Here is a 56,015-nt window from a genome sequence, read left to right on the forward strand (position 1 = left end):
CCCTGATCGGTCCCACCCTGGTCAGTACCGCCCTGATCGGTCCCACCCTGGTCAGTACCGCCCTGATCGGTCCCACCCTGGTCAGTACCGCCCTGATCGGTCCCACCCTGGTCAGTACCGCCCTGCTCGGTCCCACCCTGATCGGTCCCGCCGTCGCCCTTCTCCGTGGTCTGGGTGCCGTCGGGGCCCTTGGCCGGGGGCTGGCCGTGCTCGGAGTTGTCCTTGCCCTTGTCGTCCGGGTGTTCCTTGTCGTGCTTGTCCACCCAGTCGGGCTTCTTCCAGCAGTCGTTGTCCCAGTGGTCCCAGTGCTTCTCGTGCTTGTTGTGCTCCCAGTAGTTGTAGTGGCCGTAGGACTCCCAGTAGTAGTACTTGTGGTGCTTCTCCACGACGTAGTAGCAGTCGTAGTGGTGGTCCCAGTAGTACTTGTGGTGGTTCTTGACCACGTAATAGCAGTCGTTGTCCCAGTCCCAGAAGTACTTGTGCGAGCCGACGAGGTAGTAATAGCAGTGGTATTCCTCGTCCCAGTAGTAATGCTTGTTGTTGGCCCAGCACGAGTACACCCGGCCCTGCGAATGGCTCGCCGGCGGCTTCTTGCCGCAGGACTTCTTGAGCGCCTTGGACAGGTGGGCGTCGGCCGCGGGCGCCGCCGGCGCCTTCGGCATCGGGGCCGCCGTTGCCACCGCGGCCGGCAGGACCACGCCACCGGCGACGGCCACCGCGGAGGCCAGCACGGCCGCCGCACCCAGACGACGCTTCGAACGGTTTCCCTCGCTGTCGGCGTTGCGCGTCTTGCGGATCATTTCCTTCTCCTTCGGAAGCGCCCTTTCCGGTGTCTCCGGTCGGGCTCGTGCTTCCAGTAGGCGCGCAGCCCGCGCAGGGGTCACGTTCCGACAGCTCGGGACTTGACAGGGGGAAATTCACCGTCTAAAAGGGGGTCGCCTGCCAGCCGGTCCAGCGCGAGACGGTCACCAGAATGACCGTGGCATTCGGGGGCCGCTCCCGGTATTGCGGGTATTTCTCGCGCAGCGGCTCGACGACCGCCTCGTCGGCGGAAAGCAGCGTCGCGTCGCCGTCCGCCCGGACCCACCAGAGGCGGTCCCAGTTCTCGTCGTCGTACACGTCCACGAGCAGCGAGACCGACGGCCGCGCGGCGATGTTGCGCAGCCGCTTGAGGCGGGTTGTGGTCTTCGGCTTGTGGTCGACGGCGGTGACGATCCCGTCGGCGCCGTACCGTGCGAAGACGACCGGCACCAGGTGGGGGCGGCCGGTCTCGTCCACGGTCGCGAGGCGGGCCACCCGGGCCGCGGTGAACCGCCGCCGCGCCTCGCCCTCGGAGAGTTCCGGCACCGCGCCCCCTCCCCCCGTCAGGCCCCGGCCCCGCGCAGCGCGTCGAGCACGTCGGCGTCGGTGAGCTGGGCGAAGTCGTCGTACCACTGCCCGACCGAGCTGAAGATCACCGGACGGTGCGGGCAGACGACGAGGTCGGCCTCCGCGGCGAGCGCGTCGAGGGAGTCGGGGGCGCCGACCGGGACGGCCAGGACGGTCCGGGCGGGGTTCCGCCGCCGCACGTGGCGCAGGGCGGCGCGGGCGGTGTTGCCGGTGGCGAGGCCGTCGTCGACGACGATCGCGGTACGGCCGCGCAGTTCGGGCGGCGGCCGGCCCTCCCGGTAGCGGCGCTCGCGGCGGCGCAGTTCCTGCCGCTCGCGCTCCACGACGGGGGCCAGGGACTCCTCGTCCATGCCGAGGCGGGTCAGGGTCGCGAGGTCGAAGAGCGGCGGGTCGTCCCCGGCGATCGCGCCGACGCCGAACTCCTCGTGGTACGGGGCGCCGATCTTGCGGACGACGAGGACGTCCAGCGGGGCCGGCAGCTCCCGCGCGATCTGTGCGGCGACCGCCACGCCACCGCGGGGCAGGGCCAGCACGATCGGGTCCGGCAGCTCCCCCTTGTCGCACGACTTCCTCAGCACCGCGGCGAGTTCGCGGCCCGCGTGGGCACGGTCCCGGTAGCGCACGGCCGGTCCTCTCCGGGTGAGGTCGGGTCCCCTTCCTCCATGCTCACACCCGAGGGCACCGGAAGCCGAGTCCGCCTCCATTAATTCGCACACGCATTCTATACACTATGTGTATAGTCCCCGCATGCCACTGTGGAGCAAGCTTCCGATCAAGAAGAGGGGAAGACGGCTGTTCGGGTTCCCGACCATCGCCGCCGTCTGTCTCGCCCTCGCCCTGTCCGGCTGCGCGAAGGTCGACACGACGTCACCCGCCGACGCCCGCGACCACGCCGCGAAGGGCGGTCAGGTCCGGTTCGGGACCGTCGACTGCCGGGAGGCGAAGTGCATCGCGCTCACCTTCGACGCGGGCCCCAGCGAGAACTCGGCCCGGCTGCTCGACATCCTCAAGGAGAAGCACGTCCCGGCGACCTTCTTCCTGCTGGGCAAGCGGCACATAGAGAAGTACCCGGAGCTGGTGAAGCGGATGGCGGCGGAGGGGCACGAGGTCGCCAGCCACACCTGGGACCACAAGATCCTCACCCGGATCCCGGACCGGCAGATACGCGAGGAACTCACCCGCCCCGACGACGCGATCGAGCGCCTCACCGGCCGCAGGCCCACCCTGATGCGCCCGCCGCAGGGCCGCACCGACGCGAACGTGCACCGGATCTGCCGTGAGCTGGGCCTCTCCGAGGTGCTGTGGAGCGTCACCGCCAAGGACTACCTGACCACCGACCCCCGGCTCATCACCCGACGGGTCCTGGACCAGGCGTCCCGGGACGGCATCATCCTGCTCCACGACATCTACCGCGGCACCGTCCCGGCCGTGCCCGGCATCATCGACGCCCTCAAGGAACGCGGCTACGTGTTCGTGACGGTCCCGCAGCTGCTGGCCCCCGGCAAGGCCGTACCGGGCAAGGTGTACCGCCCTTAGGGGCCGCCCCTAAGCCACCGGCCACGTGAGGTGCAGTTCCTCCGGTGAGCGGTGGATCATCGTCGGCCGCATGGTGACCGGGCGGCCCTCGGCGAGCCGCAGGCCGGGCAGGCGGCGGGTCAGTTCCTCGACGGTGACGCGGAGTTGCTCGCGGGCCAGCTGGGCGCCGACGCAGGCGTGGGCGCCGAAGCCGAAGGCGAGGTGGCGGGCGGGGGCGTCGCGGGTGATGTCGAACGTGTCGGGGCGGGGGTGGCGCGAGGCGTCGCGGTTGGCGGCGCCGAAGGCGACGAACAGCTCAGCCCCGGCCGGGAGTTCGGTGCCCGCCAGGGTGACCGGCCGGGTGGTGACCCGGCGGAAGCCCTGGAGCGCGCCGTCGTAGCGGGCCGCCTCCTCGACGGCCGCCGGGATCAGATCGGGCCGCTCGCCGAGCAGCTCCCACTGGTCCCGGTGGCTCAGCAGGTGCAGCACGGTGGTGCCGATCAGCGCGGTGGTGGTCAGGTGCCCGGCGATCAGCAGGTTCTGGAGATGGGCGACGGCCTCGTGCCGGCCGTCCGGCGGGAGTTCGCCCTGCCCGGGCTGGGCCACGGAGGCGACGATCTCCGTGGCCAGGTCCTCGCGGGGACGGGCGTAGCGGTCGCGGGCACAGCGGTCCAGGACGTGCTGCATGGCCACCACGTCCTCGGCGGCGGCGATCTGCTCGGCCTCCGGCAGCGGCCGGAACAGCAGCTGCTCGGCCCGGTGCCCGCCGTGCACGACGAGCGGCACGTCGGCGGGGTCGAGTCCGACGATCCGGCCGATGACGTCACCGGGCAGCCGCAGGGCGTACGCCGACATCAGCTCCACCCGGCCGTCCTCGGCGAACCCGTCGACGAGGGCGGCGGCGCGCTCCCGGGCGTACGGCACGGCCGCCGCGACCCGGGCGGGCGACAGGGCGCGCACCAGCGGGGCGCGCAGCCGCTGGTGGTGCTCCCCGTCCGAGGTGACCACGACCGGCCGACCGCCGAAGCCGCGGCCCAGCACCTCGAGCGCGGCGGGCGAGGGCAGCACGTCCGGCCGTAACGCGTTCGCCGACGAGAAGTCCAGCGGGCGGCGCAGCACCTCGCGGACGTCGGTGTCCCGGGCGACCAGCCAGGCGTCCAGCTCGGGCACGTGCAGCAGCCCCTCCGCCGCCCGGGCCCGGGTGTAGAGGGGGTACGGCTCACGCATCAACTCGTCGAGACTGCCGTGCGGTTCGTGTTCCACGAGACGCCCCCCGGGACGACGGCGGTACGGGTCGCGCTCATGGTGCCGTACCGCCGTACGCCCACGACAGGGTTCGGGCCGGAACCGGTCGGAAACCGGTCAGAAGACGACCCACCAGCCTTCGCGGGCCGCCTGCTCGGCCGTGTACGACACCCCGTGCACCTTGAGGCCCGCGGCGTCGAGGAGGGTGATCTCGCCCCCGTGGTTGCCGAGTCGGGCGCCGCCGGAGAGCGGCACGGCGAGGGTGGCGCCGGCGGCCAGGGGGCCGGCCGGGACCGGGGAGGACTGGCCGATGCGGTCGACGAGCCGCCAGCCGGTGAGGTCGGCCGGGGCGGGCGAGGCGTTGAGGAGGGTGACGGCCTCCGCCTCGGGGGCCGGGCCGGGCGGGTTGACCAGCGCGGCGACGATCCGCACCGGCTGCCCGCCGGTGGCGGGACGGGAGACGTCGACGTCGGGGAGGGTGTGGCCGGTGGCGTCGTCGGTGTGCCAGGCCTGGCTCTGGAAGGCGAGGAAGACCCCGACCCAGCGCTCCTGGCCCTGGCCGTCGCCACCGTCGATGTCGCCGCCGGGGAGCCGGACGAGCAGCCCGCCGTCCTGCCACACCCCGTCGTCGCCGGCGAAGCGGCCGCTGTTGCCCTGGTTCATATGGATGTCGTGGACACCGTTGCCGGGCAGGAAGCCGAACACCTTGTCCTTGACGCCGGTTTCGGGCCCCCAGCGCTCGCCGAAGAGGTAGAGCCGGGCGCGGGGGTCCTCGACGGCCCGCCGGACGTAGTGGTCGAGCAGGTCGGCGAGGTCGTTGTCCGGGCCGGGGCGGTCCGCGGGCAGGACGCGCATCTTCGCCGGGTCGAACAGGTTGCCGCGCACGAAGTCGAGGTTGGGGCCGCCGGGCCCGGGCGGCAGGGTGTTCCAGCCGCTCGTCAGGCCCTCCAGGCGGGCGGTGAGGGGGTGCCTGAAGTCGTCGTCGACGAGGTAGAGCAGGTCGGCGGGCTTCTGCTGGGACAGGACGTTGACGGCGGCCCGGTAGTGGGTGCCGGAGTCGTCGGCGAGGTGGATCTGGTAGTGCGGGGTCTCGGCGGCGCCTTCGCGCCGGATGTCGACCGCCCGCGTGATCAGTACGCCGTAGGTCTTCAAGGGCATGATGACCAACTCCCCGTGAAGGCGGGCGGTTTGCCCGCCATGGCGGGAATCGTACGGGGCCGGGGCCGGTTCGGGCCCGGCTTGGACGATTCTGTCGGTCCTGTGAACAGTCGGTGCGCGTCCCGTAACCGGTGGCCGGTTCCCTACGATCGTGCCGTGGTCAACTTCCTCCTCCAACGGACGGCTCCACTGCCGATCGACGAGGCGTGGCGCCGGCTCACGGAGTGGTCCCGGCACGCCGACGTGGTCCCGCTGACCCGGATCACCGTGCTCACCGATCCCCCGACCCACGAGGGCACGGTCTTCGTGGCGCGCTCCGGACTCGGACCGCTGTCCTTCGAGGATCCCATGGAGGTGACCGTCTGGCATCCCCCGCAGGACGGCGGCCCCGGCCGGTGCCGGCTGGTCAAACACGGCCGGGTGGTGCTCGGCTGGGCCGAACTGGAGGTGCGCCCCGGCCCCGGCGGCCGGACCCGGGTGCTGTGGCACGAGGAGCTGCGGATCCGGGGGCTGCCGTCGGCCTTCGACCCGCTGGTGCGCCGGACGGCCCGGGCGGTGTTCGGGCGGGCGGTCAACGCCCTGCTCCGCAGCCCCTGACCCGGCGCCCCTTGGCAGACCCCGGCCGCACGATGGACAGTGGCCCTCCGGTGCCGAACGGTCACCGTGGGTCGACGCGGCCGGGGAGGCTCGGAGGTGGCGTTCTTCTCGCCCGGGGAAGCGAAGCTGTTACGGGAGGCGGGCCACCCGCGCGGGTGGGTCCGCGGCGAGATCCTGATGCGGGAGGGCGAGGCGGCCGACTCCGTCGTGCTGCTCACCGGCGGTCTGGTGAAGGCGACGGTCGACTCGGCCAACGGCTACACCAGCCTGCTCGCCCTGCGCGGCCCCGGTGAACTCCTCGGCGAACTCTCCTGCATCGACGGCCGGCCGCGGGGCGCGACGGTCACCGCGATGCGCCGCAGCGAGGGCGTGGTGGTCGCCTCGGACGCCTTCGTACGGCTCCTGGAACACGACGCGGGCCTGTGCCTGTCGGTCCTGCGCACGGTCGTGGGCCGGTTACGGGACTCCGACGGGCTGCGCGCCGAACAGGGCGCCCGCACCACCCGCGCTCGCGTCGCCGGCCTCCTTGTGAAGCTCGCCGTCCAGTACGGCTCGGCCGCGCCGGAGACACTGCCGGGCGCGGTCGCCGTCCAGGTGAACCAGCGTGAACTGGCCGCTGCCACCGGGGCGTCCCGGGAGTCGGTGGTGCGCTGTCTGCGGGCCATGCAGCAGGAGGGCCTGGTGGCCACCAGGCGGGGGCGGACCGTCGTACTCGACCTGGCGGGGTTGCGGCGCTGGGCGGAGGAGGAGTGAACCGGCGCGCTTGCACCCCGGTCGCATGAGAACGGAACTCCCGCCGCCGAATGCGTCATTTGACGCTGTGCCACGGCCGGGAACGCGCTTCCATCGTCCCCTGGCGCCCGGACCGGTACGGCGATCGGGGGAACGGACCGGGCGCTCCGCCCGACGGGGGGGGGTGGCCGGCTCGGGGAGGCTAGGCCACCGACCCGATCCGCCGCGCCGGGGCCGGCGCCGACGTCGCGTCGTGGTGGATCGGGGTGTGGGCCCCGGTCAGGGCGACCCCGCTGCCGCCACGCCGGTTCGCGACGATCTCGGCGGCGATCGAGAGCGCGGTCTCCTCGGGCGTACGGGCCCCGAGGTCGAGACCGATCGGGGACCGCAGGCGCGCCAGCTCCAGCTCCGTGACCCCGACCTCGCGCAGCCGCTCGTTGCGGTCCAGGTGGGTGCGGCGGGAGCCCATCGCGCCGACGTACGCCACCGGGAGGCGCAGGGCGAGCCGGAGCAGGGGCACGTCGAACTTGGCGTCGTGGGTGAGGACGCACAGGACGGTCCGGCCGTCGACCGGGGTGCCCTCCAGGTATCTGTGCGGCCACTCGACGACGATCTCGTCGGCCTCCGGGAAACGGGTCCGCGTCGCGAACACGGGCCGTGCGTCGCACACGGTCACCCGGTAGCCGAGGAACTTGCCGACGCGGACCAGCGCCGACGCGAAGTCGATCGCCCCGAAGACGATCATCCGGGGCGGCGGGACGGACGACTCGACCAGCACCGTGAGCGGTGCTCCGCAGCGCGAGCCCTGCTCTCCGATCTCCAGGGTGCCGGTGCGGCCCGCGTCCAGGAAGGCCGTCGCCTCGGCGGCGACCGTGCGGTCCAGTTCGGGGTGGGCACCGAAGCCGCCCTCGTACGAGCCCGCGGCATCGACGAGCAGGGCGCGGCCCACCAGTTCCCCGGGCCCGGTGACGATCCGGGCGACCGCCGCCGCCTCCCCGCGGGCGGCGGCGGCCAGCGCGGCCACCACCACCGGCCGGACGGCATCCGCCGCCCGGACCGGCGTCACGAGGATGTCGATGACTCCACCGCAGGTCAGCCCCACGGCAAACGCGTCCTCGTCGCTGTACCCGAAGCGCTCCAGCACGGTCTCCCCGTCCTCCAGCGCCTGCCGGCACAACTCGTACACGGCCCCCTCCACACACCCACCGGACACCGACCCGACGGCCGTGCCGTCGGCATCGACCGCGAGCGCGGCACCGGGCTGCCTCGGCGCACTCCCGCCGACGGCCACCACGGTCGCCACAGCGAAGTCACGGCCCTGCTCGACCCACCGGTCCAGTTCCTCGGCGATGTCCAGCATCTCTTCGGTCTCCTTCTCGACAGGGTCAGGGTGAGGCGCCCCTTCAGGGGCGCTGGGGGTCCCCCCGGCCGAAGGCTGGGGGAGGAACTGCGCGACCAGCCACAGCGAACCGGCAGACAACCACCGGCCCTTCATTGCCGAGCGTCTAATGGACGCCCAGCCAGCTCTCAATGGGATTGAGTGCGAAATAGACCAGGAAGATCCCTGTCAGGCCCCACATAAATGCCCCGATCTCCCGAGCCCTGCCCTGAGCTGCCTTGATGGCGACGTAGGAGATGACACCGGCGGCCACACCCGTGGTGATCGTGTAGGTGAACGGCATCAGAACGACCGTCAGGAACACCGGGATGGCGGTGGCCCGGTCGGCCCAGTCCACGTGCCGTGCGTTCATCAGCATCATCGCGCCGATGACCACCAGGGCGGCGGAGGCGACCTCCTGCGGGACGATCGCGGTGAGCGGGGTGAAGAACAGGCAGGCCGCGAAGAACAGGCCGGTGACCACCGAGGCGAGCCCGGTCCGGGCGCCCTCGCCGACACCGGTCGCCGACTCGATGAACACGGTCTGCCCGGAGCCGCCGGCCACCCCGCCGATCGCGCCGCCCGCGCCGTCGATGAACAGCGCCTTGGACAGGCCCGGCATCCGCCCCTTGTCGTCGGCCAGCCCGGCCTCGGTGCCGACGCCGATGATGGTGGCCATCGCGTCGAAGAACCCGGCGAGCACGAGGGTGAAGACGATCATCCCCACCGTCATCGCGCCGACCTTGCCCCAGCCGCCGAACTCGACGTGCCCGAAGAGCGAGAAGTCCGGCATGGAGACGGCGGAGCCGTGCAGTTCGGGGGCGGCGCCGCTGGCCCACTGCTTGGGGTCGATGACCCCGGCCGCGTTCAGGACCGCGGCCACCACCGTGCCGCTGATGATGCCGATGAGGATGGCGCCCGGCATGTTGCGGGCCTGGAGCATGAAGATCAGCAGCAGGGTGCCGGCGAAGAGCAGCACCGGCCAGCCGGCGAGTTCCCCCGCCGGGCCGAGGGTGACCGGGGTGGCCTTGCCCTGGTGCACGAAGCCGGACTTGTAGAAGCCGATGAGGGCGATGAACAGCCCGATGCCCATGGTGATGCCGTGCTTGAGGGCGAGCGGGATCGCGTTCATGATCATCTCGCGCAGCCCGGTGACGACCAGGAGCATGATGACCACGCCGTACAGCACGCACATGCCCATCGCCTGCGGCCAGGTCATCTGCGGGGCGACCTGCGAGGAGAGCACGCCGGAGACGGACAGGCCGGCGGCGAGCGCGAGCGGCACCTTGCCGACGAAGCCCATCAGGAGGGTGGTGAAGGCCGCGGCGAACGCGGTCGCCGTGATGAGCGCCTTCTGGCCGAGCGTGTCGCCGGCCGCGTCCTTGCCGGACAGGATCAGGGGGTTGAGCAGGAGGATGTACGCCATCGCCATGAAGGTGGTGACGCCGCCGCGGATCTCCCGCGCGACGGAGGAGCCTCTCCCGGATATGTGAAAGTAACGGTCGAGCCAGGAGCGTCCGGCCGGGACGCGGGTGCCTTCTCCCGCGTCGTCGGCCGTGGTCCTGGACTCCACTGATTGCTGGGTCATGGTGCCGTCTCCCAAGGTTCACAGGGGCACCCGTGCGTCGCCTTCCACGACGTACGGGATTTGGGATGTGCACGGCCCGGGGGACGGCCCAGGACGGACATTGGGGGCCCGGGGGATCAAGTCCCCCGGGAAACTCGCCGGTTCGGCCCCGAGGGGTCAGGTGCCCGTGAGGTGCTCCGGGCGTACCGGCGTCCTGTTCAGCTCCAGGCCCGTCGCGTTGCGGATCGCCGCGAGGACCGCCGGAGTCGAGGACAGGGTCGGTGCCTCGCCGATGCCACGCAGCCCGTACGGGGCGTGGTCGTCGGCGAGTTCGAGGACGTCGACCGGGATGGTCGGCGTGTCGAGGATGGTCGGGATCAGGTAGTCGGTGAAGGAGGGGTTGCGGACCTTCGCCGTCTTCGGGTCGACGATGATCTCCTCCATCACCGCGACGCCCAGGCCCTGCGTCGTACCGCCCTGGATCTGGCCGACGACCGAGAGCGGGTTGAGCGCCTTGCCGACGTCCTGGGCGCAGGCCAGTTCGATCACCTTGACCAGGCCCAGCTCGGTGTCGACCTCGACGACCGCGCGGTGCGCGGCGAAGCTGTACTGGACATGGCCGTTGCCCTGCCCGGTGTGCAGGTCGAAGGGCACGGTCGGCCGGTGCCGCCACTCCGCCTCGATCTCCACGGCCTCGTCGCCGAGGACGTCCACCAGGTCGGCGAGCACCTCGCCGCCGTCGGTGACGACCTTGCCGCCCTCCAGGAGGAGTTCGGCGGTGGCCCAGGCCGGGTGGTACGTACCGAACCTGCGGCGGCCGAGGTCGAGGACCTTCTCGCGGACCAGCTCGCAGGAGTTCTTCACGGCGCCGCCGGTGACGTAGGTCTGCCGGGAGGCCGAGGTCGAACCGGCCGAGCCCACCTCGGTGTTGGCGGGGTGGATGGTCACCTGGGCGACGCCCAGCTCGGTCCGGGCGATCTGCGCGTGGACGGTGACCCCGCCCTGCCCGACCTCCGCCATCGCGGTGTGCACGGTGGCCACCGGCTCACCGCCGACCACCTCCATCCGCACCCGCGCGGTGGAGTAGTCGTCGAAGCCCTCGGAGAAGCCGACGTTCTTGATGCCGACCGCGTAGCCGATGCCGCGTACGACGCCTTCGCCGTGGGTGGTGTTGGACAGACCGCCCGGCAGCTGTCGTACGTCCGCGTCCTCGCCGGCCGAGAGCCACTGCTGCTCCGGCGGCAGGGGCATGGCGGTGACCCGGCGCAGGAGTTCGGCGACCGGGGCCGGGGAGTCGACCGGCTGGCCGGTCGGCATGAGCGTGCCCTGCTCCATGGCGTTCAGCTTCCTGAACTCCACCGGGTCCATACCCAGTTGCTTCGCGACCTTGTCCATCTGGGCCTCGTAGGCGAAGCACGCCTGGACCGCGCCGAAGCCGCGCATGGCGCCGCAGGGCGGGTTGTTGGTGTAGAGGGCGATGGCCTCGATCTCGACGTCGTCGACGACGTAGGGCCCGATGCCGAGCGAGGAGGCGTTGCCGACCACGGCCGGGGAGGCGGAGGCGTAGGCGCCGCCGTCGAGCACGATCCGGCACTTGACGTGCGTCAGCTTGCCCTCGCGGGTGGCGCCGTGCTCGTAGTAGAGGCGGGCCGGGTGGCGGTGGACGTGTCCGAAGAAGGACTCGAAGCGGTTGTAGACGATCTTCACCGGTTTGCCGGTGCGCAGGGCCAGCAGGCAGGCGTGGATCTGCATCGACAGGTCCTCGCGGCCGCCGAACGCGCCGCCGACGCCGGACAGCGTCATCCGCACCTTGTCCTCGGGCAGGCCGAGCACCGGCGCGATCTGGCGCAGGTCGGAGTGGAGCCACTGGGTGGCGATGTAGAGGTGGACGCCGCCGTCCTCCTCGGGCACCGCGAGGCCGGACTCGGGGCCGAGGAAGGCCTGGTCCTGCATGCCGAAGTAGTACTCGCCCTTGACGATGACGTCGGCCCGTTTCGCGGCCTCGTCGGCGTCGCCGCGGACGATCGGCTGGCGGTGCACGATGTTGGGGTGCGGGACGTGGCCGATGTGGTGGTCGTCGCGGTTCTCGTGGACGTGGATCGCGTCCGGGGCGGTGGCGGAGGCCTCGTCGGTGATGACGGGCAGCTCGCGGTACTCGACCTTGATCTTCGCGGCCGCGCGGCGGGCGGTCTCCGGGTGGTCGGCGGCGACGATCGCGACCGGTTCGCCGTGGTGGCGGACCTTGCCGTGCGCGAGGACCGGGGTGTCCTGGATCTCCAGGCCGTAGTTCTTCACCTCGGTGGGCAGGTCGTCGTAGGTCATGACGGCGTAGACGCCGGGCTGGGCGAGGGCCTCGCCGGTGTCGATGGACACGATCTCGGCGTGCGCGACCGTGGAGCGCAGGATCTGGCCCCAGAGCATGTCCTCGTGCCACATGTCGGACGAGTACGCGAACTCGCCGGTGACCTTGAGGATGCCGTCCGGGCGGAGGGTCGATTCGCCGATACCGCCCTTGGTCTGGGAACCCTGGGTGACCTTGGCGGGAGTGCCGAGGGGCGCGCTGTTGCTGGGCATCCGGCTCAGACCGCCTCTCCCTGCCGGGCGGCCGCGAGGCGGACCGCGTCCATGATCTTCTCGTAGCCGGTGCAACGGCACAGGTTGCCCGAGAGCGCCTCGCGGATGTCCGCGTCGCTCGGGTTGGGGTTGTGCTCCAGCATCTCGTCGGCGGCGACCAGCAGGCCGGGCGTGCAGAAGCCGCACTGGACGGCGCCGGCGTCGATGAACGCCTGCTGGACCGGGGAGAGTTCGGTCCCCTCGCCGGTCTGGGAGTCCTGGCCCTTGGCGGCCCAGCGCTGGGCCTGGTCGAGCGAGGTCCCGTGGGCGGTGCCGCGGTCACGCTGCCTGGCGTAGTCCGCGAGGCCCTCGACGGTGACGACCTCCCGGCCCTCCACCTGTCCGGCCGCGACCAGACAGGAGCACACCGGCACCCCGTCCAGGCGGACCGTGCAGGACCCGCACTCCCCCTGCTCGCAGGCGTTCTTCGACCCGGGAAGGCCGAGCCGCTCGCGCAGCACGTACAGCAGGCTCTCGCCCTCCCAGACGTCGTCGGCTTCCTGCGGACGTCCGTTGACGGTGAAGTTGACGCGCATCAGGCGACACTCCCCTTCTGAAAAGTAGTGCCGCGGTACGACTCCCAGGTCCAGGTGAGCGTGCGGCGGGCCATGACCGCGACCGCGTGGCGGCGGTAGCTCGCGGTGCCCCGGACGTCGTCGATCGGGTTGCAGGAGGCGGCGCACAGGTCCGCGAACTGCTTGGCGACCGACGGGGTGATGATCTTGCCGTTGTCCCAGAAGCCGCCCTCGTCGAGCGCCGCGTTCAGGAAGTCCTCGGCGGTCTTCGCCCGTACGGGTGTCGGGGCGGCCGAGCCGATGCCCGTCCGCACGGTCCGCGTCCCGGGGTGCAGGGCGAGCCCGAAGGCGCACACGGCGATCACCATCGCGTTGCGCGTACCGACCTTGGAGTACTGCTGGGGCCCGTCGGCCTTCTTCACGTGGACCGCGCGGATCAGCTCGTCGGGCGCGAGGGCGTTGCGCTTGACGCCGGTGTAGAACTCGTCGATCGGGATCAGCCGCGAGCCGCGCACCGACTCGGCCTCGACCTCGGCCCCCGCCGCGAGCAGCGCGGGGTGGGCGTCGCCGGCCGGGGAGGCGGTGCCGAGGTTGCCGCCGACGCCGCCGCGGTTGCGGATCTGCGGGGAGGCGACCGTGTGCGAGGCGAGGGCGAGGCCCGGCAGCTCGGTGCGGAGGTTCTCCATGATCCGGGTGTACGGCACCGAGGCGCCGAGCCGTACGCTCTCCTCGCCGGTCTCCCATTCGTAGAGATCGCCGATGCGGTTGAGGTCGAGGAGGTACTCGGGCCGGCGGTGGTCGAAGTTGATCTCGACCATCACATCGGTGCCACCCGCGATCGGCACTGCGGTGGGGTGCTCGGCCTTCGCGGCGAGCGCCTCCTCCCAGCTGGCGGGGCGAAGGAAGTCCATGACCGGCTCTCTTCTCCGTCTCGTGAGTCTCGTGAGTCGTGCGGATTGAGCCAATCCGTGTGCGGCGGGCCCGGCTCGTTCATGTCCTGTTAACGCGGAATGAGGCCAGTACACCGCCCCGTACTCCAGCGGGGTCAGTCACCGAAACCATGAAGGAGTTGGCTGGCCAGCACGGGCATCTTGTAGATTCGTATGAACGGAGGTCATCAGTAACCTCTTGGTTTTCCTGTGGAAACGCAGGAAACGCCCTGGCGACCGCGGGTTGCGGTCCCGCAGCTCTCGGTCACGGCCCGCGGAGGCGCCCGCCGGGTGCCTTCCCCGTGACCCTTCAAGATTCATCGTAGATTTCGAGACACAGAACGGCGGCGACGAGATGCGGCTGCGCGCACTGCTGGACACCGATGCGCTGGGGCTGCGGCTGCTCGGCGGCGAGGACGAGCTGGACCGCACCGTACGCGGGGTGATGACCACCGACCTGCGGGACCCCAGCCGCTACCTCTCGGGCGGCGAGCTGGTGCTGACGGGCCTGGCCTGGCGCCGGGACGCCACGGACTCCGAGCCGTTCGTACGACTGCTCGTGCAGGCCGGGGTGGTCGCGCTGGCGGCCGGCGAGGCCGAGCTGGGCGCCGTCCCGGACGACCTGGTGGCGGCCTGCGCCCGGCACCGGCTCCCGCTCTTCGCGGTCCATGAGTCGGTGGCCTTCGCGACGATCACCGAGCATGTCGTACGGCAGGTCAGCGGTGAGCGCGCCGGGGACCTCGCGGCCGTCGTGGACCGGCACCGCCGGATGATGACCTCGGGTCCGGCGGGCGGCGGCCCGGACGTGGTCCTGGACCTGCTGGGCTCGGACCTCGACCTGCGCGCCTGGGTGCTGTCCCCGACCGGCCGGCTGATCGCGGGCTCCAAGGTGGCGGGCCCCGCGCTGCCCGCCGGTACCTGCGCCGGACTGGCCGCCGAGCACCTGGCCGCCACCCGCACCGGCCGCCGCGGCCCGCACCGTGTCCTGCTCGACGGGACCACCTACTCCCTGTTCCCGATCCGCCGGGGGCACCTCCCAGCGGTAGCTGGGGCAGGCCGCTCCGGGCAGGGTGCCCGGGACGTCCGGGAGACGGTCCTGTCGGACTGGCTGCTGGCCGTCGAGGCGGACGCGGGCGACTGGCCCGAGGAACGGCTCGACCTGCTCCAGGGCGTCACCCAGCTGATCTCCGTGGAACGCGACCGGCGCGACGCGGCCCGCACGGTACGGCGCCGGCTGGCCCAGGAGGTCCTCGAACTGGTCCAGACGGGCGCGGCACCGGCCGAGATCGCCGCCCGGCTGCGGGTGGCCGCCCCCGTGCTGCTGCCGGGCCTCGGCGCGGCCCCGCACTGGCAGGTGGTCGTCGCCCGCGTGGAGTGGGACGGCGGGGAGGTCGAGGGCGGCCCGGTCGCCCAGTCCCTCCTGGAGGAGATCCTGGTCGACCCGCTGGCGACCGGCCCCGAGCCGTCCGACCGGATAGCGGTGGCCCACACCGGCGACGAGGCGATCGCCCTCGTCCCGCTGCCCGCCGTCGCCGCCGAGCACGACGGCTCCGAGTCCGGCATCCAGGCCGACGCCCTCCTGGAGGCGGTCCGGGACCCGCTGACGGCGGGCCTGAACGACGACGGCCGGGTCACCCTCGGGGTCAGCGCGGCCGTGCACTCGGCGGAGGGGCTGCGCGGCGCCCTGGAGGAGTCCCGGCACGCCCGCCGGGTGGCCGCCGCCCGCCCCGGCCGGGTCTGCGCGGCCGGCCACGAGGAACTGGCCTCGCACGTCCTGCTCCTGCCGTTCGTCCCCGACGACGTGCGCCGCGCCTTCACCGCCCGGCTCCTCGACCCCCTCCGGGACTACGACCGCCGCCACCGCGCCGAACTGATCCCCACCCTGGAGGCGTTCCTCGACTGCGACGGCTCCTGGACCCGCTGCGCCACCCGTCTCCACCTGCACGTCAACACGCTGCGCTATCGCGTGGGCAGGATCGAGCAGTTGACGGGCCGGGACCTGTCCCGGCTGGAGGACAAACTCGATTTCTTCTTGGCGTTGCGGATGAGCTGAGGTCACGCGGGCGGGCAGGCGGAGCGCGCCAAGTGCCCCCGCTGTCCCACGACTTTGTGAAATTATTCACCCACCCTCTTGGCCCCGCGCGGCGATCAATGCTGGAATGCGGCCACCACTTCACTGCTCGACGGCGCGCTAGGGGAGGGCAACGTGGCGTATTCCGCCATGTCTGGGAACGGAACGAACGCCGGTGACGATCCGCTCCAGACCGCGGTATGGCGGCTGCGCTCGCGGGCCTGCTGGGTCGACGCGGCGGCACTGCTGCCGTCGGACACGCCGACCTACTCGCTGCAGCGGGCGGGGCTGATGGTCGAGCGGTGCCTGTACACCGAGGGGGGCTGGGAGGACGCCGAGGACGCGCTGCGGACGGCGGAGGCGGTGGCCCGGACCGACGAGGAACGGGGCGCGGCGGCCTGCGAACGCGGCCAACTCGCCTACGCGGCCACCCTGCACGGCGTCCGCGACCGGGCCGACGAGGCGCGGGCCGCGCTCGGCAGGGCGGCGGCGCTGATCCCTCCGGGGGCGCACGGCCGGGCGCTGCTCGACTTCCGCCGCGGCCTGCTGGCGGAGAACCTGACCCGCTCCCCCCAGGCGGCCCGCGCCGCCTACCGCCGGGCCCACGCGGCGGCCACGGCCCACGCCGACCCGCTGCTGCTCTCCTTCACCTGGCGCCACCTGGCCGGACTGGCCCTGCGCGACGGCGAGTTGAGCGAGGCCCGGCACGGCTTCGCCGAGTCCCTGCGGATCAGGGAGGAACTGGGCTACCTGGTGGGCACGGCCCCGGCCCTCGCCTCCCTCGCCGACGCGGAGTCGGAACCGGAGGCGTCCCGGCTGCGCGAGGAGGCCGGCCGCCTGTTCCGGCTCCTGGGCGGCGTCCCGACCTGGCTGGCGCGGCAGCTGACGCCGCCCACCCCGGGAGCGGCGACCGCCTGAGACCCGCCTCAGAGGAAACTGAGAGTCTGCTGTGCCAGGCTGACGCGCCCCCTCCGATCCCCTCAGGAGCGCTTCGCCATGAGCACCGTCAACGGCCTGCCCGCCCATGTCCTGCTGGTCCACATCGTCGTCGTCCTGGTCCCGCTGACCGCCCTCGCCCTGATCGCCGCCGCGCTGTGGCCGCGGGCCGCCCGGCGACTGGGCGTCCTCCTGCCCGTGCTCGCCTTCGTCGCCCTGCTCAGCGTGCCCCTGACGACCCAGGCGGGCGAGTGGCTGGAGCGGCACGTCAGCGACGACGCCCTGGTCCGCCGGCACACCGAACTGGGCGACGGACTGCTCCCGTGGGCTCTGGGCCTGTTCCTGCTCGCCACGCTCGTCTGGTGGGCGACCCGCCGGCCCGACGGCGGACGCCTCTCCGCCCTCCCCGTGCGGATCGCCGTCGGCGCGCTCTCGGTCGCCGTCGCCGCCGGCGCGGTCGTCGACGTCTACCGCATAGGCGACTCCGGCGCGAAGGCCGCCTGGCACGACGCGTACGACAAGACGGCACAGGGCAACTGAGTCCGACCGGGGGGTGGGACGCTTACCGGCGCTTGCAGGGTGCCTCCCCTAGCCTTCGGCCGGGGGACCCCCAGCGCCCACCCGTGCCGCCCCATGGGGGCACCTCCCAGGCCCTTAAGGCACTGGGGGAGGCACGCATGCCCGCAGCTACGACGTGCCCCGTCAGGGGCGCGGGGAACTGCGCGACCAGCCACGAACCACCCGCACCCGGCACACCGCCCGCAGCCCCTACGGCGCGACCCCGCCGCTCATCTCATCCCGCGTCGGCGAAATGCCCCGACACCAGCGTCCGCACGACATCCAGCTCCCCCGCGATCAACGCCTCCAGCAGCGCCGCGTGCTCGGCCGCGTCCGACATCAGCTCGGCCCGCGCCCCGCGCAACGGCAGAGCCCGCCGGTGCAGGTCCTCCGCGATCTGCACCAGCTGCTCGTTGCCCGCGAGACCCAGCACCGCCCGGTGGAACGCCCGGTCGGCCTCCGCGTACGTCGCCCGGCACCCCGTCGCCGCCACCCGGACCGACTCCTCGGCCAGCGGCCGCAACGCGGCCCACCGCTCGGCCGGCACACTGCGCGCGAGCCGCATCATCACCGGCACCTCGATCAGCGCCCGCACCTCGGCGAGTTCGGCGAGCTCCCGCGCCCCCCGCCGCACGACCCGGAAGCCGCGGTTGGGCACGACCTCGACCGCGCCCTCCAGGGCCAGCTGCTGCATCGCCTCGCGCACGGGCGTCGCGGAGACCCCGAACCGCTCCCCCAGCGCGGGGCCCGAGTACACCTCGCCGGGCGCCAGCTCGCCGCTCGCCAGCGCGGTACGCAGCGCGTCCAGGATCTGACCGCGCACGGACGCCCGCTGCACGGCGGGGCGCGGCTGCGGGATCGGCCGCTCACTGTGCGTGTGCTCGCCCCGCGCGGCCGGCGCGTCGGCGGTGTACCCGGCGGACTCCCGGGCCGTCTCCCCGGAGCGGGTCTGCGCCGGCACCCGGGCCGTCCCGGCGGGAGCCGCGTGCGCGTCCTGCTTCACGGGTCCTCCTCCGGGTCGTCGGCACTTGGGTCATTAACGGCGGGTTGTTACTTGTCCGTCAAGCACCTTAGGCGCACAAGGCGCTGGTTCAAACTTCCGAACGACTGGGTAAGGTAAGGCTTACTTATCTGGCAGTCGGTCCGCACCCGATCGGTGGTAGCCCATGACCTCCCCCGTCTCCGTCGCCTACGCGCGCCTCACCGAGGCCTGCCCGGACCTGGTGATCACGGAGCTGGGGCCCGGCGAGGCGGCACCGCGGGGCGGCGGCTGGATCGGCGCCGCCGAGCTCGCCGCGGGCGGCCCCGGACTGGACGCCTTTCTCGCCTGGGACGAGGACCAGATCCGGCAGGACCACGGCCGGCCCGCCCGCCCCGACGTGGTCGCCAGCTTCGGGCTGCACCGCTACAGCTGGGCCGCCTGCCTGCTGATCACCCTCCCGTGGTTCCTGGACCGCCGGGTCCCCCGCCTCCCCGCGACCGGGGTGTCGTACGACCGCACGGCGGGCCTGATGGCCGTACGCGTCGCCTCCTTCGCCTGCCTCCCGGGCGACCCGGCCGCGGCGCTGCCCGGCGCGGTGGTCGTGGCCGGCGAGGAGGCGCTGCGGGCGGAGGTGCGGGCGGCCGTCGCCGAGCACCTGGAACCGGTCCTCGGGGGCTTCGGGCCGCGGATGCGGCGGCGGGGGCGCGCACTGTGGGGCATGGCGACCGACGAGATCGTCGAGGGGCTCTGGTACGTCGCCGGACTGCTCGGGGACGAGGCACGGGCCGTACGCGAACTCGAACAGCTGCTCCCGGGCGCCACCAAGCCGTACGTCGGCTCGGCCGCCTTCCGGGTGCTGACCGGGCCGGCCGGCGAGCCGCTGCCGACCCGGGACCGGGCGAGCTGCTGCATGTACTACACGCTGCGCCCCGAGGACACCTGCGTCACCTGCCCCCGCACCTGCGACGACGACCGGATCGCCAAACTGGCGGCGGCCACTGCGGCCTGAGGTTCTCTCAGGCCGTCGTACGGACCCACCCCCGGGTCGGAGCACCGCCCGGCATCCACTAGGATCGCCGATGACAAGATCGCTCCTGCGTCGACAGTGAATTCACAACTTCCTCACTTGTCGCAGGAACTTTCCGAGGAACCACCCGTATGGGTAGTCTTACTCGAACTCAACTCCCGCCCCTCAAGCGGCAGTTCGAGCAGAATGCCGCCCTGGGGCATCCCCTTGCACTTCCTTGGCGGCCTCTTGCCCCGAAACCCCCTGAGGGCCAGTGGGATTGGGCCACTATGGCGGGCGATACGCCCTATCCCAATGCAAGGGACCCCAGATGAGACTGACCGACATATCGCTGAACTGGCTGCTACCCGGCGCCGTACTGCTCCTGGGCATGCTGGTCGCGGTGGCGGTGCTGGCGCGCTCCAAGCGGTCCGGCGGGGAGCACGCGAAGGACGACTCGTGGGAGCGTAGCGAGGAGCGGCGTCGGCGCAAGGAGGCCATATACGGCACCGTCTCCTACGCGCTCCTGTTCGCCTCCGCGTCGGTCGCGGCGGCCCTCTCGTTCCGCGGACTGGTCGGCTTCGGCCAGCAGAACCTCGGCCTCTCCGACGGCTGGGAGTACCTCGTCCCGTTCGGTCTGGACGGCGCGGCGATGTTCTCCTCCGTCCTCGCGGTGCGCGAGGCGAGCCACGGTGACGCGGCCCTCGGCTCCCGCATACTCGTGTGGACGTTCGCCGGCGCCGCGGCCTGGTTCAACTGGGTGCACGCGCCCAGGGGCGTCGACCACGCGGGCGCTCCGCAGTTCTTCGCCGGCATGTCGCTGTCCGCGGCCGTCCTCTTCGACCGCGCGCTGAAGCAGACCCGCAAGGCCGCCCTGCGTGAGCAGGGCCTGGTGCCGCGTCCGCTGCCGCAGATCCGTATCGTCCGCTGGCTGCGCGCCCCCCGCGAGACCTACAAGGCCTGGTCGCTGATGCTCCTCGAAGGCGTGCGCAGCCTGGACGAGGCGGTCGACGAGGTGCGCGAGGACAAGCGGCAGAAGGAGACGAACCGGCTGCGCCGCCGCGAGCAGGACCGCCTGGAGCGGGCCCAGCTCAAGGCGATAAGCCGGGGCCACCGCGGCTTCGTCGGACGCGGCCGGCAGGACGAGGTGCACCAGGTGGAGCGCGCCTCCCAGCCCACTGCGGAGCCTGCCATAGCAGCGCCGGAGCAGCTGCCCGTACGCCAGCGGCCCTCCCTTCAGCCCGTCCGCAAAGGGTCTGACCCGATCACGGTCGACCTGACCGCGGAGGACGACACAATGGCCCTCCCGCGGCTCGACTCGCTGGAGCGCAAGCTCAAGGACCTTGAGCAGCAGTTCGGCTGATCACCGGCTGCCGTACGACACCTCGGGACGGGGGCGTGACCTTCAGGGTCACGCCCCCGTCCCGTCGTGTACGAGGCGGCGGCTAGGCCGCTTCCGCGTCCAGTTCGAACCACACCGACTTGCCGACCTCGTGCGCCTGCACCCCCCACGCGTCCGCGAGGGAGTTGACCAGGACCAGGCCCCGGCCGTGGGTGCCGTCACCGGTGTCCGGGGCGCACACACGCGGCCTGCGAGCGGTGAAGTCCCGCACCTCCACGCGTAGTTGGCTCGGCTCCACGACGGCCGTCAGGACGGCCTCGCGGTCGGTGTGGACGAGTGCGTTGGTGACGAGTTCGCTGGTGAGCAGTTCCGCTATCTCGGAGCGGCCCGGGTTCCCCCAGTGCCGCAGCAGTTCCCGCAGTTCCCTGCGCGCCTCGGGCACCGCCCGTAGGTCCGACCGTCCCAGCCGGCGCCTGAGCTGCGATGGGTGTTCCCGTTCCGTCGTGTCGGCTTCTTCCCCCGCTGTCTTCGCCGAGGAGGCCCCGATGGCCACGGGACCGCCCCCTCGTGCCTGACTGTTCATGACCCCCGCCTGCACGCTGTTGCCGGTTCCCCTCCTGATCGAACACGTTCACGGGGATCCATGCCCGCTCGGGCACGGGCCAGTCATGTCACGTCGATGACGCCGGGGTGTTCGGCCATGTCCCGGAACGGCCCCTGCCGGTACGCCGCCGCCCGGACCGTCCCGTACGCGCCAACGGTGCCACGGACCAGGCGTGAATCAGCCCCTCGCACAACCCCCCGAGCTGATTCACGCGGTCCATGACACCGGCGAAGCTGGCCGAAAGCCGACCTTCCGGCTACTGGCCCCGGTGGCCCGTGGTGCCGATGTGAGTGATCTTGTGGGTACGGCGGTTCACGTCGACGACCAGCTTCGTGGTGGTGTTGCGGCTCCAGGTGAGGGTGATGACGGCCTCGGTGTGGTTCGCCGTGCCGTTGTCGGTCACCTTCCACTTGAGCGGGGTGTTCTGGGCCCGCAGCACCCCGTCGGCGTGCTCACGGTCCTCCCAGGCCGCCAGCTTCTTCAGGTAGGTCGGGTCGATGTAGTAGGCGCGCAGCGCGGTGGGCAGGTCACCGCTGCCGTCCGGGTCGGTCTCCGCGTCGATGTAGGCGCCGTAGAAGTCCGCGATGCGGGTGATGTTGTCGGCCGGGCTCCCGCTCACGCTGCGCGAGGCGCCGGCCGAGGCCTGGGCGGTGGCGCCGAGCCCGAGGGCCACGGCGAGGACGCCGGCGGTGAGGACGGCGCGGGTCTTGCTGCTCATGTCTGTTCCCCGTTTTCCATGTCTTGGTGTCTTGGTGTCTTGGTGTCTTGGTGTCTTGGTGTCCTGCGTCTGGGGCCGCCCTCCCCTCCCCCGAGGGAGAGGGCGGCCCCGGTCCCGATGACCGTGCGTCAGTGGAGCTTGTTCACGGCCGTGGTGGTGGTCTTCTTGAAGGCCTTCACGGGCGCGTCCACGAAGCCGCCGAGCTGCCCCCAGTCCACGACGGTGACGGTGCGTCCCTCCCGGCCGATGGAGATCAGCCGGATGTCACTGGCTCCCCAGGCGGTCACGGTGCGCAGGGCGTAGACATGGGCGCCGTCCCCGACCGGGAGGGTGCCGTGGTCCTGGAACGTGGCCCGGATCTGCGGGTCCGCCATCTCGATCCGGTCCGCGCAGGACACGATGTCCTCGTCGAGCTTCGCGAACCGGCCCTTCGCCAGGCGGACGCTGGGCAGCTCGGCGCTGACCTGACGGGCACTCGTGTCGAGGTCGGTCCGGAACTTCCGGTACCAGGAGTCCTGGCCGCCGCCGAGCCCGACGCCGATGCAGATGTCCTGCCTGACCTCCTCCGGAATGCCGGCGGTGACCTTGCCGGCCGTCCAGGACGTGCCGGGGCGGGGCGGAAGGTCGGCCGCGGCGAGGAAGCCGGGCGCCTTCGGGGCGGCGGCCGCCGGTGCGGCGAGCGCGGTGCCGACGGCCAGTGCGGCGCCGGCGAGTGCGGTGAGCGCGCCTGCTCGGGTGCGCTTGGGCATGAGTGATCCCCCGTGAATCGGTGCATGGGTGTGGGATGCCGCCGACGGCTCCGGCTGGTCGGTCCGGGCCTGGTCGGTGCGACACCAGAAGCATCGGCGGTCACCCGCGGCCACCGCAACGGCCACCGCCCGTTCCGCCGCCCTGGAACCATCCCAGCCCCGTTGACGTGCAGGTATATGAGTGCCTGGGATACGGACGACCGGGGGAGGGTGCCCGTGCGCGACGACGTCGAGGAGTTCGCGGCGCTGCTGCGGCAGTTGAAGGACCGTACGGACCGGAGCTACGGCTCCCTGGCCCGCCGCCTGAACATGAACACCTCCACCCTGCACCGCTACTGCGCGGGCGAGGCGGTGCCGCAGGACTTCGCTCCGGTGGAGCGCCTGGCGGCGTTCTGCGGGGCGACGCCGCAGGAGCGGCTCGAACTCCACGAGCGCTGGCTGCGGGCGGTGGCGGCCCGGCAGCGACCGCGTACGCCCTTACCGGTTCCGGAACCGGATCCGGAGAGCCCCGAACCGGCGGCGGACGCCGAAGAACAGCCGCTGCCGATGCCGCCCGCCGCCCCGCGCCCCTGGTACCGCCGTCGCCGCACGGTCGCCGCCTCGGCCGTGGCCACCGTCCTGCTGGTGACGCTCGGCAGCCTGTCCGCCCTCTCGGACGACCGGCGCCCCGACGACACCGCGGCCCGGCGCTCCGGCACCTCCCCCACGACCGCCGTCGGCGACGCCCGGCGCCACGACCCCTCGCCCACCGGCCCGACGCCGAGCCCGACCTCGTCCACCTCTTCGCCCGTGCCTTCCCCGGACGGCACCAAGACCTCCTCCCCCTCCGGCCGGAGTACGACCACCGCCCCGGCCCCGACCGGCGTCCCCCTCACCTGGACGGCCGACTCCCAGATCTGGGAAGGAGGCTGCGGCCACGACTACGTCATCGACAAGCAGCCGGCCCAGGTACCGCCCCCGCCCGTCCCGCAGGACGCCGGCACCTGGGCGGCCACCCAGAACGCGGTGCACGGCGGCAACACGATCGTGGAGATCTCCGTGCAGGGCCGTTCGACCACCGCCGTCGTCCTGGAGGACCTGCGGGTGCGGGTCGTCGGCCGTAGCGCGCCCGCGCCCGGGATCGCCTACTCCACGACCGACGGCTGCGGCGGCGGGCTCACCCCGCGCTACTTCGACGTGAACCTGGACAAGGACCGTCCGATCGCCCGCCCGGTGGCCGGCGAGGGCCCGGACGGCAACACCGTCTCGACCATGCACCTGCCCTACCGGGTCTCGTCCACGGACCCGGAGGTACTGCGCGTCAAGGCGAACACCGTCGGCTGCGACTGCCGCTGGTACCTCGAACTCGACTGGTCGTCCCAGGGCCGCTCGGGCACGGTCCGCGTCGACGACCACGGGCAGCCCTTCCGCACCAGCTCCATCAAGGGCCTCCCCCACTACTGGTACGGCTTCGTCGACGGCGCCCGCCAGTGGGTTCCGCTCACCGACTGAGCTACGGGCGGGGCACGTTGCGCAGGTTGGAGCGGGCCATCTGGAGCATGCGGCCGACGCCTCCGTCGAGGACCATCTTGGAGGCGGAGAGGGCGAAGCCGGTGACCATCTCGGCCTTGATCTTCGGGGGGATGGAGAGCGCGTTGGGGTCGGTGACCACGTCGACCAGGGCCGGTCCGTTGTGCTGGAAGGCGTCCTTGAGCGCGCCGGCGAGCTGCTTCGGTTTCTCGACCCGCACCCCGTAGGCGCCGCAGGCCCGGGCGACGGCGGCGAAGTCGGGGTTGGTGTTGGCGGTGCCGTACGCGGGCAGTCCCGCGACCAGCATCTCCAGCTCGACCATGCTGAGCGCCGAGTTGTTGAACAGGACCACCTTCACCGGCAGGTCGTACTGGACCAGCGTCAGGAAGTCGCCCATCAGCATGGCGAAGCCGCCGTCGCCGGACATCGACACGACCTGCCGCCGCCGGTCGGTGAACTGGGCGCCGATCGCCATCGGCAGCGCGTTGGCCATCGAGCCGTGCGAGAAGGAACCGATCACCCGGCGGCGGCCGTTGGGCGAGAGGTAGCGGGCCGCCCAGACGTTGCACATCCCGGTGTCGACGGTGAACACCGCGTCGTCGGCGGCGAGTTCGTCGAGGACGGAGGCCACGTACTCGGGGTGGATCGGGACGTGCTTCTCCACCTTGCGGGTGTACGCCCTCACCACCCCCTCCAGCGCGTCCGCGTGCTTCTTGAGCATCCGGTCGAGGAACCGCCGGTTCTCCTTGGCCCGCACGCGCGGCACCAGACAGCGCAGCGTCTCGCGCACGTCGCCCCACACCGCCAGGTCGAGCCGGGAGCGGCGGCCCAGCACCTCGGGGCGGACGTCGACCTGGACGATCTGCACGTCGTCGGGGAGGAAGGCGTTGTACGGGAAGTCGGTGCCGAGCAGGATCAGCAGGTCGCACTCGTGGGTGGCCTCGTAGGCGGCGCCGTAGCCGAGCAGTCCGCTCATGCCGACGTCGTACGGGTTGTCGTACTGGATCCACTCCTTGCCGCGCAGCGCGTGGCCCACCGGCGACTTGATCCGCTCCGCCAGCTCCATGACCTCCGCGTGCGCGCCCGCCGTGCCGCTGCCGCAGAACAGGGTCACCTTGTCCGCCTCGTCGATCATCGCGACCAGCCTGTCCAGCTCCTCGTCGCCGGGGCGGACGGTGGGCCGGGAGGTGACGACGGCGGCCGAGGCGGTCTGCTCCGGGGCGGGCTGGTCGGCGATGTCACCGGGCAGGGAGACGACACTCACCCCGCTGCGGCCGACCGCGTGCTGGATGGCGGTCTGCAGGAGCCGGGGCATCTGCTGCGGGTTGGAGATCAGCTCGCTGTAGTGGCTGCACTCCTGGAAGAGCCGGTCGGGGTGGGTCTCCTGGAAGTAGCCCAGGCCGATCTCGCTGGAGGGGATGTGGGAGGCGAGGGCGAGCACCGGGGCCATGGAGCGGTGGGCGTCGTACAGGCCGTTGATGAGGTGCAGGTTGCCCGGGCCGCAGGAGCCGGCGCAGGCCGCCAGTCTGCCGGTGATCTGCGCCTCGGCGCCGGCCGCGAAGGCGGCGGTCTCCTCGTGGCGGACGTGGATCCAGTCGATGGCGGAGTTGCGGCGGACGGCGTCGACGACCGGGTTGAGGCTGTCGCCGACGACCCCGTAGAGGCGGCGCACGCCGGCGCGGACGAGGATGTCGACGAACTGCTCGGCGACGTTCTGCTTGGCCATGGCGGACGGGTGCCCCTTCCCTGTGCGCGGATACCTCCCATCCACGCACAGGGACCGCCGTCACGCCTCCCAGACGACCGCCGCCGTACGGTCGTCCGCGTAGCCCTTGACCCGCACCTGGGCGTCCGCGAGGAACGCGGCGAGGCCGGGCGGAGTACGGCCGGACCAGCGCCGGGACAGATAGGCGCAGAGGGCGGGCTCGCCGCGCAGCGGGTCGGCGAGGCCGCCGGTGCACATCACCAGGGCGTCACCCGGGCGGGCTACCGAGGCCCGGAAGAGGAAGGGGTCGCGGGGCGGTTGGGGGGCCGGTTCGTACGGGCTCGGCGGGGTGGGGATGCCGAGGTCCATGGTGAGCCGGTCACCCTCGGGGGTCTCGGCGGGCAGCGAGCCGAAGCCGACCACGGCCTCCCCGGCGGAGTCGCTGTCGACGCGCGGTTCGATGTCCTGCCACTGGCCGTCCCGGAGCCGGAACAGCCCGCCCGCGCCGGTGCCGAAGAAGACGCGGGTACGGCACTGGGGGTGGGCGGGGAGGAGGAGGCAGCGCAGGCTGGCCGCGTACTCGTCGGAGGCGACGCCCTGTTCGGCGGCGCTGGCGCGGAGCCTGCCGAGACTGCGGTCGGTGAGCCGGTGCAGCCCGGACTTGAGGTCGCCGCGCCGGGCGGCCTGGATGTCCTCGGTGAGCCGCTGGTGGCTGCGGCCCACGGCCCGGGCGATCCAGGCGCAGACCTCGGCGGCGGCCCGGTGCGCGCCCGGGGTGGCCCGGGCGCCGGTGGCCATCGCGACCAGGACCAGCGCCTGGTCACCGGTGCCGAACCGGGCCGTGAGCAGCGCGTCCCGGCGCGGCTCGCCCCGGTAGCGGGCGGAGTCCCCGCGCTGGGAGACCGCCCGCAGGGTGCAGGAGCCGTACCGGGCACCGTCCAGCACGGTGTCGGCGACCAGGTCGTCGAGCCCGTCGGGGTCGGCGGCGGGCAGGGCCGTGGGCTCGGCGTCGTAGGTGGGCGGACCGGAGCCGACGTACTCGACGGAGGAGGCGGCCGGCGCGGGGAGCAGGGCGGCCGACGGGGAGTAGGGCGAGTCCGGGGCCGGGGCGGTCTGCGTGGGGTACGGCGGGGGCGAGTCCGGGCCCGGCGGGGTGGTCGGGGCGGAGTACGCGGCCGGGGCGGAGTACGCGGCCGGGACAGCCGGGGAGGAGTACGGCGGGGGCGAGTCCGGAGCGGGAGCGGTCGGCGCGGAGTGCGGTGGGAGGGTGGTCAGGTCGAGCCGGGTCGCGGGGTGGGCGTCCGCCGGGACGTCGTCGTCCGTCTCCAGCGGTTCCTGGTCCTCCTCGTCCCAGGGCCAGGACTTGGGGTCGGCCCTGGCGTCCTCGACCTCGACGGGCGCCCCGGTGGGCGCGCGCTGGGCCGGCACCGTCGGCGACGGCGGTGGCGGTTCGTCCTCGGGCTCCACGACGACGCCCCGTCGTCCCCCCACCGTGTTCTTCGCCGAGACGAAGCGGTCGTCCACGGAATCGGGTGCGGTCGTGGGGCCGGTGTCCTCGGTGGAGTCGTCGTACAACTGCCCCCACCAGTCGTCCTCGTGACGGGCGGGCCTACCCCCTGGCTGACTCATGCCCCTAATTGTCCACCGCACGGGCCGGATGAAAACGGGGCATCCGGAAAATCCCGCACCCGGCCCGGTCTCGAACGGCGTGTCGAGGGACATCTTGAACACCCGTACGAGGAAAGGGAGTCGAGGACACGCGGGGGGCTCGGGAGGCACGGGGGACGCACGGCACGGATGACACGTGTGAGTCGCCGGGTGGTCCCACCCCCCACGGGAGAACCACCCGGCGACGCCCGGAGTGACCCGGCCCCAGATCCCCTACGCGTGCGCGCGTCATGGGCCCGGGTCACCGTTCGGACGGCCGGACGCGACGGCGTCGGCCGGAAGGCCAGATTGTGACGGGCGTTCCTTGCGGCCAGCTGTGAATCACGGGTCCGGACCCCGTGCATCACGGATCCCGATCCCCTGCATCACCCCCGCGGATCCGAGGCGGCACAGGCCCGCGGTCCGGATCCGCCGCGGGGCTGCCGCGGTGACGCGATCTTGGCAGAGTGACCGGCGGTACGGGGATGATGTGCCCCGGCGGGTTTGCGCCGTGGCCGGTTCCCGCCAGGGCGCCGCGCCCGGCTTCGAGGGAGGGAAGCGGGTCGATGCTGACAGCGCTCGGTCTGGACGAGTGGGACGAGTCGGCGTACCGCGCGCTGGTGTCCGTGGGCGCCGCCGACGTACCCGGTCTGGCCCAGCGGCTGACGCTGGCCGAGCCGGACGCCGAGCGGGCGCTGCGCCGGCTGGAGCGGCACGGGCTGGCGGCCCAGTCGTCGGGCCGGCCGGGCCGCTGGGTGGCGGCACCGCCCGGGGTCGCGCTGGGCGCGCTCCTCACCCAGCAGCGGCACCAGCTGGAGCAGGCCGAGCTGGCGGCGGCGCTGCTGGCCGAGGAGTACCGGGCGACCGCCGCCGAGCCGGCGGTGCACGACCTGGTGGAGGTGGTGACCGGCGCCCCGGCCGTCGCCCAGCGGTTCCTGCAGCTCCAGCTGGGCGCCTCGGACGAGGTGCGCGCGCTGGTCACCGGCAATCCGGTGGTGGTCTCCGGGACGGAGAACGACGCGGAGGAACAGGCCGCCGGCCGGGGGGTGCGGTACCGGGTGGTGGTGGAGCGGTCGGTGCTCGATCTGCCGCACGGGATCACGGAGTTGACAGCCGCGCTGGGCCGGGACGAGCAGGTGCGGGTGGTGGATCGGGTCCCGACCAGGCTGGTGGTGGCCGACCGCGCCCTGGCCCTGGTCCCGCTCACCTCGCACAGCTCCGAGCCCGCCGCGCTGGTGGTGCACGCCGACGGCCTGCTGGAGCTCCTCTCCGAACTGTTCGAGTCGGTGTGGCGTACGGCGCTGCCGCTGCGCCTCGGCGCGTCCGGGGTGGCCGAGGAGCCGGCCGACGGCCCCGACGCCACCGATCTGGAGGTGCTGTCGCTCCTGCTGGCCGGGATGACCGACGCGAGCGTCGCCAAACAGCTCGATCTGGGCCTGCGGACCGTGCAGCGCCGGGTGAAGCGGCTGATGGGACTGGCGGGGGTGACGACCCGGCTGCAGCTGGGCTGGCACGCGTACGAGCGGGGCTGGGTGGCCCGGGACTGACGTACACGGCACTCTGGGCAGATGGGAGCAGGGGAACTCCTGCTGGTCGGCCTGGTGCTGGTGCTCGGCCTGTGCGGAGTGCTGGTGCCCGGGGCGCCGGGTTCGTGGCTGGTGTGGGCCGCCGTGCTGTGGTGGGCGCTGTACGACCCGCGCCCGGTGGCCTGGGCGGTCCTGGTCGGGGCGACCGGGGTGCTGCTGGCCTCGCTCGTGGTGCGCTGGGCGCTGCCCCCGCGCCGGCTGCGGGCGAGCGGTGCCACGCCCCGGATGGCCGTGTACGCCGGGACCGGTGCCGTCCTCGGCTTCGTGCTGCTCCCCGTGCTGGGCGCGATCCCCGGTTTCATGGCCGGGATCTACCTGCACGAACGGCTCCGCCTGGGCCGCCGTACCGAGGCGCTGGCCGCGCTGCGCGCCACCATGGCCGCGGGCGGCTCCAGCGTGCTGGCCGAACTGTCCGCCTGCCTGCTGATCGCGGCGGGCTGGCTGGCGGCGGTGATCTGGGGCGGCTGACCCGCCCCTTCGCCCGTTCTCTCAGAGCAGGTCGTCGAGCGGGACGGCGGCGGCCAGGGCGCGCATGCCGGCGTCGTTGAAGTGCAGGTGGTCGCCGGGGTCGTAGGCGGGCCGGATGCGTCCCGGCTGCTCCGGGTCGCGGACCACGGCGTCGAAGTCGACGACCGCGTCGAAGACGTGCCCGGTGCGGATCAGCGCGTTCACCTGCCGCCGTACGGCCTCCCGGGCCTCGGTGTAGCCGCTGTACCCGGCGTACGGCGTGAGCGTCCCGCCGACGACCCGGATCCCCCGCGCGTGGGCGCGGGCCACGACGGTCCGGTAGGCCCGGACGAAGTCCCAGGGGTCGGTGGCCTCGGGGGTGCCCTTGATGTCGTTGATGCCTTCGAGGAGGACCAGTGTCCGGACGCCCGCCCGGCCGAGACCGTCCGCGTCCAGCCGGTGCAGCGCGCTCGGCCCCCCGGTGCTGTCGCTCAGCAGCCGGTTGCCGGAGATCCCGGCGTTGAGGACGCCCATCCGCAGGGGGCGCAGCCGGTCGGCGAGCCGGTCGGGCCAGCGGTGGTTGGTGCCGATGCTGGAGCCGTTGCCGTCGGTGAGGGAGTCGCCGAAGGCGACCACGCTGCCGAGGGGCACGTGGTCCACGTCGACGCCGGAGACGTAGTACCAGTTGCCGGTGGTCCGGGTGAAGGCGTCCCCGCTCTCGTCGGCGGCCCGCCCGGCGCCCGCCTCGGCGAGGTAGCTCGTCTGCAGCGCGACGCGGTGGTAGGTGGCCGGTCCGGAGTCGCCCGGGGTCTCGACGGTGACGAGCAGGTCGGCGGCGGCCGGGACGGCGAGCGGCACGGGGTCGCTGACCAGGTCCTTTCCGACGGGGACGACGGCCGTGCCGGCGCCGTCGAAGGCGGCGGGGCGCATCGACCCGGGTACCGCGTCCGCGCCGGTGCCCTGACGGAGGGCGACGGTGACCGCGCCGAGCCGGAGCGGTGCGCTGCCGAGCCGGTTGCTGATCCGGACCCGTACGGCGCTTCCCTCGACGCTCAGATGCACGACGTTGCGGAACGCGGCGCCGGGAACCTGGCGGACGGTACCGGAGGGCGCGGCCTCCCAGCTCCCGGCCCACGGCGAGGGGGCGGGGTCGGCACCGGCCCGCCCCGTCGTCCCCATCACCAGCAGCAACGCCGCGCCGACGACCCGCCCGACCTTGACCATCCGCACGCCCGTCCTTCCGAAGGCCCACTGGAGGGGAAGGTGACATACGGAGGGTGGGAGGGGCGGCAACCTGACCGGGGGGACACTCGGGTGGCGCAGCGCCGTGGGGGGCGGCCGGAGGGGGTGGTGGCGGGTAGTGGTGCGGCTGCGGGTGGGTGGGGGCTGGTCGCGCAGTTCCCCGCGCCCCTGACGGGGCGCTGCCCAGCCGCTTCTCTCAAGCCGCGGGCAGTCGTGCCGCTGGGGCGGCACGGGTGGGCGCGGGCAGCACCCGGCAAGCGCCGGTAAGCGACACCCCCGGCCCCAGCCCGCGCCTACGCCACCGCTCCCTCCAACGTCAACAGCCACACCTTCCGTTCAAGGCCCCCCGCGTACCCGGTCATCGAACCGTCCGCGCCGATGACCCGATGGCAGGGCCGCACGATCAGCAGCGGGTTGGCGCCGATCGCCCCGCCCACCGCACGGACGGCCGTCCTGGACGCCCCGATCTCCGCGGCGATCTCCCCGTACGTGGTCGTCGCCCCGTAGGGGACGCCGTCGAGCGCACCCCATACCCGCTCCCGGAACTCGGTGCCGTGCGCGCTCAACTCCACCTCGAAGTCATTCAGTTCACCGGCGAAGTAGGCGGCGAGCTGTTCCTCGGCGGCCCGGAAGGGGCCGGTGTCGGCGAGCCAGCCGGGCGCCACGGTGCGGCCGCCCTTCTGCCCGGGGACGGAGAGGGAGGTCAGCGCCCCGTCGGCGTCGGCGGTGAGCAGCAACTCGCCGACGGGGGAGGCGATCCGCGTCCAGTAGGTGACAGTGACGTCCATCAGTTCCTCGACTCTTCCGCTTCCTCTTCCGCTTCCTCTTCCGCGAGCAGGTGCCGGACGGCGTACGACCGCCAAGGCCGCCACTCGTCCGGTACGTCCAGGCCCGGCGGGGCGACGTCGGGGTCGCCGAGCGCGCGGACGCGGACGGCGGCGACGGTCTCGGGGTCCAGCCCCGGCAGGGCCCGCAGGGCGGCCTCCGCGTCGTCCCGGTCGGCGCCCGGGTCCAGCCGTAGGGTGCCGTCCGCGAGCGCGGCGGTGAGCGCCCCGAGCGCGCCCCCGGGCTCCGCCTCGGCGAGCACGGCGGGCTCGGGGAAGAGGTGGGTGAGGCTCCCGCAGGGCGCGTCCGGCGTCTTGCCGTAGCGCAGGACCAGCCGCTCGGCGGTGGCGGTGCCGACGAGGGCCCGTACGGCCGCCTCCGCCGGATCCGCGGCACCGGGCGACCGCAGTCCCGGCCGGGCGGCGACCAGCGGGGCGAGCCGGGGGTCGTCGGCGAGGCGTTCGTCGATGGCGTACGGGTCGGAGTCGAGGTCGAAGAGCCGGCGCAGCCGCTGGACGGCGGTGGTCAGATCGCGTGGGTCGGTGAGCCGGAGCCTGGCGTCGAGCCAGCCGCCGGGATGCGCGCCGCCGCCCGTGCCGGTCGTACCGGGTTCCTCGACGGCGACGACGGCGTGGCCGTACGGCAGGCGCAGGGTACGGCGGTAGGTGCGTGCGCCGGGGGCGCCGGTGACCTCCTCCACGCCGGGCACGGCCTCGCGTTCCAGCAGGTCGAAGACGGGGCCCGCCTGGTACGGGCCGCGGTGGGCGAGCCGCAGCGGGATGCCGGCGGCCGGCGAGCCGCGGCGGGCGCCCCGGCCGCCGGGTGCCGCCTCGCGCAGTGCGCTCGGGGTCGTGGCGTAGACGGCGCGGATCGTGTCGTTGAACTGGCGGACGCTGGCGAATCCGCTCGCGAAGGCGATCTCCGTGATCGGCAGTCCGGTGGTCTGCAGCAGCACGCGTGCGGTGTGGGCGCGCTGGGCCCGGGCGAGGGCGACGGGTCCCGCGCCGAGTTCGGCGGTGAGCTGGCGCTGCACCTGGCGGGCGCTGTAGCCGAGCCGGTCGGCGAGGCCGCCGACGCCCTCCCGGTCCACGACACCGTCGCCGATCAGCCGCACGGCCCGGCCGACGACATCGGCGCGGACGTTCCACTCGGCGGAGCCGGGCACCGCGTCGGGACGGCACCGCCGGCAGGCCCGGAACCCGGAGCCCTGCGCGGCGGCGGCCGTCGGGAAGAAGCGGACGTTGCGCCGCTTCGGCGTGACCGCCGGGCAACTCGGACGGCAGTAGATCCCGGTCGTCTCGACAGCGAAGAAGAACGCGCCGTCGAAACGACCGTCCCGGCTGCGGACCGCCTCGTACCTGGTGTCTTCGTCCATCACGTGTTCCAGTGTGGGCGACGGCGGCGGACCGGGCTGGCGGAAATCGGACGGGGCGCTGAGCGCCCCGCCACACTCACCCGGCTACCGCCACCGCCCCCGCTTCGCCTCCATCGCCGCCTTCCCCTCGGCGCCCCGCTTCTTCCAGTCCTTCTTGATCTCGGCGCGGAGCCGGGCATCGGTCTTCGCGACGATCCACTGGTTCTCCCGCATGAGCTTGCGGTAGCTCTCCAGTCGGCGCACGGGCAGTTCGCCGGCCTCCACCGCGCGGCGGACCGCGCAGCCCGGCTCGGACTCGTGTCCGCAGTCGGAGAACCGGCAGCCCTCGGCCAGTTCCTCGATCTCGGTGAAGACCTGGCCGACCCCGCTCTCGGCGTCGAACAGGCCCACGCCGCGCAGGCCCGGCGTGTCGATCAGCACGCCTCCGCCGGGCAGGGCGAGGAGGTTGCGGGTGGTCGTGGTGTGCCGGCCCTTGCCGTCCACGTCCCGGGCCGCCTGCACCTCCATCACGTCCTCGCCGAGGAGTGCGTTGGCGAGGGTGGACTTGCCGGCGCCGGACTGGCCCAGCAGCACCGAGGTACCGGAGCCGACCAGCGAGACGAGGACGTCGAGTCCCTCGCCCGCCTGTGCGCTGACGGTCAGGACCGGCACGCCCGGGGCGGTCGTCTCGACGTCCTCGACGAGGTGCGCGAGCGTCACCGGGTCCGGGACCAGGTCGGCCTTGGTGAGGACCACGACCGGCTGTGCCCCGGACTCCCAGGCCAGCGCCAGGAACCGTTCGACACGGCCGAGGTCGAGTTCGAGGGCGAGGGACACCGCGACGATCGCGTGGTCGACGTTGGCCGCGAGGATCTGCCCCTCGGACCGCTTGGAGGAGGTGGAGCGCACGAAGGCGGTACGGCGCGGCAGATACGCCCGCACGTAGCGCGGGTTGCCGCCGGGTTCGACGGCGACCCAGTCGCCGGTGCACACGACCCGCATCGGATCGTGCGGGGTGACGAACGCGGTGTCGGCGCGCAGCGTCCCACCGGCGGTGACGACATCGCACTGCCCGCGGTCGACACGCAGGACACGCCCGGCCAGCAGGCCTTCGGTGTCGTAGGGGGCGAACTCCTTCGCCCATGCCTCGTCCCAGCCGTAGGGAGCGAGAGCGGAGAAAACAGCGGAGCTGGAAGTCAAGGGTGACCCTTCGAAGGGCGGCCCCGGGAAAGTGAATCGGTCAGCCGGTGGCCGCGGAGGTGGAGTGGATGAACTTCCGGATGCGGGCAGCGCCCATCACAGAGACAGCCATCGGTCACACCTCCCGTACTTCTCTCGGCTCTTCTACGCGGCTGACGACGACCGCCAACGGCCGCCGTTCGAAGCGATCCTCACCCTAGGGCAGCGCCCACCCGGGTGCCACCGGTTTTTGTCTCGGCGGGGGGTGTCGTACCGGGCACGGAATGGTTGCGGCATGGGTGACCGGGCACACCGGTGCCGGGGCTGCGGCAGCATGACGGGCCATGAGCAGAGACCGCTGTGTCGACTTCCTGCGCGCGTGGGCGATCGTGCTGGTGGTCCTCGGCCACTGGCTGATCACGGCCCTGGTCCGGGAGCCCGACGGCCGGATCACCGCCCCGGAGCTGCTGGCGACCGTGCCCTGGACGCAGTGGCTGACCCTCGCGTTCCAGATCATGCCGCTGTTCTTCCTGGCCGGGGGCCATGCCGCCAGCGGTTCCTGGGCGCGGGCCCGGGCGGCCGGGGACACGGCCGCCGGGTGGCTGGGGCGGCGGGCGCTGCGGCTGCTGCTCCCGACCGGCGTCTACAGCGCTCTGGTGCTGCTCGCCGTCGGGATCTGTTCGGCGGTCGGCGTGGACCCGGACACGCTCGCGCTGGTGGGCTGGGCGATGGCCATGCAGTTCTGGTTCCTTCCGGTGTACCTGCTGCTCAGCGCGCTGACGCCACCGCTGTACGCGGCGCACCGGCGGTGGGGGCTCCTGGTCCCGCCGGTGATGGGGGCGGTGGCCCTGGTGGCCGACGTGCTCGTGCTGACGGTGCACGCGCCGTACATCGGGCTGCTCGACTACGTGCTGGTGTGGGGTGTCGCCTATCAGCTGGGCTTCTGCTGGCGGGACGGGCTGCTGACGAGGAGTCGGCTCCTGCCGCCGGCGATGGCCTCGGGTGGCGCCGTGGCCTTCGCCGCGCTCGTGTCCCTCGGGCCGTTCCCGGTCAGTCTGATCCTGGTGACCGGGCAGACCCCCAGCAACACCGATCCGCCGTCGGCCGCGATGCTGGCGTGGGCGGTGGCCCAGGTCGGGCTCTGCCTCCTGGTCGCGCCGGCGGTGCGGCGGCTGCTGGAGCGCGAGCGGGTGTGGCGCCTGGTCGGCCCGGTGGGCGCGGTCAGCATGACGCTGTATCTGTGGCACATGCTGCCGGTGCTGGCCGTCGCCGCCGCGTTCTACCTGACCGGCCTCGCGCCCGAGCCGGTCCTCGGGTCCGCCGCGTGGTGGGGGCTGCGCCTGCCGTGGCTGCTGCTGCTCGGGGCCGTCCTGACCGGCGTCGTCGCCGCCCTCCGCCCCTTGGACCGCGGGCTGGCCGCGCTGTACGCGCGGACCGGTCCGGACGCCGGTCCGGACGCCGGTCCGCGTCGTGCCTGGCCGCTGTGGCTCGGCCTGGCCCTCGCCGTCACCGCCCTGGGCCGGCTGGCCGAGCGGGGCTTCGCACCCGACGGCCGGTTCCCCGTGCTCCCGGCCCTGGGCCTGGCGCTGGGCACGGCCCTGGTAACCCTCAACCGGTGGACGGCGAGCCGCCGGTCCGAGCGGCCGGAGGCGGCGCGCGTCGCGGACCGGGTGTGACAGCGATCCGCCGCGGTCCGCCGCCCCGGGCACGCGCTCGCGGCCCCGCCCTTCTCCCTCAGGCGCCGAACGGCCCCGGTATCTCTCCCGACCCCCGGCGGATCAGGCGGGTCGGCATGACCACGGTGCGGGGTGGTGAGACGTCGCCGTGGATGCGGGCGAAGAGCAGGTGGGCCGCGCTGGTGGCGAGGGCCACCGGGTCCTGGGCGATGACGGTGACGGGTGGGGTGAGGCGGGCGGCCAGGTCGAAGTCGTCGAAGGCGACGAAGGCCAGGTCGGTGGGGAGGACGGTGAGGGCGCTGAAGGCGAGGGGTTCGTTGCCGGCCAGCAGGGCCGTCGGGGGGTCGGGCAGGGCCAGCATCGCGGTGACGGCCCGGGCCGCCTCGGCGCCGGGCCGCAGGCCGTCGCCGACCAGTGCCGGGTCGGCGGCGATCCCGGCCTCCTCCAGTGCGGCGAGGTAGCCCCGGCGGCGTTCGCCGAACGTCCAGATCCTCGGTGAGTCGCCGAGGTACCCGATCCTGCGGTGGCCGTGGGCGACCAGGGACGCCACCGCCTCCCGCACCGCGGCGAAGTTGTCGACCACCACGGCGTCCACGTCCAGGCCGGGTGCCGCCCGGTCCACACAGACGATCTTCGTGCCCTGCGCCTGGGCCGGGCGCAGGAAGCGGTGGCTGCCGGCGGCCGGGGTGAGGATCAGGCCGTCGACCCGGCGGGCGGTGAACGCGGCGATCACCTCGCGCTCCCGGCGCAGGTCGGCGCGGCTGGAGCCGATGAGCATGATGCTGCCGCGCTGCCGGGCGACGTCCTCGGCGGCGGAGGCGACGGCGGCCATGAAGGGGTCGGTCACATCGTCCACCAACAGCCCTATGGTCTGGCTCAGTTCGTGGGTGCGGCGCAACTGGCGTGCCACGTCGTCGCGTTGGTAGCCGAGTTTGCGGACCGCGGCCTCCACCCGCGCGGCGGTGCGCGGGGCGACCGCCGCATCGCCGTTGACGACCCGGGACACCGTCATCGCGCTGACGCCCGCTTCCGCGGCAACGTCCTTCATGGTCGGCCGGGTGGCTGCCACGCCACGTCCTCCACCTGCGTCACGTTTGAGCGTCGACTCGTTAACGTTACCAACTCGACGCCATATCAACGGCCGTGCGGACAAGGGGAGTTGAGGAGGCAGATCGGCGCGGCCGGAGACCGGCTGCACCACCCTTGACACCCCGCTGCGAGCGCCCCAAGAATCAGCCAAGCTGTTAACGATACCAACCAGAAGGCACAACATGGCCTCTGCAAGGGAACCACTGCTCACAGCACATGGGGTGGTCAAGCGTTTCGGCCACGTCCAGGCGCTCTCGGGCGCCGATTTCACGGCGTACCCCGGCGAGGTCGTCGCCCTGATCGGCGACAACGGTGCCGGCAAGTCCACTCTGGTGAACGTCCTTTCGGGCGTCCTGTCCCCCGACGCCGGCGAAGTCCGCCTGGACGGCGCTCCGGTGCGGTTCTCCGGGCCGATGGACGCCCAGCGGCAGGGGGTGGAGACGGTCTACCAGGATCTGTCGCTCGCACCCGATCTCGACGCGGCGGCCAATCTCTACCTCGGCCGGGAGATGGTGCGCGGGGGGCTGCTCGGGCGCCTCGGCGTCCTCGACCGGCCCGCGATGCGCCGGGAGGCGGTCCGCGCCTTCGCCGAACTCGGCGTCGAGCTGAAGGATGTGACGGCTCCTGTGACAACGTTGTCCGGCGGCCAGCGGCAGTCCGTCGCGGTGGCCCGTGCGGTCGCCTTCGCCCACAAGGTCATCTTCATGGACGAGCCGACCGCCGCGCTGGGCGTCGTCCAGCGCGCCCGGGTCCTGGAGACCGTGCGCCGGGTCGCCGACCGGGGCATCTGTGTCGTGCTGATCAGTCACAACATGCCCGAGGTGCTGTCGGTGGCGGACCGGGTGGAGGTGCTGCGGCTGGGCCGGCGCGTGGCGTCGTACACCGCGGCCGGGACGACCATCGAGGAGCTGGTCGGGGCGATGACCGGGTCGCTGGACGGGCCGAACGGCGGCGACGGGAAAGCGGAGGGCGGACGATGACCGCGGAGAGCAAGGCGGCGGCCGTCGAGGGCCGGGCCGGGGTGCCGGACTGGCTGCGGCGGGCCGCGACCCTCAACGAACTCTGGACCTTCGTGATCCTCGTGGCCCTGGTCGCGTTCTTCACGATCGCGGCGCCGGGCAAGTTCTTCACCACGTACGACATCACCCAGATCGCCGTGAACGCGGCCATCTATCTGGTGCTAGGCGTCGGCATGACCTTCGTGATCATCACGGCCGGGATCGATCTGTCGATCGGCTCGGTGCTGGTGCTGGCCGCGGTGGCGGCGGGCGAGTACAACCTCCATCACGGCGGCCCGAACTCGGGCTGGGGCACGGTCGCGTTCTGTGTGGTGATCGCGCTGGCCGTGGGCACGGCGTGGGGCGCGCTGCAGGGCGCGGTGGTGGCGACCGGCAAGGTGCCGCCGCTGATCGTGACGCTGGGCGGGCTCGGCGCGGCGCTGGGGATCGCCGAACTCGCCACCGGCGGCCAGGACCCGGCCGGCGCGGCCTCCACCCATCTGCAGAACAGCCTCGGCTTCGGCAAGGTGCTCGGCATCCCCTGGATGGTGATCCTGGCGGCCGTGGTCACGGCGGCCTTCGGCTGGGTGCTGGGCAGTACCCGGTTCGGGGAGCACACGCTCGCCATCGGGTCGAACCCGACGGCCGTACGGCGGGCGGGCATTCCGGTGGGCCGGCATCTGGTGAAGGTGTACGGGCTGATGGGGCTGCTGGCCGGGCTCGGCGCGGTGATGTGGCTGGCCTCGTACGGCACGACGTCGATCGCCGGGCACTCCACCGACAACCTCAAGGTGATCACCGCGGTGGTGCTGGGCGGTACCAGCCTGTTCGGCGGGCGGGGTTCGGTGCTGGGCACGGTGATCGGCGTGTTCATCCCGGCGGTGCTGACCACCGGGCTGATCGTGATCGGCGTCCAGCAGTACTGGCAGGACGTGGCGGTGGGCGTGGTGCTGGTCGTGGCGGTCTACGTCGACCAGCTGCGCAGGAAGACCCGGGAACGCGCATGACCGCAGCACCGGTGGCCACCGCATCGCTCGTGACCACCGCATCGCTCGTGACTACTGAATCGCTCGTGACTACTGAATCGCTCGTGACTACTGAATCGCTCGTGAAATCGCACGTGACTAAGGAGGACTCTGTGATGAGGAGCATTCGCAGCAGGCGCCGCATGCTGGTCGCGGTGGGCACGGTTCTGGCTCTCGGCGCGGGGGCCTCGGCGTGCGGCTCGTCGAACGACAGTGGCGGCTCGGGGAGTTCGGGCGGCGCGAAGGGCAAGAAGGTCCGGCTCATCACGGGCGTGAAGAGCGACCCGTTCTACATCACCATGACCTGTGCCGCGCAGGAGGAGGCCAAGGCCAAGGGGATGGACTTCACGGCCGACGGTTCCGCGCAGTGGGACGTGTCGGTGCAGCGCCCGCTGCTGGACTCGGTGGCGGCGGCCCGGCCCGACGGGCTGCTGATCTCGCCGGTCGACACCAGCGCGCTGACGCCGTCGCTCAAGCAGATCCAGTCGGCCGGCACCAAGGTGGCGCTGGTGGACACGACCGTGAGCGACGACTCCGTCGGCATCACCCGGATCTCGTCGGACAACGAGAAGGGCGGCCGGGTCGCCGCCGACGCGCTCGCCAAGCTGATGAACGAGAAGGGCTCGGTCATCGTCATCAGCGTCAAGCCCGGTGTGTCGACGACCGACGCGCGGATCAAGGGCTTCACCGAGGAGATGGGCAAGTACCCGAACATCAAGGTGCTGCCCACGCTCTACGACAACGACCTGCCGGCCACCGCGGCCTCCCAGATCCAGTCGACGCTGGCCGCCCACCCGGACCTGGGCGGGGCGTTCGCGGGCAACACCAACACCGGTACCGGTATCGCCACCGGGCTGAAGCAGGCCGGCAAGCAGGGCAAGGTCAAGGTGGCCGCGTTCGACGCCGAGCCCGACGAGGTCGCCGCGCTGAAGGCGGGCACCCTCCAGGTGCTGGTCGCCCAGGACCCGGCGGCGATCGGCCGGCAGGCGGTGGACCAGCTCGCCAACTCCTTCGAGGGCAAGTCGGTCAGCAAGTCGATCGGCACCAACATGGTGGCGATCACCAAGGACAACATGAACGACGCGTCGGTCAGCAAGTACTTCTACAAGTCGCAGTGCTGACGGCGGGCCCGCACAGAGGTATATGACGAACAGTCAGCGGCCGGGCGGTCCCACCCTCTTGGGTCCGCCCGGCCGCCGGTCGTACGGACGGCTCAGCTCACCGAGCAGTCCGCGCCGTTCAGCGTGAAGCCGTCCGGCGCCGAGTTGCCGCCGCTCCAGGTGCCGAGGAAGCCGAAGGACAGGGTGCCGTTCGCGGCGACCGACTGGTTGTAGTCGGCGGCGTCGGCGGTGACCTGCTCGCCGCTCTGGCTGACGCTCGCGTCCCACATCTGGGTGACCCGCTGGCCGTCGTGGAAGAGCCACTGGACCCGCCAGCCGGCCAGGGCCCGGGAGCTGGTGACGGTGATGGTGGCCTGGAAGCCGTCGTTCCACTGGTTGACCAGGTCGTAGGCGACCTGGCAGGTGGCCGTCGGGGCGGCGCTCGGGCTCGCGGAGGAGGTGGCGCCGCCCTTGTGCCCGGAGCCCGCCGTCGACGAGGAGGTGCCCTGGGGCTCCGGGTCGGGGTTCTTGTGGGTCGGTGTGCCGGTGGTGGCCGAGGAGGACGGAGCAGCGGAGGCCGACGTGTGCGTGGGGGTCGGGTCGCCGCTCGGCAGGACCGCGGTGGGGTCGGCGACCGGCTGACGGTCGTCGTGGGAGGCGGCGGCCGTGTCGTCGCCGGAGCCGCTGCCCATCGGCATCATCGACACGCCGAGGGCCGCCAGCGAGATCAGCACCGCCGCGCCGAGCAGGCCGTGCCGCAGCACCTTGCCCCGGCCGCTGCCCTCCTTGGGGTCGGCGCCATCGTTGTCGACGGCACCGGGCCGGCCCGCGCCGAGCCGTACCTCGGCCGCGCGGCGGCGGCGCTCCAGGTAGGCGAGGCCGCCCCAGCCGATGACCCCGCCGGCCAGCGCCGCGGGCAGTCCGCCGCCGTGCAGCCGGAGACAGGCGGCGGCCTCGGCGCACTGCACACAGGTCGCGAGGTGCCGGGAGAGGTCGTCGGGCGTGTCGGCCCCGGCGGACCGGGTGACCGCGTCGAGCAGCCGGGCGTAGCTGCGGCACTCGGCGTCCATCGGCGTGTCGAGGTGGGCGCGGTGGCAGCGGTCCCGGAAGAGAGCGCGGACCTGCTCCAGTTCCTGGGCGGCGACGGCCGGGTCGAGACCGAGCCGGCGGGCCACGGAGGACAGCGGCAGCGCCTCGACCTCGGCCAGCCAGAGCAGCGAGGCGTCCGCCTCCTGCATGTCCCGCAGACCGCGCAGTGCGACGGGCCGCTGCAACGGCAGGCCCGTGTAGCGCGTGGCCTTCTCGGAGTTGAGCCAGAGCCGGAGGTCCGGATCGAGCTTGTGCCCGAGCCCTTCGGCCTCCCAGCTCGCGGCCGTGTTGCGGACGGCGGTGAGCAGCAGCGGGATCATGGGCAGCCGGGCGGCGCGCCGGCCGGAGCTGCGGCCCGGCGTGAAGTCCGTTTCGCGGGCCTCGCGCATACCGAGCGTGAAGGCCTCGGTGGCCAGTTGATTGGCCGTCAGAGAGCCGGACGTGCACAGGTCGGCATAGGAGAGCACCGCGTCCCAGCATTCGGAGAACAGCGCTGCCTCGGTGGCGTCCTGAGGGGTCGGCAGGTCTGGCATGGGTCTCCTGCATCCAAAGCGAGGTCAACTCACCATATTGGCAATGGAGTTGGGGGGAACCTCGCGGCAGGGCCCGAGCTTTTCACGTCTCCTGCACAACTGACAAGCGGCATATGCAAAACCGGTTACCGGTGGTCGTGCCACGGATTCTCCCCGTCACCCATACCACCGGTCCCCGGAGTCACGTCAACCACTCTGCTCAGCTGTCCGGCCGGAGAACGCTTTCATGCCCGCCGTGGCCCACAACTCCGGCCTCTTATACGGACCGCAACCGCCTTCCGACTCACCGTCCCCCTCGGTCTCTTCGGCATCGATGACACGGAGGTGGGCATGCGCCCCGTGAGCAGCGGTTTCGCGCGGTCGATGTCGGGCGGCCGGACGGGGGTCACACCTTCGTCGGCTCCTGCGCGGGGAGGCTGTCCATGAAGGAGCTCACGGAGAAGACGGCGCGGCCGGGTCCGGGCGGGCCGTAGCCGGGCGGGGAGGAGAGCCCGAAGTCCTCCATGGTCTGGCGGTAGGCCTGGAGCAGCCGGATGTGGTACTCCAGCGGGGCGCCCTGCGGGTTGGCCTTGCCGAGCGGGGTGGTGGGCTCCGGGCACCAGGTGGTGAAGCGGGGCGTGATGCCCTGGGACATGAAGAAGCGCAGGCCCTCGGTGGTGGAGGCGATCGCCTCGTCGACGGTCTTGAACCCGAAGGGCTCGGCCATCTCCACGCCGGCCACGAAGTTGGGGATCACGTTGCGGGCGCCGAAGATCTCGGCGGAGTCCAGGATCCGCTTGTGCCACTCGTCCCGGCCGACGTACCGCTCCTTGCCCGGGCAGTACATCTTGAACAGGTACTCGTCCCACACCTCGTAGTTGGGGTGGTAGATCTGCACGCCGTAGTCCTTGAACCGCTGCACGTCGTCGCGCGGCAGCGCCTGGGCGACGACCTTGCCGATCCAGCGGCCCGGGAAGCGCTCCTCGATGGCCTTGGCGTAGTGGCCGTAGAAGTCGGCCTCGTCGCGCCCGGAGACCGTCTTGGTGATGGCGCCGCCGGTGAGCGTGTAGGCGGTGGACGTCTTCGCGGTGTCGTACCGGTCGATGATCTCCAGGGCTTCGAGGACCTCCTCGACGTCCTTCACGCCCGTGTACGGCCGCCCGGCCGCCTTGTGCTGGCGCCAGTTGTGGTTGATGTCGCAGTACTGGCACTCCTCCTTGGCGCCGAAGTACTGGCAGACCCGGAAGACGGTGAGGTAGATGAGGTAACCCCACTGGATGGTGGGGGCGACCTCCATCACGGACTTCCCGTTGGAGAGCTTGTGCCGGTAGTACTCCGGCATCGGCGGCACCCCGACGTCGGCGATCCGCTTCCCGTCGAGGTAGAGCCCGAGCACGCCCTCGTCGTCGGCGGCGACGCGGTACGGCGAGGTGGGGTTCACCCGCACCGACACCACGGTACGGCGCAGGTCGTACGGCCCGCCGGTGAGGATGATCTCCTCGGGCGGCCGGCGCAGCGCGGCCTCGCCCAGCTCGGGCAGGGTGCCGTGGTCGAAGGAGAAGATGAAGTACGACTTCGGCTTCACCTCGCCGCTCTCGTTGTCGCTCAGCGCGGACGGGTCGAAGGCGACACCGCCCCGGAGCAGGTCCTCCTTGAAGACGGCTTCCCTCGGTACATGCGGGAACCTCTCCATCAGATCCTCGACCAGCGCGGTACGGCTGCCCATCCCGTGTCTCCTCCCGGCTCAGGCGTTCGACTCCTCACGGTATGCCCCCACCCGGCCGTCAGCCGTGCCGGGTCCCCTCACGGCGAGCGATGTGTCCCGGTACGGGGGTGTTCGGGGGCAGTGCGGGATCCGTCACGGGGGCACCCCAGGCCGAGGTCAGCGGCAGCACGCCGGCCCAGAGCCCCAGTTCCGCGTCCGGTCCGTCGCCGTCCTCCGGCGCACCGGTACGAATCTTGACGGAGGCCTCGTCCAGGGGGAGGGCGAGCAGGGTGGTGGCCGCCAGCTCCCTGCGGTTCGGGCGGCGGGCGTACGACCACTGCCCCGGCGCCGAGTGCTCGGTGAGCAGGCGCAGGCCCGTCAGCTTCTCCTCGGGGTCGGTCACCTTGCGGGCGGTGCCGTGGATCATCGCGCTGCGGTAGTTGACGCCGTGCTCGAAGACGGACCGCGCCAGCACCAGGCCGTCGACCCGCGTGACGGTGACGCACACCGGGGTCCCGCCCGCCAGGCTGCGGCTGGCCACCGAGCCGTGCAGGTACAGCTGCCGCTCGTCCCGCCCGTACACCGTCGGCACGACCAGCGGCCGCCCCTCGACCACCACGCCGAGATGGCAGACGAACCCGGCGTCCAGGATCGCCTCCAGATCGGCCCGGTCCAGGCTGCCCTGCTCGCGAAGGCGGCGGTGCCGGGTGAGGTCGGTGACGGGAAGCCGGTCTGCACTCATGGCCCGCAATCTACCGATATCGCAGCAGCATGACCACACTCTCGCCGATCGCGCACATCAAGAGCGACAATTCAACGAAATCCGCAGATCACCGGGGACCCCGCCCGGCTCAGCCCCCGCCGGCCCGCCGCGTCGACTCCCGCAGCACCACATGCGTCCCCAGCACCAGATGCTGGCCGTCCGGCAGCTCGTCGCGGTGCAGGGCGAGGCGGACGGCGGCGCGGCCCAGTTCCTCCTGGGGCACGTGGACGGTGGTGAGGGTCGGGTGGACGTCCCGGGCGACCGGGATGTCGTCGTACCCGGCCACCGCGAGGTCGTCGGGGATACGGCGGCCGGACTCCCGTACGGCCTGGATCACGCCCGTGGCGATCATGTCGGTGGCGGCGAAGATCGCCGTGAACTCCCGTCCGGAAGCGAGGAGTTCGCGGGTGGCCTGGTAGCCGTAGGAGCGGGAGAAGACGCCGTCGAGGATCAGGTCCGGGGCCGGCGCGAGGCCGAGGAGTTCATGGGCTCGGGTGAAGCCGGCGATGCGCTGGGCGCTGGTGGAGAGGCCGGGCACGCGGCCGAGGTAGGCGATGCGCCGGTGACCGCCGGAGAGCAGATGGCCGGTGAGGGCGAAGGCGCCGCCCTCGTTGTCGTAGTCGACGACCGTGGCGGGGACACCCGGGCCGAGCGGCGGCCGGCCCACGAGCACCAGCCGGGAGCCGGACCGGTCCAGGGCGTGCGCGAAGTGGGTCATGCGGTCGTGGTAGGCCTTGTCCTCCAGGGCGCCGCCCACCACGATCACCGCGTCGGCCCGCTGCTCCCGCATGGTCTCGACGACGGCGAGGATGCGCTTCGGGTCGCCATGGGTGGTGCAGAGCATGCAGAGCCGGCCCTCCGCCGAGGCCTGCTCCTCGACCCCGCGGGCGATGTGCGCGTAGAAGGGGCCGGTGACGTCGTCGACGACGAAGGCGACCGTCTTGTTGGTGGCGCCGCCGAGCGCGCGGGCGTGCGCGTTGACCACGTAGTCCAGCTCGCGCATCGCCTTCATGACCTTGGCACGGGTCGCGGTGGCCACTGGATAGGTGCCGCCCAGGACCCGGGAGACGGTCGACGCCGAGACCCCGGCCCGCGCGGCCACGTCCCGTACCGTCGAGGCGTCCCCGTTCGGCGCCGGCTGCGTTCTCTTCACCACCGCTCGGCTCCCCTTCCTCGCGTGTTCAGGTCACCCTACGAGACGGCCGTCACGCGGCCCGCTCCAGGACCGACTGGTCGATGAGATGGACCAGGCCGTCGCCGCTCAGGAGGCGCTCGGCCTCCTCCACGACGGTGAGGCCGAGCCGCGCCACCTCGTTGCCCTGGGAGCCCGCGAGGTGCGGGGTGAGGAAGGCGTTGGGGAAGTCGAAGAGGGGGGAGTCGGCCGGGAGCGGTTCGGGGTCGGTCACGTCGAGGATCGCGGTCAGCCGGCCGGTGCGCAGCTCCCCGATCAGGGCGTCGTGGTCGACGAGGGAACCGCGCGCGGTGTTGACGAGGACCGATCCGTCCGGCATCAGGGCGAGTTCGCGGGCGCCGAGCAGATGCCGGGTCTCGGGGGTCTGCGGGGCGTGCACGGTGACGATGTCCGAGGTGCGCAGCAGGTCGTCCAGGGGCAGCAGGGGGACGCCGAGCCGGGCGGCCTCCGCCTGGTCCACGTACGGGTCGGCGAGGCTCACCACCAGGTCGTGGGGGCGCAGGAGTTCGATCAGCCGGCGGCCGATGCGGGAGGCGCCGACAATGCCGACCCGGCGGTGGAAGTTGCCGATGCCGGGGACGATGTCGCCGTAGGGGAAGGCGGCGCGGCGGGTGCGGAGCAGGTCGCGGAAGGCGAAGACGTCCTTCCCGGCGAGCAGGATCATCGCGAGCGTGTACTCGGCGACGGGCAGCGCGTTGGCGGCGGCCGCCGAGGAGACCACGATGCCGCGCCGCCACACCTCGGGCGTGGTGAAGCCCTTGACCGAGCCGGCCGCGTGCAGGACGGCGCGCAGCCTGGGTGCCGCGTCCAGGGCCGCCGGGTCCAGGACCGGGCAGCCCCAGCCGGTGACGAGGACCTCGGTACGGGCGAGCGTCTCCCGTACCCGGGGGTCGGTGAAGTCGTGCGCCACCAGAGTGGGATCGATTTCTACACACTCGCGCAGTCGCGCGAGCACCTCCGGCGGGAAGATGTGCGGCACGTTCTGGGCTGTCATGGCGAACAGTGCCTGGGGACGCTCGGGCAAGGAAGTGACCTTCCGGCTCGGTGACGCGCGGATAGCAACCGGTCTCTACCGTAGGTCTCGGCGAATGAGAGGGTCAATGGACACGCACTCCCCGGAGTTCGACGGCGGACGACGGAGGACGACCGGGATGGCACGACTGGAACGGCACGACAGGGATGGGACGGCACAGATGACGGATCCGGCGCAGAAGGTCACCAACTGGGCGCGCAACATCGACTACACGGCCAGGGAGTTCCACCGTCCGCACACGCCCGACGCGCTCCGCGCCCTGGTGGCGGGCAGTGCGCGGGTGCGGGTGCTGGGCAGTGGGCACTCCTTCAACCGCATCGCCGACCCGGGCCCGGAGGGCGTGCTGCTCTCGATCGCGGACCTGCCGCCGGCCGTCGAGGTGGACACCGCGGCCCGCACGGTCCGGGTCGCGGGCGGGGTGCGGTACGCCGAACTGGCCAGCGCGGTGGACGCGCACGGGCTGGCGCTGCCCAACATGGCCTCGCTGCCGCACATCTCGGTGGCCGGCTCGGTGGCCACCGGCACCCACGGTTCGGGCGTGACCAACGGGCCGCTCGCGGCGCCCGTCCGGGAGGTGGAGCTGGTCCTCGCCGACGGCTCGACGGAGACGATCGCCCGCGGGGACTCCCGTTTCGAGGGCGCGGTCACCTCGCTGGGCGCGCTCGGGGTCGTCACCGCGCTCACCCTCGACCTGGAGCCGGCCTACCGGGTCGAGCAGACCGTGTACGTCGAACTGCCCCTGGAGGGGCTGGACTTCGCGGCCGTGTCGGGGGCCGCGTACAGCGTGAGCCTGTTCACCGACTGGCGGGAGCCGGGCTTCCGGCAGGTGTGGGTGAAGCGGCGCACCGACCGGCCCGCCGTGGACTTCGGGTGGGCGGCGCCCGCGACGGAGGCGATGCACCCGGTGCCGGGCATGCCGGGCACCAACTGCACCCAGCAGTTCGGGGTGCCGGGACCGTGGCACGAGCGGCTGCCGCACTTCCGGGCGGAGTTCACGCCGAGCAGCGGGGACGAGCTCCAGTCGGAGTACCTGCTGCCGAGGGCGGCGGCGCTGGACGCGCTGCACGCGGTCGACGGCGTCCGGGACACCGTCTCCCCCGTCCTGCAGACCTGCGAGGTGCGGACCGTCGCCGCCGATCCGCAGTGGCTCAGCCCCGCCCACGGCCGGGACTCGGTCGCCCTGCACTTCACCTGGGTGGACGACCTGGCGGCCGTACTGCCGGTGCTGCGGCGGCTGGAGGCGGCGCTGGAGCCGTTCGACCCGCGGCCGCACTGGGGCAAGGTGTACGCCGCGCCCGGCGAGGTGCTGCGCGGCCGCTACCCGCGGCTCGACGACTTCCGCGCCCTGGCCCGGGACCTGGACCCCGCCGGGAAGTTCACGAACCCGTTCGTGGCAGAGGTCCTGCGGGACTGACCCACACTTAATCCAACCCTTAAGGTAATGGCTTGTCGAAAGCGCTTCCCAGGCCATAGCGTTGCGCCGTGTGAAGCACACATCACGGGACATCCGCACCGCGAACCGCTACGAGGTACTGCGGCACATCATCGCCGAGTCTCCCACCTCCCGGCAGGAGCTGGCGGCCGTCACCGGGCTGAGCCTGGCCACGGTCGCCACGCTCGTCGGCGAGCTGCTGGAACTGCGGATGATCACGGAGGTCGGGTTCGAGGACTCGGCGGGCGGCCGTCCCCGGGGCCTGGTCGCGGTCAACGCGTCCGGGGGCGCGCTGATCGGCGTCGACATCGCCGAGACGTACGTCCATGTCGAGCTGTTCGACCTCGGGCTGAACGTGCTGGCCCGTGCCGAGGAGGACATGCGCCCCGGCGAGCACCGGCCCCAGCAGGTGGTGGGGCATGTGGCCGCCGCGGTCGGCTCGGTGGTGGCCCAGGCGGGCGTGGAGGGCGCGCGGGTGCTCGGCGTCGGGGTGAGCGTCCCGGGGCAGGTGGACCGGGACACGGGCATCGCCGAGTACGCGCCCAACTGGGACTGGCACGACGTGCCCCTGCTCGACCTGCTCTCCGACCACATCGCCTACCCCCTCCACCTGGACAATCCGCTGCGCGCCTGCGCGGTGGCCGAGCAGTGGTTCGGGGCGGCGCGCGGGCGCGGGGACACCGTCGTGGTGAACCTGGGCACCGGGGTCGGCGCCGGGCTGGCGCTCGGCGGCGGGCTGCACCGGGGGGTCAGCAACAGCGCGGGCGAGTGGGGTCATACGACGCTGGTGCTGGACGGCCGGCTGTGCCACTGCGGCAACCACGGCTGTGTGGAGACGTACGTCGGCGCGCCCGGCATCATGCTCAACCTGCGGGAGCTGAGCCCGCAGAGCCCGCTGCTGCACCCCGAGGACCAGACGGCCACCGTCGACGCGCTGGCCCGGGGCGTGGCGGACGGCGACCCCGTCGCGGTCCAGGTCGTACGGGACACCGCCCGCTACATCGGCGCCGGGGTCGCCAACCTGGTCAACCTGCTCAACCCCGAACTGGTCGTGCTCAGCAGCTGGGTGGCCCGCAGGCTCGGCGAACCGCTCCTCGACGAGGTGCGCGAGGCCGTCCGCCGGCACGCGCTCGGCCGGCCCTTCGCCGCCACCGAGATCGTCCTCTCCCCCATCCCCACCGACCCGGTCTGCCTGGGCGCGGCCACCTTCGCGCTGGAGGGCGCGCTGCGCTCCGTGGGGCTGCGGAACACGGGACGGACGGCCCGTACCACACCGTCCGTGCGCTGACCCGGCCGTCCTCCCGGTGATCGAATAGTCCAAATCGCTCGTCGATAAATCCATTGCCGGGCTATTCGGCGCTCTGCGACCGTCGTGACGTATCCGCGGCCGGTCGGCCTCAAAAGCCGACCGGCCGTATGTCGTGCACGGAATAAGGGAGTCACCCAGCGTGGCCGCAAGCATCGAGGTCCGCGGTCTGTCCCGCACCTTCCACACCACCGTCCGGCGCCCGGGCTTCGCGGGCGCCCTGCGATCCCTGGTCAATCCCGAGCGCGTGGAGAAACACGCGGTCTCCGACATCACCTTCGACGTCGCCCCCGGCGAACTCCTCGCCCTGCTGGGCCCGAACGGCGCGGGCAAGTCCACCACCATCAAGATGCTCACCGGCATCCTCACCCCGACCTCCGGCGAGGCCCGGGTCGCGGGCGTGGTGCCGTACCGGGAACGGGAGCGCAACGCGCGGAACATCGGCGCCGTGTTCGGGCAGCGGACCCAGCTGTGGTGGGACCTGCCGGTGCGCGAGTCGTTCGCGATCCTGCGGGACATCTACGAGGTGCCGAAGGACGAACACGCGGCCCGCCTGCGGGAGTTCGACGACCTGCTGGAACTCTCCGCGTTCTGGGACACCCGGGTCCGCCACCTCTCGCTCGGCCAGCGCGTCCGCTGCGACCTGGCCGCCGCCCTGCTGCACGATCCGCCGGTCGTCTTCCTGGACGAGCCCACCATCGGCATGGACGTGGTGGTGAAGGAGCAGGTCCGCGAGTTCCTGCGGTACCAGGTCGCCGAGCGCGGCCGCACCGTGCTGCTGACCACCCACGACATGACCGAGGTGGAACGGCTCGCCGAACGGGTGGTGCTGGTCAACCACGGCCGGCTGGTGCTGGACGGCTCACTGGACGAGATGCGCCGCCGGTTCGGCTCGACGTGGCAGGTGCGGGCCACACTCGCCGACCCGCACACGCCGGTCGTCCCGCTGCCCGGCATCACCCTGGTCCGCCGGGAGGGCCCGCAGGTGGTGTTCGGCCCGGACGGCGCCGCCGCGCCCACGGTCCACGAGGCGCTGAAGCTGGTCATCGAGCGGTACGAGGTGACCGGTGTGGCGGTGGACGAGGCGGACCTGGAGGACGTGATGCGGGCGGCGTACGCGCAGGCGAAGGCCGAGGCGGTCTGAGATGGCCCTCCTGTACGCCTGGCGCGCCGCCCGGGTCACCCCGCTCGGCGAGCTCTACACCCCGCCCCGGATGACCGGGGTCCTGCTGCGGCTGACCGTGCAGGTGGTGCTGGTCGCCTCGCTGTGGCGCGGCCTGTACGCCCAGTCGGGTACGACCGCGGGCCTGGACCGCGGGCAGGCGGTCACCTACGCGGTGCTGGCCGTGCTCGCCTCCCGGCTGCGGGAACTGGACCAGTACGCGGGTCGCGACTCGGTCATGCAGCACATGCACTTCGGCACGATCGTCTACTGGTACCTGCGCCCGCTGTCGCCCCGGCGCTATCACGCGCTGCGCGCGGTCGGCGAGCAACTGTACGGGCTGACCTGGGCGCTCGCCGGGTACGCGGTCTGTCTGGCGGCCGGGGTGGTGGATCCTCCGGGGTCGGCGGCGGTGGCGGCGGTGTTCGCGCTCAGTCTCCTGCTCGGCCAGCTGGTCCTGTACTACGTCATGCTCCTCATCGACCAGTTCTGCTTCTGGACGCTGCGCAACAGCGCCGCGATGCTGATCCTGGTCTTCGCGCAGAACCTGCTGTCCGGGGTGTACGCGCCGCTGTGGTTCTTCCCGCACTGGTTCATCACGCTCAGCTCCTTCCTGCCCTTCCAGGCGACGCTGAGTGTGCCGCTGTCGCTGTACGTGGGCCGGATCCCGTTGTCGGACGCCGGTCTCCAGCTGGGCATCCAGGCCGGCTGGGTCGTGGCGCTGCACCTCTTCACCCGTTTCGTGTGGCGGCGAGCCGCCCGCCGTGTCATCTCCCAGGGAGGCTGAGGCCGTTGAACGCCGTCCGGATCGCCTGGCGCATCACGCGCCTCAACTTCCGCGCACAGCTGGAGTACCGCACCGAGTTCCTGATGATGATCGCGATCGGCGCGGTCTGGCAGGTGTCGGTCATCGTCTTCGCCACGGTGCTGCTCACCCGGTTCACCGGGATGGGCGGCTGGGACAGCTCGGACGTCCTGCTCATCCCGGCGACGCGGATGCTGGCGCACGGTCTGTTCGTGCTGCTCCTCGGCCGGGTCCACGGGGTGGGCCGGTTCATCCAGGAGGGCAGGATCGACGCCTACCTGCTGCGTCCGCTGCCCGTGTACCGGCAGGTGCAGCTGGAGTACTTCCCCACCAACGCGATCGGCGACCTGACGGTGGCCGCCGGCCTGATGGCGGGCGCGCTCGGCCGCAGTCATCTCGACTGGACGGCGGGCCGCGTCTCGTACCTGATCGCGGCGGTGCTGGGCGGGATGCTGCTGGAGGCGGCCCTGTTCACGGTGGTGGCCTGCGCGTCGCTGCGCTACCCGGCCGCCGACTACTGGAGCCGCTGGCTGGAGGAGCTCCTCGGCACCTTCGGCAGCTACCCCCTCAACGTCCTGCCCCGGGCGGTCGGCGGCTTCCTCACCTTCGGCCTCCCGCTCGCCTTCGTCGCCTACTTCCCGGCGGCGGTCCTCACCGGCCACGGCCACTCGACCGGCGCCCCCTACTGGCTGGCGGCGAGCTCCCCCCTGGTCGGCCTGCTCGCCTATCTGGCCACGAGGTGGCTGTGGCGGTGGGCGCTGGGCCACTACACGGGGGTGAACGGCTGAGACCCGCCAGAGAGTTGAGGGTCCGTCAGCCCAGGAGCGTCCGCCGGACCCGGTCCGCGAAGGCGGCCGGATGCTCCACCGTGCCGAGATGCCCGCCGGGGAACTCGGCGAAGGTGCCGCCGGTGTACTTGGCCGTGAACTCCGCTGTTTCGTAGAGGAGTTGGCCTCGGGAGTCGGTGCCGGCGGCCACGGTGAGGCGGGGCAGGCCGGTGGCCGGCCGGTAGGCCGTGAACGGACACAGGACATGGTCGAGGAAGACCGAGAAAGGCGTCGGTCCGTCGCCGGTGGCCGGGCGGCCGCTCTCCAGCTGCCCGATCAGCTCGGCGCGCAGCCGCTCCCCGTCGGGCAGCAGGGTGACGCAGGGCGGTTCGTGGGCGACGACGCCCCGGAGCCGGGCGGGGTGGCGGGCCGCCAGGTCGAGGGCGGCGATCCCGCCCGCGCTGGTGCCGAGGACGTACGCCTCCTCGCCCTCGCCCAGCACCTCCGCCAGCACCCGGAAGGCCCCGTCGCTCCAGTCCTCGACCCGCTGGTCGGCGACGGGTTCGCCGAGGCGGCCGTGGGCGAGGCCGAGCGGGTCGTAGGTGACCACGGTGAAGTGCGGTGCCAGACGGCCGATCAGCGGGTCCAGGCCCATGGGGTGGCCCGCGCCGCCGGGGAGGAGCAGCAGGACGGGTCCGGTGCCGGCGGTGTCGTAGTGGAGTTCAGGCATGGCGGTCGGTCTCCTCGCGGGGCCAGTGGTCGAGGGCGATGTGCAGGGCGTCGACCGCCCGGTCCCAGGAGGCGCGGACATCGCGTGGGGCGTTGAAGCCGCCGCCCGCCTCCAGGGCGCAGTAGCCGTGGAAGGTCGCGCGCAACAGCCGTACGGCGTCGGTGAGATCGGGCTCGTGGAGGCCGTAGCCGCGCAGCATGCCGTAGGTGATCTCGACGGTTCGGCGCATGGCCGGGTTGCCGGGGTCGACGAGGGCGGGGTCGACGCGGATCTGGGTGGCCGCGTACCGGCCGGGGTGGGCGAGGGCGTAGGCGCGGTAGGCGTCGGCGTAGGCGGCGAGGGCGTCCTTGCCGGACCGGCCGGCCACCGCGGTGGCGATGCGGTCGATCATCTCGCCGCCGGCGAGCAGCGCGAGCCGGTGCCGCAGCTCGTCGAGGTTTCTGACGTGCGAGTAGAGACTCGCGTCCTTCACGCCGAACCGGCGGGCCAGCGCGGAGAGCGTGACCTGCTCGAAGCCCGCCTCGTCCGCGAGTTCGGCCGCCGCCTCCACCAGCCGGTCGACGGTGATCCCGGCCCGGGCCATACGCCCACCTCCCTAGTCTCTCTAGTTCTCATCCTAGGACCCCTAGGTTTTGCAGGTCCAGCGATTATCGCGGGGCGTGGTCGGCGTAGGGTTGCCGGGTGCGGAAGGGGGAGCCGTGACGAACGAGGCGCGGCGGGCCGAGCGGGCGGCACGCTCGGGGATCACGGCGGGGCGACCGCTGTGGCGGCAGCGGGACTTCGGCTTCTTCTGGCTCGCCCAGACCCTGTCCGTCCTCGGTGACTCCTTCAGCCTGATCGCGCTGCCCCTGCTGGTCCTGAAGGCGACCGGCTCGGTGGCCCGGATGGGGCTGCTCACGGCCGTCGGCGGGGTCGCGATGGTGCTGGCCGCGGTCTTCGCCGGGGTGGTGGTGGACCGGGTCGACCGCCGCCGGCTGCTCATCGGCTGCGACCTGGTCCGCATGCTCCTCTACGGCCTGGTCCCGCTCGTCTGGCTCGCCGGACCGCACCTCTGGCTCCTGTACGTGGTCCTGCCCCTGTGCGAGGCCGTCGGCATGCTCTTCGCCGTCGGATACGTCACCGTCGTCCGCGGACTCGTCGACGTCACCCGGCTCACCGAGGCCAACGGGCGGGTCAACGCCACCGCGGCGGCGGCCGGGGTGCTCGGACCGCTGGGCGCTGGCCTGGTGGCCGCCTGGGCCGGACCCGCCGACGCGGTGGCCGTGGACGCGGCCAGCTACGCCGTCTCGGCGGCCCTCCTCCTCTTCGTACGGGTCCGGGAGCGCACCGGGGACGACCGCCCGGCCGAGCGCAAGGGCGTGTGGCGCGACCTGCGCACCGGGGTCGGCTACCTCGTCCGGCACCCGGTGCTGCGGTCGGTCACCGGCCTGCTCGCCGTCTTCAGCTTCCTCAGCCTCGGCATCAACGACCTGCTGATCTACCACCTCAAGCACGACCTCGGCCGGGACGACGGCACGGTCGGCACGGTCATGGCGATCGGCGCCGTCGGCACCATCGCCGGGGCGCTGCTGGTCGCCCGGCTGCGACGGAGGCTGGGCTTCGGGCCGACCTGGATCGGCGCGACCGCCCTGTGCGGTCTGGCCTTCGCCGGGCTCGGCTGGGTGCGCACGGTACCGGCCGTGGCCCTGCTGAGCGCGGTCTACCTGGCCTGTGTGGGCATGGCGGGCACCTGCTCCATGTCCCTGCGCCAGGAGATCACCCCCGAACCCCTCCTCGGCCGGGTCACCGCCGCCCACTGGACCCTGCAGTACTCACTGGCCCCGGCCGGCGCGGCGGTCCTCACCTGGGCGGCCGAGCGGTACGGCACCGCGCCCGTGGCCGCCGTCGCCGGAGCCTGCTGCACCCTGATCGCCGTCGCCGGCCTGGGCACTCCGATCCGGCATGCGGCTCCCCGAAAACAACTGTCCTAGAGGGACGGGCAACCTTCCGCGGACCGGCGGCGACCACAGGGCATGACAACCGCACCACGCACCACAAGACACCGCCGGGTCCACGCCTTCCGCAAGCCCGCGATCGGTGCCCTCGCCGCGGCGGGCCTGCTGGCCGGCGCCTGGTACGCCACCGCCGGCGCCGCGACGACCCCGGACCTCAAGGTCACCTCCACGGCGGTCGCCCTCAGCGCCAAGTACCCCTATCTCTCGGCGGGTTACAACAACACCCGGGAGTGGAACCGCACCGCCACCGCGGTCGCCCCCGACGGCACGATCCGGGTCGCCTGGCCCGCCGCCGACGGCGTCCATGTCACCCCGCTCACGGCGGCCGGCAAGCGGTCCGGCGCCGACACCGTCGTCAAGGGCGCCAAGGAGGTCGGCGGCCTGGTCGCCCACACCAACGGGTTCGCCCTGCTCACCCGGGTCGCCGACACCAACAAGTGGAAGGACACGGCGGCCGCGATCATCCGCTACACCGGCAACAGGCAGACCTGGTCCGTCAAGCTCACCGGCACCGCCTCGCACGACACCTCCCCCACCCTCGACGGCCAACTCACCTGGAACGGCTCCAAGTACGGCGCCTACTTCGTGGTGCACGGCGCGGGCGGCTTCGCCGACGGGCACTACGGCGACAAGCTGTCCTACGTCAGCGCCAAGGGCAAGAAGCTGAGCGGCGGCTGGAGTTGGGGCTGCAGCCACAACGAGGGCATAGCACTGCACGCCGAGACCTCCGGCGCCTTCACCTCCCTCTGCTTCGACGACTGGCGCTCGGGCCTGTTCGTCTCCACCGGCATCGGCGCCCCGGACGTGGCCCCGGTGGTCCAGCGGGAGCAGTGCTGGGCGGGGTACTGCGGTGGTACCTTCCCCAGCCGCACCGGCGACCTCGTCAAGTCGTCCACCGGCCGGTACGCGACCGCGTTCGCCTCCCGGGGCGCGGCCTCCGCGAAGAAGAACCCGGACGACAGCAGCGGGCGGGGCTGGACGGTCACCCCGAAGACCGCCACCCACCAGGTCGCCGTCGCCTTCCTGAAGAACCGCAACTCCGGCCCCGGCAAGGCGATCTACCTCACCGGCGCCAAGACCGTGGAGAACGTCGACGTCCACCTCGCCCCCTACGGCAAGGACAAGCTCCTGCTCTCCTGGGAGTCCCTGAAGAACGCCAAGTGCTCGGCCGGCACCTGCACCGGCACCTTCACGGGCACGCATCTGCGGCTGATCAACTGGAGCGGCACGTTCGTCAGCGCGGACAAGGTGGTGAGCGCCCGGATCACCGGTGACATCGCGGTCCTCAAGGACGGCTCCCTCACCTGGGCCTACGCGCCGGTCACGCCGAGCTACGGCACCCCGCTCACGGGGGCGTCCCCGACCACGAAGACCCTCCGGATCGCCCGCCTCACGCCGTGACGCGTGCCGCCGTGGCCAGTGCCTCCGCGATCCGGCGCACGACCCGTTCGGGCAGCGCCGGATCGCGGGCGGCGTCCTCGGCGGTGCCGGGCCTCCGCGACAGCCGCGTCAGCGGCCGTACCGGCGGCCACGGGCGGA

50 protein-coding genes and 1 pseudogene (1 of these 51 running past the window's edge) are annotated in these 56,015 nt (G+C 72.6%); 22 read left to right on the forward strand and 29 right to left on the reverse strand.

Features of this window, described 5'->3' with window-relative positions:
• From ACIPSJ_RS34090 to ACIPSJ_RS34100, 3 genes and pseudogenes are all read right to left on the reverse strand, one after another.
• Positions 1 to 800: pseudogene (locus tag ACIPSJ_RS34090) on the reverse strand (hypothetical protein); the annotation flags it as partial.
• A 124-nt stretch (positions 801 to 924) separates the two neighbouring features.
• Entirely contained in the window at positions 925 to 1,347 is a 423-nt protein-coding gene (locus ACIPSJ_RS34095) for a TIGR03668 family PPOX class F420-dependent oxidoreductase (RefSeq protein ID WP_401351578.1), read from the reverse strand.
• A gap of 17 nt (positions 1,348 to 1,364) precedes the next feature.
• Positions 1,365 to 2,012 (reverse strand): phosphoribosyltransferase family protein, encoded by a 648-nt coding sequence (locus ACIPSJ_RS34100; protein WP_359219217.1) that lies wholly within the window; start codon positions 2,010 to 2,012, stop codon positions 1,365 to 1,367.
• 124 nt (positions 2,013 to 2,136) lie between these two features.
• On the opposite strand from ACIPSJ_RS34100, the gene ACIPSJ_RS34105 reads away from it, so the two are divergent.
• Positions 2,137 to 2,925 carry a polysaccharide deacetylase family protein gene (locus ACIPSJ_RS34105; RefSeq protein ID WP_401351579.1) on the forward strand — a complete coding sequence of 263 codons (789 nt, stop codon included), beginning with the start codon at positions 2,137 to 2,139 and terminating at the stop codon, positions 2,923 to 2,925.
• Positions 2,926 to 2,934: 9 nt separating this feature from the next.
• Here ACIPSJ_RS34105 and ACIPSJ_RS34110 read toward each other — a convergent pair whose 3' ends face one another.
• Positions 2,935 to 4,167 carry a cytochrome P450 gene (locus ACIPSJ_RS34110; RefSeq protein ID WP_359219213.1) on the reverse strand — a complete coding sequence of 411 codons (1,233 nt, stop codon included), beginning with the start codon at positions 4,165 to 4,167 and terminating at the stop codon, positions 2,935 to 2,937.
• Between the two features lie 99 nt (positions 4,168 to 4,266).
• Positions 4,267 to 5,307, reverse strand: a complete 1,041-nt coding sequence (locus ACIPSJ_RS34115; RefSeq protein WP_401351580.1) for a DUF2278 family protein — start codon at positions 5,305 to 5,307, stop codon at positions 4,267 to 4,269.
• Positions 5,308 to 5,463: 156 nt separating this feature from the next.
• On the opposite strand from ACIPSJ_RS34115, the gene ACIPSJ_RS34120 reads away from it, so the two are divergent.
• Entirely contained in the window at positions 5,464 to 5,904 is a 441-nt protein-coding gene (locus ACIPSJ_RS34120) for an SRPBCC family protein (protein ID WP_359219209.1), read from the forward strand.
• Between the two features lie 96 nt (positions 5,905 to 6,000).
• Positions 6,001 to 6,657 (forward strand): Crp/Fnr family transcriptional regulator, encoded by a 657-nt coding sequence (locus ACIPSJ_RS34125; protein ID WP_359219207.1) that lies wholly within the window; start codon positions 6,001 to 6,003, stop codon positions 6,655 to 6,657.
• 181 nt (positions 6,658 to 6,838) lie between these two features.
• Here the strand turns inward: ACIPSJ_RS34125 and ACIPSJ_RS34130 are convergent, their stop codons facing one another.
• The 5 genes from ACIPSJ_RS34130 to ACIPSJ_RS34150 form a co-directional block, all read right to left on the reverse strand.
• The gene (locus tag ACIPSJ_RS34130; RefSeq protein ID WP_401351582.1) at positions 6,839 to 7,996 is read right to left on the reverse strand and encodes an XdhC family protein; all 1,158 of its coding nucleotides are present in this window, start codon (positions 7,994 to 7,996) and stop codon (positions 6,839 to 6,841) included.
• Positions 7,997 to 8,141: 145 nt separating this feature from the next.
• Complete coding sequence (locus ACIPSJ_RS34135; protein ID WP_401351583.1) at positions 8,142 to 9,602, reverse strand: NCS2 family permease; 1,461 nt, start codon at positions 9,600 to 9,602, stop codon at positions 8,142 to 8,144.
• A gap of 156 nt (positions 9,603 to 9,758) precedes the next feature.
• Positions 9,759 to 12,155, reverse strand: coding sequence for a xanthine dehydrogenase family protein molybdopterin-binding subunit (locus ACIPSJ_RS34140; RefSeq protein WP_401351585.1), 2,397 nt, complete (start codon positions 12,153 to 12,155; stop codon positions 9,759 to 9,761).
• Positions 12,156 to 12,160: 5 nt separating this feature from the next.
• Positions 12,161 to 12,730, reverse strand: coding sequence for a (2Fe-2S)-binding protein (locus tag ACIPSJ_RS34145; RefSeq protein WP_401351587.1), 570 nt, complete (start codon positions 12,728 to 12,730; stop codon positions 12,161 to 12,163).
• Complete coding sequence (locus tag ACIPSJ_RS34150) at positions 12,730 to 13,620, reverse strand: FAD binding domain-containing protein (protein ID WP_390976962.1); 891 nt, start codon at positions 13,618 to 13,620, stop codon at positions 12,730 to 12,732. Before ACIPSJ_RS34150 ends, ACIPSJ_RS34145 begins: the two co-directional genes overlap by 1 nt.
• Positions 13,621 to 13,993: 373 nt before the next feature.
• On the opposite strand from ACIPSJ_RS34150, the gene ACIPSJ_RS34155 reads away from it, so the two are divergent.
• The 3 genes from ACIPSJ_RS34155 (at position 13,994) to ACIPSJ_RS34165 (ending at position 17,185) form a co-directional block, all read left to right on the forward strand.
• Complete coding sequence (locus tag ACIPSJ_RS34155) at positions 13,994 to 15,691, forward strand: PucR family transcriptional regulator (protein WP_401351588.1); 1,698 nt, start codon at positions 13,994 to 13,996, stop codon at positions 15,689 to 15,691.
• A gap of 168 nt (positions 15,692 to 15,859) precedes the next feature.
• Positions 15,860 to 16,627 carry a hypothetical protein gene (locus tag ACIPSJ_RS34160; RefSeq protein WP_355707530.1) on the forward strand — a complete coding sequence of 256 codons (768 nt, stop codon included), beginning with the start codon at positions 15,860 to 15,862 and terminating at the stop codon, positions 16,625 to 16,627.
• Between the two features lie 78 nt (positions 16,628 to 16,705).
• Complete coding sequence (locus tag ACIPSJ_RS34165) at positions 16,706 to 17,185, forward strand: DUF2231 domain-containing protein (RefSeq protein WP_355707532.1); 480 nt, start codon at positions 16,706 to 16,708, stop codon at positions 17,183 to 17,185.
• A 253-nt stretch (positions 17,186 to 17,438) separates the two neighbouring features.
• On the opposite strand, the gene ACIPSJ_RS34170 is transcribed toward ACIPSJ_RS34165, so the two are convergent.
• On the reverse strand, positions 17,439 to 18,206 hold the full coding sequence (locus ACIPSJ_RS34170; protein ID WP_401351591.1) for a GntR family transcriptional regulator: 768 nt from the start codon (positions 18,204 to 18,206) through the stop codon (positions 17,439 to 17,441).
• 163 nt (positions 18,207 to 18,369) lie between these two features.
• On the opposite strand from ACIPSJ_RS34170, the gene ACIPSJ_RS34175 reads away from it, so the two are divergent.
• Positions 18,370 to 19,194: a (2Fe-2S)-binding protein gene (locus tag ACIPSJ_RS34175; RefSeq protein ID WP_401351592.1), complete on the forward strand. Its 825-nt coding sequence runs from the start codon at positions 18,370 to 18,372 to the stop codon at positions 19,192 to 19,194.
• A 328-nt stretch (positions 19,195 to 19,522) separates the two neighbouring features.
• A complete protein-coding gene (locus ACIPSJ_RS34180) occupies positions 19,523 to 20,554 on the forward strand; it encodes a DUF2637 domain-containing protein (RefSeq protein WP_355707536.1) in 1,032 nt (343 codons plus the stop codon).
• An 82-nt stretch (positions 20,555 to 20,636) separates the two neighbouring features.
• On the opposite strand, the gene ACIPSJ_RS34185 is transcribed toward ACIPSJ_RS34180, so the two are convergent.
• The 3 genes from ACIPSJ_RS34185 to ACIPSJ_RS34195 form a co-directional block, all read right to left on the reverse strand.
• Positions 20,637 to 21,086, reverse strand: coding sequence for an ATP-binding protein (locus ACIPSJ_RS34185; protein ID WP_359219191.1), 450 nt, complete (start codon positions 21,084 to 21,086; stop codon positions 20,637 to 20,639).
• Positions 21,087 to 21,393: 307 nt separating this feature from the next.
• A complete protein-coding gene (locus tag ACIPSJ_RS34190) occupies positions 21,394 to 21,855 on the reverse strand; it encodes a hypothetical protein (protein WP_401351595.1) in 462 nt (153 codons plus the stop codon).
• Positions 21,856 to 21,983: 128 nt separating this feature from the next.
• Entirely contained in the window at positions 21,984 to 22,604 is a 621-nt protein-coding gene (locus ACIPSJ_RS34195; RefSeq protein WP_359219187.1) for a hypothetical protein, read from the reverse strand.
• A 177-nt stretch (positions 22,605 to 22,781) separates the two neighbouring features.
• Between ACIPSJ_RS34195 and ACIPSJ_RS34200 the strand changes: the two genes are divergently transcribed.
• Positions 22,782 to 24,095, forward strand: a complete 1,314-nt coding sequence (locus tag ACIPSJ_RS34200) for a helix-turn-helix domain-containing protein (RefSeq protein ID WP_401351596.1) — start codon at positions 22,782 to 22,784, stop codon at positions 24,093 to 24,095.
• A gap of 1 nt (position 24,096) precedes the next feature.
• Here the strand turns inward: ACIPSJ_RS34200 and ACIPSJ_RS34205 are convergent, their stop codons facing one another.
• Both ACIPSJ_RS34205 and ACIPSJ_RS34210 read right to left on the reverse strand, forming a co-directional pair.
• A complete protein-coding gene (locus ACIPSJ_RS34205; protein WP_401351598.1) occupies positions 24,097 to 25,839 on the reverse strand; it encodes a pyruvate dehydrogenase in 1,743 nt (580 codons plus the stop codon).
• Positions 25,840 to 25,899: 60 nt separating this feature from the next.
• The gene (locus ACIPSJ_RS34210; protein ID WP_401351599.1) at positions 25,900 to 27,447 is read right to left on the reverse strand and encodes a protein phosphatase 2C domain-containing protein; all 1,548 of its coding nucleotides are present in this window, start codon (positions 27,445 to 27,447) and stop codon (positions 25,900 to 25,902) included.
• 584 nt (positions 27,448 to 28,031) lie between these two features.
• Here ACIPSJ_RS34210 and ACIPSJ_RS34215 point away from each other — a divergent pair.
• Together ACIPSJ_RS34215 and ACIPSJ_RS34220 are read left to right on the forward strand one after the other, a co-directional pair.
• A complete protein-coding gene (locus ACIPSJ_RS34215; protein WP_401351601.1) occupies positions 28,032 to 29,012 on the forward strand; it encodes a helix-turn-helix domain-containing protein in 981 nt (326 codons plus the stop codon).
• Positions 29,013 to 29,033: 21 nt separating this feature from the next.
• Entirely contained in the window at positions 29,034 to 29,519 is a 486-nt protein-coding gene (locus tag ACIPSJ_RS34220; RefSeq protein ID WP_359219177.1) for a DUF456 domain-containing protein, read from the forward strand.
• Positions 29,520 to 29,540: 21 nt separating this feature from the next.
• On the opposite strand, the gene ACIPSJ_RS34225 is transcribed toward ACIPSJ_RS34220, so the two are convergent.
• The 4 genes from ACIPSJ_RS34225 to rsgA all read right to left on the reverse strand — a co-directional run bounded on the left by ACIPSJ_RS34225 (position 29,541) and on the right by rsgA (position 34,119).
• On the reverse strand, positions 29,541 to 30,722 hold the full coding sequence (locus tag ACIPSJ_RS34225) for an SGNH/GDSL hydrolase family protein (protein ID WP_401352496.1): 1,182 nt from the start codon (positions 30,720 to 30,722) through the stop codon (positions 29,541 to 29,543).
• Between the two features lie 311 nt (positions 30,723 to 31,033).
• Positions 31,034 to 31,528 carry a methylated-DNA--[protein]-cysteine S-methyltransferase gene (locus ACIPSJ_RS34230; protein WP_401351603.1) on the reverse strand — a complete coding sequence of 165 codons (495 nt, stop codon included), beginning with the start codon at positions 31,526 to 31,528 and terminating at the stop codon, positions 31,034 to 31,036.
• On the reverse strand, positions 31,528 to 32,940 hold the full coding sequence (locus ACIPSJ_RS34235; protein ID WP_401352498.1) for a bifunctional transcriptional activator/DNA repair enzyme AdaA: 1,413 nt from the start codon (positions 32,938 to 32,940) through the stop codon (positions 31,528 to 31,530). Before ACIPSJ_RS34235 ends, ACIPSJ_RS34230 begins: the two co-directional genes overlap by 1 nt.
• Before the next feature lie 84 nt (positions 32,941 to 33,024).
• On the reverse strand, positions 33,025 to 34,119 hold the full coding sequence (rsgA, locus tag ACIPSJ_RS34240; RefSeq protein ID WP_401351604.1) for a ribosome small subunit-dependent GTPase A: 1,095 nt from the start codon (positions 34,117 to 34,119) through the stop codon (positions 33,025 to 33,027).
• Positions 34,120 to 34,442: 323 nt separating this feature from the next.
• Here rsgA and ACIPSJ_RS34245 point away from each other — a divergent pair, with 323 nt between their 5' ends.
• The gene (locus ACIPSJ_RS34245) at positions 34,443 to 35,774 is read left to right on the forward strand and encodes an acyltransferase (RefSeq protein WP_401351606.1); all 1,332 of its coding nucleotides are present in this window, start codon (positions 34,443 to 34,445) and stop codon (positions 35,772 to 35,774) included.
• Positions 35,775 to 35,832: 58 nt separating this feature from the next.
• Here ACIPSJ_RS34245 and ACIPSJ_RS34250 read toward each other — a convergent pair whose 3' ends face one another.
• Positions 35,833 to 36,843 (reverse strand): LacI family DNA-binding transcriptional regulator, encoded by a 1,011-nt coding sequence (locus tag ACIPSJ_RS34250; RefSeq protein WP_359219169.1) that lies wholly within the window; start codon positions 36,841 to 36,843, stop codon positions 35,833 to 35,835.
• 202 nt (positions 36,844 to 37,045) lie between these two features.
• On the opposite strand from ACIPSJ_RS34250, the gene ACIPSJ_RS34255 reads away from it, so the two are divergent.
• The 3 genes from ACIPSJ_RS34255 (at position 37,046) to ACIPSJ_RS34265 (ending at position 40,007) form a co-directional block, all read left to right on the forward strand.
• Positions 37,046 to 37,843 (forward strand): ATP-binding cassette domain-containing protein, encoded by a 798-nt coding sequence (locus ACIPSJ_RS34255; protein WP_359219167.1) that lies wholly within the window; start codon positions 37,046 to 37,048, stop codon positions 37,841 to 37,843.
• A complete protein-coding gene (locus tag ACIPSJ_RS34260; protein WP_390979912.1) occupies positions 37,840 to 38,868 on the forward strand; it encodes an ABC transporter permease in 1,029 nt (342 codons plus the stop codon). Before ACIPSJ_RS34255 ends, ACIPSJ_RS34260 begins: the two co-directional genes overlap by 4 nt.
• A 134-nt stretch (positions 38,869 to 39,002) precedes the next feature.
• Complete coding sequence (locus tag ACIPSJ_RS34265) at positions 39,003 to 40,007, forward strand: ABC transporter substrate-binding protein (protein WP_359219163.1); 1,005 nt, start codon at positions 39,003 to 39,005, stop codon at positions 40,005 to 40,007.
• Between the two features lie 92 nt (positions 40,008 to 40,099).
• On the opposite strand, the gene ACIPSJ_RS34270 is transcribed toward ACIPSJ_RS34265, so the two are convergent.
• From ACIPSJ_RS34270 to ACIPSJ_RS34290, 5 genes are all read right to left on the reverse strand, one after another.
• A complete protein-coding gene (locus ACIPSJ_RS34270) occupies positions 40,100 to 41,608 on the reverse strand; it encodes a cellulose binding domain-containing protein (RefSeq protein WP_401351607.1) in 1,509 nt (502 codons plus the stop codon).
• A gap of 385 nt (positions 41,609 to 41,993) precedes the next feature.
• Complete coding sequence (locus tag ACIPSJ_RS34275; protein ID WP_359219159.1) at positions 41,994 to 43,313, reverse strand: radical SAM protein; 1,320 nt, start codon at positions 43,311 to 43,313, stop codon at positions 41,994 to 41,996.
• A 58-nt stretch (positions 43,314 to 43,371) separates the two neighbouring features.
• A complete protein-coding gene (locus ACIPSJ_RS34280; RefSeq protein WP_401351609.1) occupies positions 43,372 to 44,034 on the reverse strand; it encodes a pyridoxamine 5'-phosphate oxidase family protein in 663 nt (220 codons plus the stop codon).
• 109 nt (positions 44,035 to 44,143) lie between these two features.
• Complete coding sequence (locus tag ACIPSJ_RS34285) at positions 44,144 to 45,208, reverse strand: LacI family DNA-binding transcriptional regulator (protein ID WP_401352501.1); 1,065 nt, start codon at positions 45,206 to 45,208, stop codon at positions 44,144 to 44,146.
• Between the two features lie 52 nt (positions 45,209 to 45,260).
• Positions 45,261 to 46,271 carry a hydroxyacid dehydrogenase gene (locus ACIPSJ_RS34290; protein ID WP_359219153.1) on the reverse strand — a complete coding sequence of 337 codons (1,011 nt, stop codon included), beginning with the start codon at positions 46,269 to 46,271 and terminating at the stop codon, positions 45,261 to 45,263.
• Positions 46,272 to 46,440: 169 nt separating this feature from the next.
• Here ACIPSJ_RS34290 and ACIPSJ_RS34295 point away from each other — a divergent pair, with 169 nt between their 5' ends.
• The 5 genes from ACIPSJ_RS34295 to ACIPSJ_RS34315 all read left to right on the forward strand — a co-directional run bounded on the left by ACIPSJ_RS34295 (position 46,441) and on the right by ACIPSJ_RS34315 (position 51,773).
• Positions 46,441 to 47,694 carry an FAD-binding protein gene (locus ACIPSJ_RS34295; RefSeq protein WP_401352504.1) on the forward strand — a complete coding sequence of 418 codons (1,254 nt, stop codon included), beginning with the start codon at positions 46,441 to 46,443 and terminating at the stop codon, positions 47,692 to 47,694.
• A gap of 70 nt (positions 47,695 to 47,764) precedes the next feature.
• Complete coding sequence (locus ACIPSJ_RS34300) at positions 47,765 to 49,000, forward strand: ROK family transcriptional regulator (RefSeq protein WP_401351611.1); 1,236 nt, start codon at positions 47,765 to 47,767, stop codon at positions 48,998 to 49,000.
• A 160-nt stretch (positions 49,001 to 49,160) separates the two neighbouring features.
• A complete protein-coding gene (locus ACIPSJ_RS34305; RefSeq protein WP_355707581.1) occupies positions 49,161 to 50,162 on the forward strand; it encodes an ATP-binding cassette domain-containing protein in 1,002 nt (333 codons plus the stop codon).
• Between the two features lies 1 nt (position 50,163).
• Positions 50,164 to 50,967: an ABC transporter permease gene (locus ACIPSJ_RS34310; protein ID WP_401351613.1), complete on the forward strand. Its 804-nt coding sequence runs from the start codon at positions 50,164 to 50,166 to the stop codon at positions 50,965 to 50,967.
• Between the two features lie 5 nt (positions 50,968 to 50,972).
• The gene (locus tag ACIPSJ_RS34315; protein ID WP_365684348.1) at positions 50,973 to 51,773 is read left to right on the forward strand and encodes an ABC-2 family transporter protein; all 801 of its coding nucleotides are present in this window, start codon (positions 50,973 to 50,975) and stop codon (positions 51,771 to 51,773) included.
• 25 nt (positions 51,774 to 51,798) lie between these two features.
• Here ACIPSJ_RS34315 and ACIPSJ_RS34320 read toward each other — a convergent pair whose 3' ends face one another.
• Complete coding sequence (locus ACIPSJ_RS34320; RefSeq protein WP_401351615.1) at positions 51,799 to 52,482, reverse strand: alpha/beta fold hydrolase; 684 nt, start codon at positions 52,480 to 52,482, stop codon at positions 51,799 to 51,801.
• Positions 52,475 to 53,065, reverse strand: coding sequence for a TetR-like C-terminal domain-containing protein (locus ACIPSJ_RS34325; protein ID WP_359219140.1), 591 nt, complete (start codon positions 53,063 to 53,065; stop codon positions 52,475 to 52,477). The genes ACIPSJ_RS34320 and ACIPSJ_RS34325 overlap by 8 nt, the downstream gene beginning before the upstream one ends.
• Positions 53,066 to 53,180: 115 nt before the next feature.
• On the opposite strand from ACIPSJ_RS34325, the gene ACIPSJ_RS34330 reads away from it, so the two are divergent.
• Both ACIPSJ_RS34330 and ACIPSJ_RS34335 read left to right on the forward strand, forming a co-directional pair.
• Positions 53,181 to 54,452 carry an MFS transporter gene (locus ACIPSJ_RS34330; protein ID WP_401351616.1) on the forward strand — a complete coding sequence of 424 codons (1,272 nt, stop codon included), beginning with the start codon at positions 53,181 to 53,183 and terminating at the stop codon, positions 54,450 to 54,452.
• Between the two features lie 42 nt (positions 54,453 to 54,494).
• The gene (locus ACIPSJ_RS34335; protein WP_401351617.1) at positions 54,495 to 55,877 is read left to right on the forward strand and encodes a hypothetical protein; all 1,383 of its coding nucleotides are present in this window, start codon (positions 54,495 to 54,497) and stop codon (positions 55,875 to 55,877) included.
• Here ACIPSJ_RS34335 and ACIPSJ_RS34340 read toward each other — a convergent pair.
• Positions 55,867 to 56,015: the 3' portion of a hypothetical protein gene (locus ACIPSJ_RS34340; RefSeq protein ID WP_401351618.1), read on the reverse strand. Its footprint extends 19 nt past the window's final position; only the last 149 of its 168 coding nucleotides appear in the window; its start codon lies off the right edge, out of view; the stop codon is at positions 55,867 to 55,869. The genes ACIPSJ_RS34335 and ACIPSJ_RS34340 overlap by 11 nt on opposite strands.

The organism is Streptomyces sp. NPDC090088 (assembly GCF_044747345.1).
In the GTDB taxonomy this organism is placed as follows: domain Bacteria; phylum Actinomycetota; class Actinomycetes; order Streptomycetales; family Streptomycetaceae; genus Streptomyces.

Coding starts and splice junctions, on each gene's coding strand:
- ACIPSJ_RS34175 (WP_401351592.1), top strand. CDS start 18,370: ATGACCTCCCCCGTCTCCGTCGCCTACGCGCGCCTCACCGAGGCCTGC.
- ACIPSJ_RS34225 (WP_401352496.1), bottom strand. CDS start 30,722: ATGGTCAAGGTCGGGCGGGTCGTCGGCGCGGCGTTGCTGCTGGTGATG.
- ACIPSJ_RS34105 (WP_401351579.1), top strand. CDS start 2,137: ATGCCACTGTGGAGCAAGCTTCCGATCAAGAAGAGGGGAAGACGGCTG.
- ACIPSJ_RS34165 (WP_355707532.1), top strand. CDS start 16,706: ATGAGCACCGTCAACGGCCTGCCCGCCCATGTCCTGCTGGTCCACATC.
- ACIPSJ_RS34200 (WP_401351596.1), top strand. CDS start 22,782: ATGAGTGCCTGGGATACGGACGACCGGGGGAGGGTGCCCGTGCGCGAC.
- ACIPSJ_RS34320 (WP_401351615.1), bottom strand. CDS start 52,482: ATGCCTGAACTCCACTACGACACCGCCGGCACCGGACCCGTCCTGCTG.
- ACIPSJ_RS34255 (WP_359219167.1), top strand. CDS start 37,046: ATGGCCTCTGCAAGGGAACCACTGCTCACAGCACATGGGGTGGTCAAG.
- ACIPSJ_RS34280 (WP_401351609.1), bottom strand. CDS start 44,034: ATGAGTGCAGACCGGCTTCCCGTCACCGACCTCACCCGGCACCGCCGC.
- ACIPSJ_RS34245 (WP_401351606.1), top strand. CDS start 34,443: ATGAGCAGAGACCGCTGTGTCGACTTCCTGCGCGCGTGGGCGATCGTG.
- ACIPSJ_RS34205 (WP_401351598.1), bottom strand. CDS start 25,839: ATGGCCAAGCAGAACGTCGCCGAGCAGTTCGTCGACATCCTCGTCCGC.
- ACIPSJ_RS34275 (WP_359219159.1), bottom strand. CDS start 43,313: ATGGGCAGCCGTACCGCGCTGGTCGAGGATCTGATGGAGAGGTTCCCG.
- ACIPSJ_RS34150 (WP_390976962.1), bottom strand. CDS start 13,620: ATGGACTTCCTTCGCCCCGCCAGCTGGGAGGAGGCGCTCGCCGCGAAG.
- ACIPSJ_RS34160 (WP_355707530.1), top strand. CDS start 15,860: ATGTCTGGGAACGGAACGAACGCCGGTGACGATCCGCTCCAGACCGCG.
- ACIPSJ_RS34335 (WP_401351617.1), top strand. CDS start 54,495: ATGACAACCGCACCACGCACCACAAGACACCGCCGGGTCCACGCCTTC.
- ACIPSJ_RS34145 (WP_401351587.1), bottom strand. CDS start 12,730: ATGCGCGTCAACTTCACCGTCAACGGACGTCCGCAGGAAGCCGACGAC.
- ACIPSJ_RS34260 (WP_390979912.1), top strand. CDS start 37,840: ATGACCGCGGAGAGCAAGGCGGCGGCCGTCGAGGGCCGGGCCGGGGTG.
- ACIPSJ_RS34270 (WP_401351607.1), bottom strand. CDS start 41,608: ATGCCAGACCTGCCGACCCCTCAGGACGCCACCGAGGCAGCGCTGTTC.
- ACIPSJ_RS34115 (WP_401351580.1), bottom strand. CDS start 5,307: ATGCCCTTGAAGACCTACGGCGTACTGATCACGCGGGCGGTCGACATC.
- ACIPSJ_RS34180 (WP_355707536.1), top strand. CDS start 19,523: ATGAGACTGACCGACATATCGCTGAACTGGCTGCTACCCGGCGCCGTA.
- ACIPSJ_RS34265 (WP_359219163.1), top strand. CDS start 39,003: ATGAGGAGCATTCGCAGCAGGCGCCGCATGCTGGTCGCGGTGGGCACG.
- ACIPSJ_RS34135 (WP_401351583.1), bottom strand. CDS start 9,602: ATGACCCAGCAATCAGTGGAGTCCAGGACCACGGCCGACGACGCGGGA.
- ACIPSJ_RS34325 (WP_359219140.1), bottom strand. CDS start 53,065: ATGGCCCGGGCCGGGATCACCGTCGACCGGCTGGTGGAGGCGGCGGCC.
- ACIPSJ_RS34230 (WP_401351603.1), bottom strand. CDS start 31,528: ATGGACGTCACTGTCACCTACTGGACGCGGATCGCCTCCCCCGTCGGC.
- ACIPSJ_RS34295 (WP_401352504.1), top strand. CDS start 46,441: ATGACGGATCCGGCGCAGAAGGTCACCAACTGGGCGCGCAACATCGAC.
- ACIPSJ_RS34220 (WP_359219177.1), top strand. CDS start 29,034: ATGGGAGCAGGGGAACTCCTGCTGGTCGGCCTGGTGCTGGTGCTCGGC.
- ACIPSJ_RS34195 (WP_359219187.1), bottom strand. CDS start 22,604: ATGCCCAAGCGCACCCGAGCAGGCGCGCTCACCGCACTCGCCGGCGCC.
- ACIPSJ_RS34155 (WP_401351588.1), top strand. CDS start 13,994: ATGCGGCTGCGCGCACTGCTGGACACCGATGCGCTGGGGCTGCGGCTG.
- ACIPSJ_RS34140 (WP_401351585.1), bottom strand. CDS start 12,155: ATGCCCAGCAACAGCGCGCCCCTCGGCACTCCCGCCAAGGTCACCCAG.
- ACIPSJ_RS34210 (WP_401351599.1), bottom strand. CDS start 27,447: ATGAGTCAGCCAGGGGGTAGGCCCGCCCGTCACGAGGACGACTGGTGG.
- ACIPSJ_RS34310 (WP_401351613.1), top strand. CDS start 50,164: ATGGCCCTCCTGTACGCCTGGCGCGCCGCCCGGGTCACCCCGCTCGGC.
- ACIPSJ_RS34130 (WP_401351582.1), bottom strand. CDS start 7,996: ATGCTGGACATCGCCGAGGAACTGGACCGGTGGGTCGAGCAGGGCCGT.
- ACIPSJ_RS34215 (WP_401351601.1), top strand. CDS start 28,032: ATGCTGACAGCGCTCGGTCTGGACGAGTGGGACGAGTCGGCGTACCGC.
- ACIPSJ_RS34190 (WP_401351595.1), bottom strand. CDS start 21,855: ATGAGCAGCAAGACCCGCGCCGTCCTCACCGCCGGCGTCCTCGCCGTG.
- ACIPSJ_RS34235 (WP_401352498.1), bottom strand. CDS start 32,940: ATGGACGAAGACACCAGGTACGAGGCGGTCCGCAGCCGGGACGGTCGT.